The organism is uncultured Nocardioides sp. (assembly GCF_947488025.1).
Lineage (GTDB): Bacteria > Actinomycetota > Actinomycetes > Propionibacteriales > Nocardioidaceae > Nocardioides.
In genome coordinates, this window is sequence record NZ_CANKYS010000004.1 from 167470 (window position 1) to 223079 (window position 55610).

General features: G+C 70.7%; 53 protein-coding genes and 2 pseudogenes (2 of these 55 only partly in view). 21 read left to right on the forward strand and 34 right to left on the reverse strand.

Annotated features, from left to right (window positions below; all coding sequences use genetic code 11):
* The 4 genes and pseudogenes from Q1B24_RS09570 to Q1B24_RS09580 form a co-directional block, all read right to left on the reverse strand.
* Positions 1–5755, reverse strand: the 5' portion of a protein-coding gene (locus Q1B24_RS09570) for a SpvB/TcaC N-terminal domain-containing protein (RefSeq protein ID WP_299926908.1). 1538 nt of this gene lie to the left of the window's left edge; the window shows 5755 of its 7293 coding nt (coding positions 1–5755); it begins with the start codon at positions 5753–5755; its stop codon lies beyond the left edge, outside the window.
* An 11-nt stretch (positions 5756–5766) separates the two neighbouring features.
* Positions 5767–6162, reverse strand: coding sequence for a hypothetical protein (locus Q1B24_RS09575; RefSeq protein WP_299926911.1), 396 nt, complete (start codon positions 6160–6162; stop codon positions 5767–5769).
* 511 nt (positions 6163–6673) lie between these two features.
* Positions 6674–7009, reverse strand: a complete 336-nt coding sequence (locus Q1B24_RS21840) for a TrkA C-terminal domain-containing protein (protein WP_366916463.1) — start codon at positions 7007–7009, stop codon at positions 6674–6676.
* A pseudogene (locus tag Q1B24_RS09580) lies at positions 7007–7864 on the reverse strand (RimK family alpha-L-glutamate ligase); the annotation flags it as partial. The pseudogene Q1B24_RS09580 and the gene Q1B24_RS21840, both read right to left, overlap by 3 nt.
* 52 nt (positions 7865–7916) lie before the next feature.
* Between Q1B24_RS09580 and Q1B24_RS09585 the strand changes: the two are divergent.
* A complete protein-coding gene (locus Q1B24_RS09585) occupies positions 7917–8420 on the forward strand; it encodes a RimK/LysX family protein (protein WP_299926917.1) in 504 nt (167 codons plus the stop codon).
* A 151-nt stretch (positions 8421–8571) separates the two neighbouring features.
* On the opposite strand, the gene Q1B24_RS09590 is transcribed toward Q1B24_RS09585, so the two are convergent.
* The 3 genes from Q1B24_RS09590 to Q1B24_RS09600 are packed head-to-tail and all read right to left on the reverse strand — an operon-like array spanning position 8572 to position 12645.
* Positions 8572–9888, reverse strand: a complete 1317-nt coding sequence (locus Q1B24_RS09590; RefSeq protein WP_299926920.1) for a hypothetical protein — start codon at positions 9886–9888, stop codon at positions 8572–8574.
* 52 nt (positions 9889–9940) lie between these two features.
* Complete coding sequence (locus tag Q1B24_RS09595; RefSeq protein WP_299926922.1) at positions 9941–11281, reverse strand: hypothetical protein; 1341 nt, start codon at positions 11279–11281, stop codon at positions 9941–9943.
* A gap of 32 nt (positions 11282–11313) precedes the next feature.
* Positions 11314–12645: a hypothetical protein gene (locus tag Q1B24_RS09600; RefSeq protein WP_299926925.1), complete on the reverse strand. Its 1332-nt coding sequence runs from the start codon at positions 12643–12645 to the stop codon at positions 11314–11316.
* A gap of 208 nt (positions 12646–12853) precedes the next feature.
* Between Q1B24_RS09600 and Q1B24_RS09605 the strand changes: the two genes are divergently transcribed.
* The 4 genes from Q1B24_RS09605 to Q1B24_RS09620 all read left to right on the forward strand — a co-directional run bounded on the left by Q1B24_RS09605 (position 12854) and on the right by Q1B24_RS09620 (position 17132).
* Positions 12854–14356 carry a carbohydrate-binding domain-containing protein gene (locus Q1B24_RS09605; RefSeq protein WP_299926928.1) on the forward strand — a complete coding sequence of 501 codons (1503 nt, stop codon included), beginning with the start codon at positions 12854–12856 and terminating at the stop codon, positions 14354–14356.
* Positions 14357–14406: 50 nt separating this feature from the next.
* Entirely contained in the window at positions 14407–14844 is a 438-nt protein-coding gene (locus tag Q1B24_RS09610) for a hypothetical protein (protein WP_299926932.1), read from the forward strand.
* A 121-nt stretch (positions 14845–14965) separates the two neighbouring features.
* On the forward strand, positions 14966–15913 hold the full coding sequence (locus tag Q1B24_RS09615) for a succinylglutamate desuccinylase/aspartoacylase family protein (protein ID WP_299926935.1): 948 nt from the start codon (positions 14966–14968) through the stop codon (positions 15911–15913).
* Positions 15914–15923: 10 nt separating this feature from the next.
* Positions 15924–17132, forward strand: coding sequence for a cysteine desulfurase-like protein (locus Q1B24_RS09620; RefSeq protein WP_299926938.1), 1209 nt, complete (start codon positions 15924–15926; stop codon positions 17130–17132).
* Positions 17133–17145: 13 nt separating this feature from the next.
* On the opposite strand, the gene Q1B24_RS09625 is transcribed toward Q1B24_RS09620, so the two are convergent.
* Positions 17146–17391, reverse strand: coding sequence for a hypothetical protein (locus Q1B24_RS09625; protein ID WP_299926941.1), 246 nt, complete (start codon positions 17389–17391; stop codon positions 17146–17148).
* Between the two features lie 253 nt (positions 17392–17644).
* Between Q1B24_RS09625 and Q1B24_RS09630 the strand changes: the two genes are divergently transcribed.
* Positions 17645–18688: a DNA polymerase IV gene (locus Q1B24_RS09630; RefSeq protein ID WP_299926944.1), complete on the forward strand. Its 1044-nt coding sequence runs from the start codon at positions 17645–17647 to the stop codon at positions 18686–18688.
* A gap of 76 nt (positions 18689–18764) precedes the next feature.
* Here the strand turns inward: Q1B24_RS09630 and Q1B24_RS09635 are convergent, their stop codons facing one another.
* The gene (locus tag Q1B24_RS09635) at positions 18765–21308 is read right to left on the reverse strand and encodes an ABC transporter permease (RefSeq protein WP_299926946.1); all 2544 of its coding nucleotides are present in this window, start codon (positions 21306–21308) and stop codon (positions 18765–18767) included.
* Positions 21309–21311: 3 nt separating this feature from the next.
* Complete coding sequence (locus tag Q1B24_RS09640; protein ID WP_299926949.1) at positions 21312–22103, reverse strand: ABC transporter ATP-binding protein; 792 nt, start codon at positions 22101–22103, stop codon at positions 21312–21314.
* 116 nt (positions 22104–22219) lie between these two features.
* Between Q1B24_RS09640 and Q1B24_RS09645 the strand changes: the two genes are divergently transcribed.
* Positions 22220–22822 carry a LysE/ArgO family amino acid transporter gene (locus Q1B24_RS09645; protein ID WP_299926952.1) on the forward strand — a complete coding sequence of 201 codons (603 nt, stop codon included), beginning with the start codon at positions 22220–22222 and terminating at the stop codon, positions 22820–22822.
* 209 nt (positions 22823–23031) lie between these two features.
* Here the strand turns inward: Q1B24_RS09645 and Q1B24_RS09650 are convergent, their stop codons facing one another.
* A complete protein-coding gene (locus Q1B24_RS09650) occupies positions 23032–23223 on the reverse strand; it encodes a hypothetical protein (protein WP_299926955.1) in 192 nt (63 codons plus the stop codon).
* 48 nt (positions 23224–23271) lie between these two features.
* Between Q1B24_RS09650 and Q1B24_RS09655 the strand changes: the two genes are divergently transcribed.
* Entirely contained in the window at positions 23272–23898 is a 627-nt protein-coding gene (locus tag Q1B24_RS09655; protein ID WP_299926957.1) for a hypothetical protein, read from the forward strand.
* A 50-nt stretch (positions 23899–23948) separates the two neighbouring features.
* On the opposite strand, the gene Q1B24_RS09660 is transcribed toward Q1B24_RS09655, so the two are convergent.
* Positions 23949–24902: a WYL domain-containing protein gene (locus Q1B24_RS09660; RefSeq protein ID WP_299926961.1), complete on the reverse strand. Its 954-nt coding sequence runs from the start codon at positions 24900–24902 to the stop codon at positions 23949–23951.
* Positions 24903–24997: 95 nt separating this feature from the next.
* On the opposite strand from Q1B24_RS09660, the gene Q1B24_RS09665 reads away from it, so the two are divergent.
* Positions 24998–25681 (forward strand): alpha/beta hydrolase, encoded by a 684-nt coding sequence (locus Q1B24_RS09665; protein ID WP_299926965.1) that lies wholly within the window; start codon positions 24998–25000, stop codon positions 25679–25681.
* Positions 25682–25708: 27 nt separating this feature from the next.
* Here Q1B24_RS09665 and Q1B24_RS09670 read toward each other — a convergent pair whose 3' ends face one another.
* Complete coding sequence (locus Q1B24_RS09670) at positions 25709–26752, reverse strand: serine/threonine-protein kinase (RefSeq protein ID WP_299926968.1); 1044 nt, start codon at positions 26750–26752, stop codon at positions 25709–25711.
* Between the two features lie 169 nt (positions 26753–26921).
* On the opposite strand from Q1B24_RS09670, the gene Q1B24_RS09675 reads away from it, so the two are divergent.
* The 5 genes from Q1B24_RS09675 (at position 26922) to Q1B24_RS09695 (ending at position 32016) form a co-directional block, all read left to right on the forward strand.
* On the forward strand, positions 26922–27290 hold the full coding sequence (locus Q1B24_RS09675; RefSeq protein WP_299926971.1) for a metalloregulator ArsR/SmtB family transcription factor: 369 nt from the start codon (positions 26922–26924) through the stop codon (positions 27288–27290).
* A gap of 25 nt (positions 27291–27315) precedes the next feature.
* Positions 27316–27804, forward strand: a complete 489-nt coding sequence (locus Q1B24_RS09680) for an SRPBCC domain-containing protein (protein WP_299926974.1) — start codon at positions 27316–27318, stop codon at positions 27802–27804.
* 32 nt (positions 27805–27836) lie between these two features.
* Positions 27837–28400 carry a dihydrofolate reductase family protein gene (locus Q1B24_RS09685; protein WP_299926977.1) on the forward strand — a complete coding sequence of 188 codons (564 nt, stop codon included), beginning with the start codon at positions 27837–27839 and terminating at the stop codon, positions 28398–28400.
* A 30-nt stretch (positions 28401–28430) separates the two neighbouring features.
* On the forward strand, positions 28431–30269 hold the full coding sequence (locus Q1B24_RS09690; protein ID WP_299926980.1) for a Na+/H+ antiporter: 1839 nt from the start codon (positions 28431–28433) through the stop codon (positions 30267–30269).
* An 85-nt stretch (positions 30270–30354) separates the two neighbouring features.
* Entirely contained in the window at positions 30355–32016 is a 1662-nt protein-coding gene (locus Q1B24_RS09695; protein ID WP_299926983.1) for an FAD-dependent oxidoreductase, read from the forward strand.
* A 12-nt stretch (positions 32017–32028) separates the two neighbouring features.
* Here Q1B24_RS09695 and Q1B24_RS09700 read toward each other — a convergent pair whose 3' ends face one another.
* A complete protein-coding gene (locus tag Q1B24_RS09700; RefSeq protein ID WP_299926986.1) occupies positions 32029–32406 on the reverse strand; it encodes a DUF1304 domain-containing protein in 378 nt (125 codons plus the stop codon).
* Between the two features lie 106 nt (positions 32407–32512).
* Between Q1B24_RS09700 and Q1B24_RS09705 the strand changes: the two genes are divergently transcribed.
* Complete coding sequence (locus Q1B24_RS09705) at positions 32513–32728, forward strand: hypothetical protein (protein WP_299926989.1); 216 nt, start codon at positions 32513–32515, stop codon at positions 32726–32728.
* A 22-nt stretch (positions 32729–32750) separates the two neighbouring features.
* Here the strand turns inward: Q1B24_RS09705 and Q1B24_RS09710 are convergent, their stop codons facing one another.
* Positions 32751–33335, reverse strand: a complete 585-nt coding sequence (locus Q1B24_RS09710) for a DUF664 domain-containing protein (RefSeq protein ID WP_299926992.1) — start codon at positions 33333–33335, stop codon at positions 32751–32753.
* Positions 33336–33427: 92 nt separating this feature from the next.
* Between Q1B24_RS09710 and Q1B24_RS09715 the strand changes: the two genes are divergently transcribed.
* Together Q1B24_RS09715 and Q1B24_RS09720 are read left to right on the forward strand one after the other, a co-directional pair.
* Positions 33428–33667 carry a hypothetical protein gene (locus tag Q1B24_RS09715; RefSeq protein ID WP_299926995.1) on the forward strand — a complete coding sequence of 80 codons (240 nt, stop codon included), beginning with the start codon at positions 33428–33430 and terminating at the stop codon, positions 33665–33667.
* Between the two features lie 9 nt (positions 33668–33676).
* Entirely contained in the window at positions 33677–33991 is a 315-nt protein-coding gene (locus Q1B24_RS09720; protein ID WP_299926998.1) for a hypothetical protein, read from the forward strand.
* A gap of 27 nt (positions 33992–34018) precedes the next feature.
* Here the strand turns inward: Q1B24_RS09720 and Q1B24_RS09725 are convergent, their stop codons facing one another.
* Both Q1B24_RS09725 and Q1B24_RS09730 read right to left on the reverse strand, forming a co-directional pair.
* Positions 34019–34255: a DUF1059 domain-containing protein gene (locus Q1B24_RS09725; protein ID WP_299927001.1), complete on the reverse strand. Its 237-nt coding sequence runs from the start codon at positions 34253–34255 to the stop codon at positions 34019–34021.
* A 72-nt stretch (positions 34256–34327) separates the two neighbouring features.
* On the reverse strand, positions 34328–35197 hold the full coding sequence (locus Q1B24_RS09730; RefSeq protein WP_299927004.1) for a sigma-70 family RNA polymerase sigma factor: 870 nt from the start codon (positions 35195–35197) through the stop codon (positions 34328–34330).
* An 89-nt stretch (positions 35198–35286) separates the two neighbouring features.
* Here Q1B24_RS09730 and Q1B24_RS09735 point away from each other — a divergent pair, with 89 nt between their 5' ends.
* Positions 35287–36447, forward strand: a complete 1161-nt coding sequence (locus Q1B24_RS09735; RefSeq protein ID WP_299927006.1) for a prolyl oligopeptidase family serine peptidase — start codon at positions 35287–35289, stop codon at positions 36445–36447.
* Between the two features lie 31 nt (positions 36448–36478).
* Complete coding sequence (locus Q1B24_RS09740) at positions 36479–37384, forward strand: phosphatase PAP2 family protein (protein ID WP_299927009.1); 906 nt, start codon at positions 36479–36481, stop codon at positions 37382–37384.
* Here the strand turns inward: Q1B24_RS09740 and Q1B24_RS09745 are convergent.
* Complete coding sequence (locus Q1B24_RS09745) at positions 37347–38891, reverse strand: alanine/glycine:cation symporter family protein (RefSeq protein WP_299927012.1); 1545 nt, start codon at positions 38889–38891, stop codon at positions 37347–37349. The two genes, Q1B24_RS09740 and Q1B24_RS09745, sit on opposite strands and share 38 nt — an antisense overlap.
* Positions 38892–38964: 73 nt before the next feature.
* Entirely contained in the window at positions 38965–39561 is a 597-nt protein-coding gene (locus Q1B24_RS09750; protein ID WP_299927015.1) for a DinB family protein, read from the reverse strand.
* A gap of 67 nt (positions 39562–39628) precedes the next feature.
* Here Q1B24_RS09750 and Q1B24_RS09755 point away from each other — a divergent pair, with 67 nt between their 5' ends.
* On the forward strand, positions 39629–40069 hold the full coding sequence (locus tag Q1B24_RS09755) for an MOSC domain-containing protein (RefSeq protein WP_299927018.1): 441 nt from the start codon (positions 39629–39631) through the stop codon (positions 40067–40069).
* Between the two features lie 111 nt (positions 40070–40180).
* Here the strand turns inward: Q1B24_RS09755 and katG are convergent, their stop codons facing one another.
* Both katG and Q1B24_RS09765 read right to left on the reverse strand, forming a co-directional pair.
* Entirely contained in the window at positions 40181–42454 is a 2274-nt protein-coding gene (katG, locus tag Q1B24_RS09760; RefSeq protein ID WP_299927021.1) for a catalase/peroxidase HPI, read from the reverse strand.
* Complete coding sequence (locus tag Q1B24_RS09765) at positions 42451–42894, reverse strand: Fur family transcriptional regulator (protein ID WP_299927023.1); 444 nt, start codon at positions 42892–42894, stop codon at positions 42451–42453. Before Q1B24_RS09765 ends, katG begins: the two co-directional genes overlap by 4 nt.
* A 164-nt stretch (positions 42895–43058) precedes the next feature.
* On the opposite strand from Q1B24_RS09765, the gene Q1B24_RS09770 reads away from it, so the two are divergent.
* Positions 43059–44777 carry a BCCT family transporter gene (locus tag Q1B24_RS09770; RefSeq protein ID WP_299927026.1) on the forward strand — a complete coding sequence of 573 codons (1719 nt, stop codon included), beginning with the start codon at positions 43059–43061 and terminating at the stop codon, positions 44775–44777.
* Positions 44778–44954: 177 nt separating this feature from the next.
* Here Q1B24_RS09770 and Q1B24_RS09775 read toward each other — a convergent pair whose 3' ends face one another.
* The 13 genes and pseudogenes from Q1B24_RS09775 to Q1B24_RS09830 all read right to left on the reverse strand — a co-directional run.
* Entirely contained in the window at positions 44955–45509 is a 555-nt protein-coding gene (locus Q1B24_RS09775) for a GNAT family protein (RefSeq protein ID WP_299927028.1), read from the reverse strand.
* A gap of 10 nt (positions 45510–45519) precedes the next feature.
* Positions 45520–46509: an SDR family NAD(P)-dependent oxidoreductase gene (locus Q1B24_RS09780; RefSeq protein ID WP_299927031.1), complete on the reverse strand. Its 990-nt coding sequence runs from the start codon at positions 46507–46509 to the stop codon at positions 45520–45522.
* A gap of 11 nt (positions 46510–46520) precedes the next feature.
* Entirely contained in the window at positions 46521–47390 is an 870-nt protein-coding gene (locus tag Q1B24_RS09785; protein ID WP_299927034.1) for an aldo/keto reductase, read from the reverse strand.
* Positions 47391–47431: 41 nt separating this feature from the next.
* Entirely contained in the window at positions 47432–47743 is a 312-nt protein-coding gene (locus Q1B24_RS09790) for a hypothetical protein (protein WP_299927037.1), read from the reverse strand.
* 303 nt (positions 47744–48046) lie between these two features.
* Complete coding sequence (locus Q1B24_RS09795) at positions 48047–48433, reverse strand: DUF6069 family protein (protein WP_299927039.1); 387 nt, start codon at positions 48431–48433, stop codon at positions 48047–48049.
* Complete coding sequence (locus Q1B24_RS09800; RefSeq protein WP_299927042.1) at positions 48430–49431, reverse strand: RNA polymerase subunit sigma-70; 1002 nt, start codon at positions 49429–49431, stop codon at positions 48430–48432. Before Q1B24_RS09800 ends, Q1B24_RS09795 begins: the two co-directional genes overlap by 4 nt.
* Positions 49432–49594: 163 nt before the next feature.
* Positions 49595–50266, reverse strand: a complete 672-nt coding sequence (locus tag Q1B24_RS09805; RefSeq protein WP_299927045.1) for a hypothetical protein — start codon at positions 50264–50266, stop codon at positions 49595–49597.
* Positions 50263–50466: a DUF2382 domain-containing protein gene (locus Q1B24_RS21845; protein WP_366916464.1), complete on the reverse strand. Its 204-nt coding sequence runs from the start codon at positions 50464–50466 to the stop codon at positions 50263–50265. Before Q1B24_RS21845 ends, Q1B24_RS09805 begins: the two co-directional genes overlap by 4 nt.
* A gap of 97 nt (positions 50467–50563) precedes the next feature.
* A pseudogene (locus Q1B24_RS09810) lies at positions 50564–51076 on the reverse strand (PRC-barrel domain-containing protein); the annotation flags it as partial.
* 80 nt (positions 51077–51156) lie between these two features.
* Positions 51157–51996 (reverse strand): hypothetical protein, encoded by an 840-nt coding sequence (locus Q1B24_RS09815; protein ID WP_299927051.1) that lies wholly within the window; start codon positions 51994–51996, stop codon positions 51157–51159.
* Between the two features lie 145 nt (positions 51997–52141).
* Positions 52142–52885 (reverse strand): TetR/AcrR family transcriptional regulator C-terminal domain-containing protein, encoded by a 744-nt coding sequence (locus Q1B24_RS09820; protein ID WP_299927054.1) that lies wholly within the window; start codon positions 52883–52885, stop codon positions 52142–52144.
* Positions 52886–53040: 155 nt separating this feature from the next.
* Complete coding sequence (locus Q1B24_RS09825; protein ID WP_299927056.1) at positions 53041–53649, reverse strand: hypothetical protein; 609 nt, start codon at positions 53647–53649, stop codon at positions 53041–53043.
* A gap of 19 nt (positions 53650–53668) precedes the next feature.
* Positions 53669–55610 carry the end of an RHS repeat-associated core domain-containing protein gene (locus tag Q1B24_RS09830; protein WP_299927059.1) on the reverse strand. It continues 7748 nt past the right edge of the window, so 1942 of the gene's 9690 nt are visible here — the last part of the coding sequence; its start codon lies beyond the right edge, outside the window — the gene reads right to left on this strand; the stop codon is at positions 53669–53671.

Consider the following 55610-nt stretch of genomic DNA (forward strand, 5'->3'; position numbering starts at 1 on the left):
CCCCGAATGTGTAATCTCGCCTCCACTGTTCACTACCCTGAACGTGAATAAGGGAGATCAGGTTACTCGCGGGATCATAGATGTAGCGTTCCGAGTAGATGCTCGTCATGTGTTCCGCGTTGGTAGGCCGTCGGTCCCGAGAAAACCGCGATTCACCTGAAAGCTGTCGGCCAGTTGCGCTGACAAGCCGGTAAGCGGCGTCGTAACCGTACTGTCGGGCAAGGGAATCGCCCGAGGCAAGCCGCCGGGCAACGTCCGGACTGTCTGGGTGGAACCGGAAACCTTCGACGTTCCCGCGGACACCAGCTCCAGAACTGGAGTCAACGATCGAAAGCAAGTTCCCAACAGGGTCGTATCGATAATATAGGTCTTCAATCGAACCAGCGTCAGTTGATGATTCCAAGTTTATCGGACGCCCTGTGGTGCATCGCTTCAATCGACCAGTCACCGTGTCATACCTGTAGCGTCGCACCAAGCCGTTCGCGAATTCTTCGACTAGGGTCTGACCCCGAGCGTTGTACTCACGGAGTAGAATTCCCACGATTGAAGGCGCGTCTCCGGCGACAGACGTCGTAACGCTCTCGAGGAGGCCCCGACTGTTATACGTTGGCATCACCGTCTGAACGTGATCTGGGTCGTCGTCTGATGCCCTCGTTTGATGCCTTGTCACACGATTCTGCGCGTCGTACAGCAACGTCTCCGAATAGACCCGCGGGTCTAGATCGGTGTACTCGTCCGTCGCTGCCCAGTTTGCGCGGTGCACCTCGTCTCGAAAAATTCGTTCATCGGAGTAGAACTGCCGGCTCACGTCGCTGATATTGCCTTTGAAGTCATAGGAAAAAATCGCCACGCCTGCTTCATCATGTTGCTTCCAGAGGCGGCCCAAGGAGTTCTTGCCAATACCTGCAGACGAACGATCGTGCAGGTAGACCTCATCTCCATACGTGAAGGACTCGCCTAGGAGCGTCGCGTTGGAGTTGACGTAGCCTGACTGTGCGTTCCAGCGTCTTGCGATACGGTTCCCACCATCGAACGAGGCCAAGACAATGGATCCCGCCGAGTTGCGCCTTTCCACCACGTTACCTGCGGCGTCGTAGACCTGCGTCGTCCACCCGGCATCGGGGGTCCATGACCAAAGGGGTCGATCAAGAAGATCGTAGACGGTTGATTTCGCAAGACGCCGGAGTTCGTCAGTACTTTCAATCAGGTTGCCGCGATAATCGTAAGAAAAGTCGGTGTGACCAAACCGTGTCGCGGCATCTCTACCGAAATCTACCGTGATTCGGACCAGCCTGCCAAACGCATCGAAGTGCGACACCTTTGGTGTCATAAGATGCTGGGTCACGCCGAGGGCATGCAATTCATCCGAGGGACGCGGGATGGCGTTCCCACTAGGGTTGATGGACGTACCTGAGGTGTCGTTCTCGTCGTATTCCGAGCACGACCAAGGGCTGGGGGATGCAGGAAGATTGGCGTCCTGGCCAGGATGGCCTAGGGCAAGCCACTTGTAGCTGCCATCTGGGTTTATAGTCCTTGTCAGTCGCCCGGCGCAATCATAGAGCTGCTTAACGGAGGCCACATCTTCTGTCGTCGGGTCAAATTGCCATCCTGCGGCGAAGAAGGGTTCGAATACTTCGACGACCTGACCTTTCGAGTCGTATCTCTTTACATCACTTACAACGACTCGTTCATCGTCGTGCCCAAGCGCGAAAATCTCTTCACCATCGCCGGAATGCCACCGAGAGACTCCAGCGCTGCGCCGCACCTGGCATATCCGACCAAACCCGTCCGAATACTCCCGAACTTGTTCCGTCCGTGTGTTGCCACCGGTCACGCTGGTTGGTCTGCGGTGTTCGGTCCGTCGGGTGGTATGAACGTATAGGGGTGAAGATCGAACAAGGACTGAGTCGCCGTGCCTTTTGACCTCAAGTATCGTTGATCCGCAATCGATCAGCCAAGCGGTTCCTGCACTTCGTTCATCGATCACCGGCGCAGACGCTTGCGGGTGTGACCACTCAACGAGCCTAGCGATCTCACTCGGGACCTTCCCAAGCTCTAAGTCGGCACATACATGCATGCCGAAGTGTTCCGAATGAAACGGTTCGAGCCCATATTCGAAGGTCGTCCCAGGGTCATCAGCAGGGTCACCCGTATTCTCATCGACTCGACCGCACGCTGCAATCGACGAGACTAGTCCAAGAGGCGTATAGGTAAAAAGCGTTCGATTTCCGTTCGGGTCGATGAGCTCCAGCGGTTGCCCCGAGGTGTAGTCATAGGTTGCGTGCGACTCGAGCCCGAGCGGGTCGATAATCCTCTTCAGGAATACGCCGAAGCGGTCATACTCGAACCGTGTCGTATGGCCAAGTGCGTCCGCAGTTGCTTGGACAAGCCCTTGGGAGGGACCGTCCGTTCGGTGAAAGTCGTATAAGTGCCTTTCGGTGCGTCTGTAGTAGCGCCCCGTTGATTGCTCGCTTGCGGGCTGGTACCGATAACCGCCTTGAGCCGGCGTGGCGACCCGAAAACTGTCGGGATATGACTTCCCCCAAGGGCCGTTTTCCAGCAAGTACGGCGGTACCAGGTTTGTACCCGGGCGCAACTCATATGCCATGCTTATGATCTCGTCAGTCAAGGCCAGGTCTTCAACCATTGTGATGGCCCCATACCGGCCAACCTCGCCGAGTGGCAGGTGCTCTCGTGCTTCGGCCCCGTGAGGCGCCGAAGTGTCGCAGTCGTAGTAGTTGAGCGTTTCCCCTACGAGCGTCCTAATCGTCATACCAGGAGTAGTTAGGATACTTCGCAATGACGCGGATATACTGGCCTCAAGCTTCCACGTCGTCTCGGTGGCGATGCGATCTCGAATACGCGCACCAGTTCTGCGTGGCTGCGCATACCTGAGAATGCGCTGGCCAATGATATATGACCGATGCGACTCATCGTCGGGTCGTCTCCAACCGTGAGGGCACCCGATGGTGGTCCACTTCCGCGCCTGCCCGAACGAATCATAATCTTCCGCAAGGGTGATCTGTGTCCGCGGATCGTCGCCTTGCTCCCATTCCGTCTTTCGTTCGGCGGCGAATCGCGCGTGGCAAGATCCGCCTATGGTTTGCGGTCGGTACGATCGTTCGACAACAGTGATCGGTACCCCGCCTGCGCGATCAAGTTGTTTGGCTTCCCATAACTCCGATCGTGCGAGCTTCCCGCGGTGCGCTCGAGCCGTGTCTGCAGTTGGCACGTCTGCGCGTGTTGCAATCAGGGCGTCGAGGAAGTTTGGGTCTCCTGCCCATTGTTCCGAACGGAACGTTGCCAGCCGTGGCTTTGCCTTGCCTCCCATGAGACCGGTATGGAACCAAGTCCTGGCCACCGTGGGGGGCGATTGTGTCAGCCAACTCCACGGTTCGCCTTCATTGGCGCCTGATGCACTAGCGAGGAACTGCTCGGAATCCTTTTGCTCAACGAAACCAAACCCGCAGAACTCTCTCTCGTTCCCATCCCAGTATCCATGCCTATACGAGAGGGTGCTTGTCAACGTGGTGGCAGAAACGAGGTCTGACACTTCCACCCTCGATACACAGTGCACCGGGAATGGAATCGGCGCAACGGCGATTCCACTCTCGGACGATTCGACCGTAGCGACGCGGTAGTCGACATGCGTCTTCCGTCCGCAGTTGTTGTTGATATCTGTAAGCAAATACGGCTTGACGCCGCCGGCTACATCGAGGTAATAATACGTTGCCGTGCCGGAGCCCGGATCTCTGACGGACCAGAGGAGTCCCAGCGTGCCATTACCGAGCAAATCGACGGCTCGCATAGTTTCCAGGTCGAGGCTCGGCGGGATGTTATTGAAGTCGATTGGATCCGACCATCGATTGCCGCAGCTGTTAAGCCAGATCCTGATCGAGCCAGGGGACATATACACAGCGTCCGCGTATCCATCCCCGTCGACATCGGCAAACAGTAGCCGCCTGGGTTCGAAGTCGTCACCCGCTCTCAACCTATTCTCGAACTGTTGTCTGACGCCGTAGCGGCCGTATCCCATGTGGGGCCAGTACTCAACGACCCCTGAGAAGTTGACGTAGGCTACGTCAAGCGGACCGTCGCCCGAGAGGTTTGCTAAACGGGCTTGGCCCGTTGCGTCGCCGAAGAACACGTCAGGGAAGACCTCGGATGATCGCCTAGGAACTTCCTGCGTCATCCACCCCGCAGCGCCTCGGTTGTAATGAAACACAAATGCGGCGTCTTCCGTGGTCACAAAATCCATCAAACCGTCGCCGTCCGCGTCCAACGCTTGGGTACGTGGATCACCCACGTCAAAGCGTGGCGGTCTACTGAACGTAATCGGCTGATCGGCGTTCCACCCAATCCCGAGGCGAGTCTCGTAATATGCGGCTGACTCGCCCGATGCAATTAGCAGGTCGCCGTGGCCAAGCCCTCGCATATCTGCGAACCGGGCAGAAGCATCAGCAAGGGATACATCCGGGCCAGGAACGTTGTCTCGTACTTCTGCGAACTGAGCGTTACCTTCATTCCGCCAGTACCTGTGCCCATTTCGCGAAATTTGAACTATCCCAGGAAGTCCGCGACCGTCGAGGTCGAACGGTTCGATCTCGGGGTGAGCGAACCCCCCGGACGGAAGTCCGTGGCCGTCGGCCTGTAGCACGTATAGCTCGGGCGATTCAGCAAAGGGCGAGTAGCCAAACTGCATGGCGGGCAAAGCCTCATCTGACCCGTCCCGATGCCCGGTTGCCGCAATCTCGGAAAGGAGAGACGCTGCGTTTCTCACCTTCCCGCTCGCGAGCCGACGCAGAGAGCCGGCTTCCGAGTCAGGACTGGAACCGTGCGCTTCCCAAGAAGGCTCGGTGTTGGACGCGTCATCGTCAGCGTACCGGAATTTGTACGAGCGCACGGTCTGAAGGCGCTCTGACTCGTCGCGCACAGACACGTAGATGCCGTTACAGCGCTGCGTGGTGCGGACCTCGAAACCGGGTGTATACACCGAAAACGGGTCGGGTCGGGTCTCGTAGCTGTAGTGAAGTTGTACGCGATAGGCATCATTGGCGTAGTCTGCGTATTGGACAGTGCGAAGGTACGATTGCGCTTCGCGCTCAGAGGCGGAATATTCGTATCGAATACTATTGCCGAACGTGTCAGTTTCGAGCGTCAATCTCCACGCGAAGATCTTCGGTTCGTCCGTCTTCGAATATTCAGCCACAACACCTGGATCCCGCCAACTTCCCAAGTGCGAGGGCGTCCTGTCCTCGGGACGGGTGCCAAAGTACTGAGTCCGACCGTTTACAAGTCTAACTATCCAATAGTCCGCGCCTTTCCCATCGCCGGCGTGTTCGATCTCGGCGTAAAGTTCTTCGATCCGTGGCCGATATGTTGCTTTGTCTGAGCCATTCGTGATGGGAAGCAGTTCGCCTGCGCCGGTCATTTGGAAGATGTCCTTGTCAGGGCCAGCGAGGTGCTTGAGAGCTCTTGAGCCATAGCGCGGTATCCCCTTGGCATGCACACGGCAGATCCAAGGGGTGGAGTCACTCCACCCGATTCCGAAGATGCCATTGCCTGACGTAGAGGAATACTTTAGAGCGAGATGTGGCTCGAAACCGTTTCTGCCCGGGGGTATCTGCAAGGGTACCGACATGTGTCCGGTGCCTGTGTGCGCGTCGGGCGTGAATGTGTCGCCGATGCCCTTGAGCGATCCGCCCCCTTGAGGTACGGATATGACTTGGTCGCCAACTCCGGATTTGTTTCCCATCTGGCGCTTCCCTAGAAGGGCGGTTCGCTAGCGAGGAGTAGAACGGCCACCACTCCGAGAAAGGCGATGAAGAAGAGTATGGTGAGACCGACCGCGATCCATTGAAGCACGGCTCGCTTCTTCCTAATCTCGGCTCCCGTGGTCTTGTTCTTGATGGTTTCTGCTCTGAGCGTGCCGTCTTTCCACTTGCCGTCCACTTGAACTCGCTCGCCATTAGCGACAAAACCGGTGAATCCGACTGCGTACATCTCAACAGCTATCAGGAAACTCCGGTTCGGTTCATTCGCGTCGCCGACTTCGAGTCGAAACGAAAGGACCCGACGCGAACCTAGGCTTACGGGTTCTACTCGCTCGCGCACGGGCTCGCGGACGATGCCCTCCACTGGTGGTTGCGGTTCGTTTCGCATCGCTCTCCTAGTTCGATTCAGTTTGCAGGAAGCGCTGCGAGTCGTATCCAGCGCACGCGCAGGCGCTGGATCACTAACGTCGAGACCTGCTCACGTGACTCAACGCTCCTCTCTTGACCTGGCAAGTTCAAGAGCAACCACGTATCTGCCGCGGCATCTGGGCAACGCTGCCCGAGAGGGTCGCGAGGTTGCCGTGTACGTCTCAGGCGATGTCATCGCCCATCCGAATGGTTGTCGCGCTGGTCAGTGGAATGGCGCAGGTCGGTCAAAGGGTCGGGCGCGCGATCGTCGTGCGGAATCGTGGAGTGCAGCCCAGATCACTGGACGGCAAGGTACGGTGGCGCGCAGGTTGAGCTGTTGGCTTCACCTTTGGGGCAGGACCAGAGGTACACGGCGTGGCTAGTCGTTGTGTCTGCAGCCGCGGCGGTTCGCTGCGCCCTTTGAGGCACGCTCAATCTGGGCGAAGCGCAGCGGGGTACGCGTCCCACATCGGAAACCCGCAAGCCCTGGGTCAGTTGCTCTCCGGCGGCAGATGCTTCTTCATCAACCGGCGTACGCGCTTCTGCTTGCGGTCCGGGATCATCGAGCGCATCTCCTCGAGCTTGCCGAAGCACAGCAGCCGGTCCTCGCCCTCGAGCACGGTCTTGTTGCGCGGGTTGGGGATGACGTGGGGGCCGCGGTGGAGGGTGAGGACGGTGATGTCCCGGTCGTCGAGGCCGGAGTCGCCGAGCTTCTTGCCGACCATGTCGGAGCCGGCGTGGACGACGATCTCGGCGACGCCGTAGCCGGTCGACACGGTCAGCCGCTGGCGTACGTCGATGTCGGGGAAGGCGACCTGGTTGGCCATGTAGTCGACGATCGCGCCGGCGACGTCGAGCTTGGTCGCGGTCTCGATGCCCTCGAGGCCGGGTGAGGAGTTCACCTCCATCACCTGCGGGCCCTTGCGGCCCTCGAGCATGTCGACACCGGCGACGCGCAGGCCCATGATCTGCGCGGACCGCACGGCCACGCGCTCGAACTCCTCGTCGAGCTCGACCGGCTCGACGCTGCCGCCGCGGTGCACGTTGGAGCGGAACTCGTCGCCCTGCGCGACGCGCCGCATCGCCGCGACCACGCGGTCGCCGACGACGAGGGCGCGGATGTCGCGGCCCTTGCTCTCCTTGACGAAGCTCTGGATCAGGACGTTCTGCCGGGTGCTCTGCAGCGTCTCGATGATCGCCTCGGCGACCTTGATGGTCGGGGCGAGGATGACGCCGATGCCCTGGGTGCCCTCGAGCAGCTTGATCACGACCGGCGCACCGCCGACCCGCTCGATCGCCGGGATCACGTCGGCGCGGTCACGCACGAAGGTCGTCGCCGGCATCGGGATCTTGTGGCGCGACAGGATCTGCGTCGCGCGCAGCTTGTCGCGGCTGTTGGCGATGCCGTAGCTCGTGTTGGGCGTGTAGACGTCCATCTGCTCGAACTGCCGCACGACGGCGGTGCCGAAGTAGGTGATCGAGTTGCCGATGCGCGGCAGCACGGCGTCGTACGTCGACAGCTGCTTGCCGCGGAACAGCAGGTCGGGTTCCTCTCCCGAGAGGTCGATGCCGAAGCGCAGCGTGTTGAGCACCTTGACGTCGTGACCGCGGTCCACAGCGGCGGTGCGGAGCCGCTGCGTGCTGTAGGACCGCGGGGCCCGGGACAGGATGGCGAGCTTCATGGTCAGTCATCCAACCACCTGCCCCAGAGGCCCCACCTGCCAAGATGGCCCGGTGGACTCCGCCCCCCTGTCGCCCGGCCCCGGCGAGGTCGACGACGCCAAGGTCGTCGTCGGCTGGCGCGAGTGGGTGGCGCTGCCGCAGGCCGACGTGGCGTGGGTGAAGGCCAAGATCGACACCGGCGCGAAGTCGTCCTCGATCCACGCCTTCGACCTCGAGGCCCACCAGCAGGACGGCCAGGAGTGGGTGCGCTTCTCCATCCACCCGTGGCAGCGCTCCGACGAGGACCACGTCGAGCTCAGCCTGCCGGTGCTCGACATGCGCGAGGTGCGCTCGAGCAACGGCCAGGTCGAGAAGAGGTACGCCGTCGCGCTCGACGTGACGCTCGCCGGGCGCACCATCACCACCGTGATGACGCTCAGCAACCGCGACGAGATGGGCTTCCGGATGCTGATCGGGCGCGAGGCGCTCGAGCGCGGCTTCCTCGTCGACTCCTCGATCTCGTACGCCGGCGGGCGACCGCGGCGGGCCGTCCGCCGGAAGAACTGGGGCAAGTAGCCCCGCATCCACACGTGTCCGAGGAGTTGCCCTCGGCCGCGCGGATCGAGGGCGACATCGCGGACATCTGTGCGCACGTGCGGCGGTCGTGGCCCTCGAAACGGTGATTCAGGGGCCAGACCCGCCGCACGTGCGGCGCCGGGGCCCGGGTTCAGCGCAGCTTGATCTCGCAGCTTTTCAGCTTCTCGCCGCTGCAGCGGTCGCGGTTCGCCTTGCCGGTCACCGTGTCGCGGCCCTTGCCGCCGACCAGCAGGTCCCGTCCCCGGCTGCCGCCGAGCGTGTCCCGGCCGCCGTCGCCGTAGATCCTGATCCGCGACTTCCGGGCGTCGCAGTCGAGCAGGTAGCCGTCCTCACCGGTGCGCGCCGAGGCGATGTCGTCCTTGCCGGCGCGCCCCCGCACGGTCGCCTGGCAGGCGTAGAAGCGGATCTCGTCGGCCTTCTTCGTGCCACGCAGCTGCAGCTCCTTCGCACCCAGGCGGGACGTCTCGAACTCGACGAACCGGCCCTTCACGGTCTTCCCGCCCTGGCGCATCCGCATCTTTCCGGAGGCCATGTCGAGGGAGAGCCGACGGCCGGCCCACAGGTCGACGTGGTCGTCGCCGTCCCCGCCGACGTACCAGCTCTTGGACCCGCCCCCACCGTCCGGGGAGAGCAGGGTGTCGTCGCCACCGCCGAGGAAGAAGCGCTGCCGGCCGGGATCCGAGAAGGAGATGTAGATCGACTCGTCGCGGTCACTGCCGTCGAAGCGGAACGCGCGCGGGGCCTGCTGCCCGGAGAAGCCGAAGTCGTCGAACCCCGTCCACCGGAGCGCGACGAAGCCGTCCTTCGTCAGCGTGCCGGCGGTGGCGTCGACCACCGCGTGCCCCGTGCCGAGGTCGGGGACCAGCGTGCTGCCGGGCCCCGCGGTCGCGTCGAGGCGGGCGTCCGCCGTCATCGGGCCGGACCAGTAGACCGTGCTGCCGGCCTGCTCCACCACGATCACGTCGCCGTTGGGGGCGCCCTTCGACCCCGAGACGACCGCGTCGACCAGCTCGCCGGCGCCCGTGTGGATCGTGTCGGGCTCGGTGTCGACGCCCGCCTCGCCCGCCACGACCCAGTCACCGCCTCGCGCCGAGCCGGTGTAGGTGTCGCTGCCCGCGCCGAGCGTGGCCGCCATCGGTCCTCGGGACGTCGACGCGTCCACCACGTCGTCGCCCGGGCCGGTCACGAGGTCGAGCTCGGGGTAGCGACCCGCGGACTCCGTCACGCACACCAGGTCGTCGCCGCCGCGGGTGTCGAGCTGGACGGCGCCGTTGGTCACCACCACGTCTGCTCCCGGGGTGCCGACCAGGTCTCGCTGGAGGTAGGAGCCGACGATCGTCGCCGGCTGCCCGTGGCAGGTCTCGCCGGCTGCCTGCGCGGTCGGCGCGGTGAGCAGCGTGGCGGAGAGCAGTCCGGTGGCGAGGCCGGCGCGCAGGAGGGGGCGCATGCGGTTCCTTCGGTCGAGGTCGGTCGGGGGTACGTCGGGTGGGTTGGCGCGATCAGCGCCGCCTGATCTCGCAGGAGCGGAGCTTCTCGCCGCTGCAGGTGTCGCGGCCGCTGTTGCCGAACACGGTGTCCCGACCGCGGCCACCGACCAGCAGGTCCCGCCCGGTGCCGCCGCGCAGGAGGTCGTCGCCGCCATCGCCGAAGAGGCGGAACGCGCGCGTCCCGCACTGCAGCCGTGACGGGAAGCGCCTGCCGGAGGTGGTCTTGCCGATGACGTCCTTCCCGCCGCGACCGCGCACCGTCGCCCGGCACGCGCGGAAGCGGAGGTCGTCGGCCTTCGGCGTGCCCGTGAGAAGCAGCTTCCTCGCCCCGACGAGCTGGCTCTCGAAGCCGGTGAAGGTGCTGCGGAAGGTCGTTCCGCTGCGCACCGACTTGATCCTCTCCCGTCTGAGGTCTACGTCGAGGTTCTTGCCTCCCCAGATGAGGGCGTGGTCCTTGCCCGGCCCGCCGATGTAGCGGCTCCCGCGGGCGCCGAGGGTGTCTCCCGCACCCATCCACAGGTTGTCGTCGCCGCCGCCCAGGTCGATGCGCTGGTCCACCGTGTGGGCGCGCGAGAACCGGAGCTCGAGCTCCTCGTCCCGTCCGCTCCCGCGGAAGAAGAACGACGACGGGGTGCGCGAGGTGGAGCCCCCCGTGCGATAGCTGTCGAACCCGGTCCAGCCCAGCTGGAACGTCCCGTCCTGGCTCAGCGTGCCCCCGACGGCGTCGACGACGACCGCGCCGCTGCCCACCGTGAAGTCGAGCCTGCTGCCGCCGCCACCGTCGAGACGACCACCGGCTGCAAACGGACCCACCCAGGTGAGGTCCCCACCACCACCGGCGAGCACCACGACGTCGCTGTTGAGCACCGTGCGGTCGGAGCCCGAGAAGACGGCGTCGACGCCGCCGGCACCCGTGGTGATGACGTCCCGCTCGGTGTCGATCGACGTGCCGGTGGCGAAGCGGTTGGTGCCGGCGTAGACCGTCTCGCCGTGCGTCGACCCGGTGTAGGTGTCACTGCCCGCACCGAGCGAGGCCCAGACGCCACCGCCCGCCGCCGAGGCGTCGACGACGTCGTCCCCGGCACCCGCGTCGACGGACATGTACGGCTGTGTCGCCGTGCCGCCGGTGACGCAGACCAGGTCGGCGCCGCCGAGCGCACTGGTGCTCGTGGCGCCGTTGGTGACGATGACGTCGGCGCCCTCGGTGCCGGTGAGCCCGAACTGGCCGGGCGTCCCGACGACCGTGGCCGGACGCCCCTGGCAGGTGTCGGCTGCCGCCTGCGCGGCCGGCGCGGTCAGCAGCGTGGCGGCGAGGACTCCGGCGGCGAGTCCGGTGGGCAGGAGGGGGCGCATCGGGTTCCTTCGGTCGTGGTGGGTCGGCGCGGTCAGCGCTGCTTGATCTCGCAGGAGCGCAGCTTCTCGCCGCTGCAGGTGTCGCGGTTGGCGTTGCCGTCGATCATGTCGCGACCCTTGCCGCCGACCAGCAGGTCCTTGCCGCGGCTGCCGGAGATCGTGTCGTTGTCGCCGTCGCCGTAGATGCGGATCGTGGACTTCCGGGCGTCGCAGTCGAGCAGGTAGCCGTCGTCGCCCGTGCGGTAGGACTCCAGCGTGTCCCCGCCGGCGCGGCCGCGGATGGTGGCGGTGCACGCGTAGAAGCGGACGTCGTCGGCCTTCTTCGTGCCGCGGACGGTCATCCGCTTCGCCCCGACGCGCACGTGCTCCCAGCTCCCGAACGCGCTGCGCTGGGTCTTGCCGAAGAACCTGTTCTCCAGCCGGTCCCGGCCCATGTCGAGGTCGAGCCGCTTGCCGGCCCACAGGTCGACCGCGTCCTCGCCCGGACCGCCGAGGTAGGCGCTGCCCTTCCAGCCGATGCCGTCCAGCGCGAGCAGGGTGTCGTCGCCCCGAGCCAGGTTGAGCCGCAACTTCGTGCGCGCGCCGCGGTTGAGGTGGACGCCGACGTACTCGTCGCGGTCGCTGCCGGTGAGGGCCAGCGAGTCCGGGGCGCCGCCCTGCAGCTCGAAGCGGGTGACCTCGCCCGTCCAGGAGAGCACCGGCGCGCCGTCATCCGTCCACGATCCGCGGTTCGCGTCGATGGCCATGTCGCCCACGCCGAGGGCGGGTCGCAGCTCGGCGGAGGTGCCGACCGCCACGCGCGACCCCGTGGCCTGGGTCCCGCTCCAGTGGATCGTGTGACCGACCCCGGCGAGGTCGAGGACGTCGGCGTTGGCGATGTCGGCCATGCCGGAGAACCACTCGTCGCCGGCCTGGCTCGGGTTGCCACCCGTCGTGGCAACGACGGTGTCGGCGTCGAGGTCGAGGCGCTGGGCGTCGCTGGACCCGAGCTCCACGAAGTCCCGGCCGGCCGAGGCCGTGTAGTGGTCGGACCCGCTGCCCAGCACGGCGTCAATCGACGACCCCGAGGCCGACGCGTCCACCACGTCGTTGCCCGCACCCACGGACAGCTGCACGATGCCTGGCCGCGTCACGTCGGTGACGCAGACCAGGTCGTCACCCCCCAGCGTGCGGATGCCGTAGGCGCCGTTGGTCACTACGACGTCGGGTCCCTCGGTGCCGATCAGGTCGTACTGCGAGGGCGTGCCCACGATCGTCGCCGGCTGCCCCTGGCAGGTCACGGCCGCGGCATACGCGGTGGGGCTGGTCAGCAGCGCGGCGGCGAGGACTCCGGTGGCGAGTCCGGCGGGCAGGAGGGGGCGCATGCGGTTCCTTCGGTCGGGGCGGTCAGACGGTAGACGCGGAGACACCCCGGGAAGTTGCCTCGTGGGTGGCCGGGTCTCGTGACAGGCGCCAGGGCGCCTTCCTCGACCAACGGTGCAGCTCACAGGGGACGCACAAGGTCAGCCCACGGCGCGGACAGGTGCGGCGCACACCATCGGGGCATCCGACCTCCACGAAAGGCCGCACTCCATGCGACTCCTCCCCCTCCGCCAGGCCGTGGCCGGGACCCTGGCCGCCGTCCTCCTCGCAGGCTGCGGCGCGTCCGTGGCCGGCACCGACGGCACCGCCCCCACCTCGTCCTCGTCCTCCTCGTCGGCCACCGCCGTCGCGACCAGCGACGGCACGACCGTCGAGGACGTGCTCGACGACGACGTCGAGGTGGAGACCGGTGACACGGCGTACGACGAGGCCGACGCGACCGCGATCACGCTGTCCGGTTCGGGTGCCGAGTCCGAGAGCGACGCTGTGACGGTCCAGGACGGCACGGTCACCATCTCCACTGCCGGCACCTACGTGCTGACCGGTGACCTGACCGGCCAGGTCGTCGTCGACAGCCCCGGCGACGGCGTCGTACGCCTCGTGCTCGACGACGCGACGATCACCTCCGAGACGACCGCCGCCATCGACGTCGTCGACGCGGAGTCCGTCGTCGTCGTGCTCGCCGACGGCAGCAGCAACGCGCTCGCCGACGCGACGACGTACGCCGACTCGTCGGATGACGCGCCGACCGGCACGCTCTACTCCACGGCCGACCTGACCATCGGCGGGACCGGGTCGCTGACGGTGACCGGCAACAGCAACAACGGCATCGTCGGCAAGGACGGTCTCGTCATCACCGGCGGCACGATCGACGTGACGTCCGTCGACGACGGCATCCTCGGCAAGGACTACCTCGTCCTCTCCCACGGGACCGTCACCGTCGACGCCGTCGGCGACGCCTTCAAGTCCGACAACACCGAGGACGCCGGCGCCGGCTTCGTGCTGATCGAGGGCGGCGAGCTCACCGTCACCTCGCAGGACGACGGCATCAAGGGCGTGCAGGTGCTCGTCAGCGGTGGCACCGTCGACGTCGCCGGGTCCACCGAGGCGCTCGAGGGCTCGCTCATCGTGATCGACGGCGGCGACCTCGAGCTGCACTCCGCCGACGACGGCATCAACGCCGCGTCGTCCGACGACAGCGCGGCCACCGACGGGCAACCCGGCGGGGAGATGGCGGCCGACGAGTCGCTCCACCTCTACGTCAACGGCGGCACCCTCGAGGTGTGGGCCAGCGGCGACGGCCTCGACTCCAACGGCGACGCCGCCATCACCGGCGGCGACATCACCGTCCACGGCCCGACCACCGACGGCAACGGCGCCCTCGACGTCAACGGCACGTTCGACGTCAGCGGCGGCACGCTGCTGGCCACCGGCAGTGCAGGAATGATGGTCGCCCCGGCCACCGACTCGGCCCAGGGCTGGATCGCGACCGCGCTGGACGCGACGGCCGCGGCCGGTTCGGAGGTCGTGATCAGCGACGCCGACGGCGCCGAGGTGGCGACGTACACCCTCGCGAAGGACGCCGCCTCCGTCGTCTTCTCGTCCGCCGACGTCGAGCAGGGCGCGACCTACACCGTCACCGTCGACGGCACCTCCACGTCCGTGACCGCCGGCGAAGCGCCCGCCGGCGGCCACGGCGGCCCGATGGGCTGACACCCCGCCCGCACCACTCCCACCACCTACTCCCACCGCGAAGGAACGACATGACCGAGCACTCCCTCCCCACCCCGCCCCCCGCCGGCGACGCGCCCGCACCGCCTCCCGCTCCCGCCCGCCGCACCTGGCGCGACCGCCTCCCGTCGGGCCGGAAGGCCGTGGCCGCGGGCGCCGTCGTGGCCGGGCTCGCGATCGGCGGCGCCGGGTTCGGGGCCGGGTACGCCGTCGGCGACGACGACGCGGCGGACACGACGACCACGCAGACGACCGATGACTGGGGCCAGCGCGGCTACCCCGGCGGCCCGGGTGGCGGGATGGGTGGCGACATGGGCGCCCCGCCCGGTGACCTGGGCCGGGCCCCGGGCGGCACGACGGGTCAGACGCCCGACTTCGACGGCGACGGCGTACCCGACACCGACAGCGACGGCGACCTGGACTCCGACGGCTCGGGGTCCACCTCGGACTCGACGACGCAGAACAGCTGACCCCGCGATCCGCCCGCCCCGACCTCTCCGTCCCCCGGGAGGCCGGGGCGGGCCCGCGCGCGCACTACCCTGACGTCGTGATCGCTGCCGACCGGAGAGCTGCCCACCGGAGAACTCCCTAGTGGCGCGCGAGTCCTTCGCCATCGGCGGCGTGCGGATCCGCGCCGGGACGGTGCGCGCGCTCGAGCTGCCGATCACCCGGCTCGTCACCGGCGCCGACGTCACGCTGCCCGTGCGGGTGGTCCACGGCCGCGAGGACGGGCCGCGGGTGTGGATCGACGCCGCGATCCATGGCGACGAGGTGGCCGGCGTCGAGGTGGTCCGCCAGGTGATGGCCGGCCTCGACCCCAAGACGTTCCGCGGCACGCTGGTCGCGGTGCCGATCGTCAACGTGCTCGGCTTCATGACCGGTGACCGCTACCTGCCCGACCGCCGCGACCTCAACCGGTCGTTCCCGGGCTCCGCGCGCGGCTCGCTCGCCGGCCGCATCGCCCACCTCTTCATGCGCGAGATCGTCGCCGGCTGCGAGGTCGGCATCGACCTGCACACCGGCTCCGACCGTCGCAGCAACCTCCCGCAGGTGCGCGCCGACCTAGACGACCCGCGTACGGCCGAGCTGGCTGCCGCGTTCGGCGCGCCGGTGATGCTGCACGCCCGCATCCGCGACGGCTCGCTGCGCCACGCCGCCGGCGAGCACGGGGCCAAGGTGCTGCTCTACGAGGCCGGGGAGAACCTCCGCTTCGACGACTACGCCGTCGAGGCCGGCGTGATCGGAGTACGCCGCGTGCTGGCCGCGCTCGGCATGACCGAGGCGGTCGTCGAGCCGCCCGTCGAGCCGAGCCTAGAGTGCCGCTCCAGTGGCTGGGTGCGCGCCCGCCGCACCGGCATCCTGCACCTCGACGCGCACCTCGGGCAGAAGGTCAGCGACGGCGAACGCCTCGGCACCCTCTTCGACTCCTTCGGCAAGACCCTGCGCGCCGTCTACTCCAACCGCGACGGCATCGTGATCGGGCGCACCGAGGCGCCGCTCGTGAACTCCGGTGACGCGGTCGTGCACATCGCGAACTAGCGTGCGAGGCATGTCGTTCGACACTGATGCCTTTGACGTGGCGGCCTTCCGCGCCGGCTTCCCCTCGCTTGCCTCCGGGATCGCCCACTTCGACAACCCCGGCGGCACCCAGACGCCGCAGGTGGTCGGTGACGCGATCGCGCGCACTCTCACCGGTCCGCTCTCGCAGCGCGGCTCGGCGCTGGTCAGTCAGCGCAACGCCGAGGAGGCGGTCGCCGGCTTCCGCTCCGCCGTGGCCGACCTGGTCGGCGGCGAGGCGGGCGGCGTGGTCCACGGCCGCAGCGCCACCGCGTTGACGTACGACGTCTCCCGCACGCTGGCCCGCACGTGGTCGCCCGGCGACGAGATCGTCCTCTGCGAGCTCGACCACGACTCCAACGTGCGGCCGTGGATCCAGGCCGCCGAGCGGGCCGGCGTGACCGTGCGCTGGCTCCGCCTCGACCCGGCGACCGGTGAGCTCGACCTGGACTCGCTCGACGTCATCGGCGAGCGGACGCGGCTCGTCGCGCTGACGGCTGCCTCGAACCTGCTCGGCACCCGTCCCCCGGTCGCCACCGTCGCGGCGCGGGCGCACGAGGTCGGCGCGCTCGTCCACGTCGACGCGGTGCACCACACCGCACACGCGGCGCCCGACATCACCGCGATGGGCGCGGACTTCCTGGTGTGCTCGGCCTACAAGTTCTTCGGCCCGCACTGCGGCTCGCTGGTCGCGGACCCCGCGCTCCTCGAGACCCTGCGCCCGGACAAGCTGCTGCCCTCGACCGACGTGGTGCCCGAGCGCTTCGAGCTCGGCACGCTGCCGTACGAGCTGCTCGCCGGCGTCACCGCCGCGGTCGACCTGATCGCCTCGCTCGGGTCGGGCGACTCCCGGCGGTCCCGGTTGGTCTCGGCCGCCTCGGCGATCGCCGCCCACGAGCTGCGGCTGCGGGAGCGGATCGAGGCGGGGCTCGCGTCCTTCGGCGATGCCCTCACCCTGCACTCGCGCGCGGCCGACCGGACCTCGACGCTCTTCCTGACGCTGCGCGACCGCTCGCCGCTCGACGTGTTCGAGCACCTCGCCAAGCGCGACGTGCTCGTGCCGGCCGGCACGTTCTACGCCCACGAGACCTTCCGCGCCCTCGGCCTCCCCGTCGACTCCGGGCTCCGGATCGGGCTGGCCGCCTACAACGACGACTCCGACGTGGACCGGCTGCTCGAGGGGCTGGCCGAGGCGCTCTAGCCCGACGCGTGGGTCAGTCGGACAGCTGGCCCTCGTCGACCTGCTCGGCGACCTCCTCCGAACCGGCGCCGTCCTCGTGGGCGCTCGAGTCGAGCTGGTCGGTGTCGACCGTGTCGCCGACGGAGGCGTTGCCCGCGGGCTCGGCGTCGAGCGCGCGCTGGCGGTCGGCGTCGCTGACCCGCTCGCCCGCGCCGGGGAACGCGGACTCCTCCGGGTGCTCGGCGTAGGGGTCGGGCCCGGTGGGGTTGTCGCTCGTCATGGTTGCGACCGTACGCCGACGGCGTACCCGCGCGATCCTCCCCAGGGGTGGCGGCAGATCGCCGCTCCGCCGCCACACCCCCGGCCCGGAACAGCCTGCTGGCCGGGGATTCCCGAAGTTGTCAGGCCGTGCCCGGGGCAGCATGTTCAGGAACCGCCGGCTGGCCGGGGATCGCTGAAGTTGTCAGGGTCTTCCGCGCGATCTCGCCCGCGCAAGGCCGTCGGCTGTCGGAACCCCGGGCCAGAATGGGCGGATGCCGCAGCACTGGGTGCTCCACGTCGACATGGACCAGTTCCTGGTCGCGGTCGAGCTGCTGCGCCGGCCTGAGCTGGTCGGGCTGCCGGTCGTGGTGGGCGGCCGGGGCGACCCGACGGAGCGGGCGGTGGTGTCGACGGCGTCCTACGAGGCCCGCGCGCACGGCGTACGCAGCGGGCTGGCGCTGAAGCTCGCCAAGCGGCGCTCCCCGGACGCGGTGTTCCTGCCGGTCGACTTCCCGGTCTACGAGGAGGCGTCGGCGCGGGTGATGGAGACGCTGCGGGCGACGCCGGGCGCCGTGGTCGAGGTGCTGGGCTGGGACGAGGCGTTCGTCGGCGTCGAGACCGACGACCCGGTCGCCGCCGCCCGGCAGGTGCAGGCGGCGGTGCTCGAGGCGACCGCGCTGCACTGCTCGGTCGGCATCGGCGACACGCTGGTCCGGGCCAAGATCGCCACCGACTTCGGCAAGCCCCAGGGCGTCTTCGAGCTGACGCGGGACAACTGGATGGAGGTCATGGGCCACCGTCCGACGACGGCGCTGTGGGGCGTCGGGACGAAGATCGGCGCACGTCTGGAGGCGATCGGCATCCGCACCGTCGCCGACCTCGCCGGCGCCGAGGAGGAGGCGCTCGTCGCCGCGTTCGGACCGACCAACGGTCCCCACCTCGGGCGTCTCGGTCGCGGCGGTGGCCGCTCCCGCCCCGACGACACCCCGTGGGTGGCGCGTGCCCACGGCCGCGAGACGACCTACCAGGCCGACCTCACCACGCCCGACGACGTCCGCGCCGCGCTGCGCGAGCTCGCCGCGCGGGTCGTCGACGACGTACGCAAGGAGGCGCGGGCGGTGCAGCGGGTGCACCTCAAGATCCGGTTCGCGCCGTTCTTCACCTTCACGAAGGTCCGCAAGCTCGCCGAGGCGACGTACGACGTCGACGTGATCGCGCAGACCGCCTTCGAGCTCTACATCGCGCTCGGCGACGACCGCCCGGTGCGGTTGCTCGGGGTGCGCGGCGAGATGGTGCCGCCCGACGGAGGCTACTGACCCGGACAGTGGAGCGCGCGGCCGCTAGGTCCGGCCGCGCGCTCCACTGTCGGTCGCCCTTGCCGACCGACCCGGGCTACTCCGTCGCGATGGCGTCGAGCACCTTCATCCGCGAGGCGCGGATCGCCGGGACGATCGCGGCGAGGACACCGAACACGACGGCGATCACCAGGAACACCACGAGCGAGCCGAGCGGCAAGGACAGGACGGTGAGGTCCTCCGAGAGCGACTGGCGCAGCGCGACCCCGATGAGCAGCCCGACCGCCAGGCCGAGGACCGCGCCGAGCACCGCGATGGCGATCGACTCCAGGGTGATCATCCGCCGCAGGCGTCGCCGGGACAGGCCGACCGCCCGGAGCAGCCCCACCTCGCGGGTGCGCTCGATGACGCTGAGGCCGAGGGTGTTGACGATGCCGATGACCGCGATGATCACCGCCAGGGCGAGCAGCCCGTAGATCATGAACAGCAGCTGGTTGACCTGCTGCTTGATCAGGTCGGCGAAGCCCTCCTTGTCCTGCACGGTGACGATCGGGATGTCGGCGACCACCTCGTCAAGCGCGTCGTGCACCTCCTCGACGTCGGCTCCCTCGGCGACGTTGATGCTCAGCACGCTGTCGTTGCGGCGCAGCCCGGCGTCCTCGAGCACGCTGATCGGCAGGGTGACGCCCTGGGTGATCGGGGTGTCCTCGAAGATGCCGACGACCTCGAGGTCGACGGTCTGACCACCGGGGAACGCCACCGGCAGGGACGTACCGACGTCGGCGTCGAGGTCCCCGGCCGTGGACTCGCTGAGGATGGTCTGGTCGCCGTTCATCTGCTGGGTGCCGCCCAGCATGTCGAGCTCGTAGATGTCGGCGAACTCGTCGTCGACGCCCATCACGAACGTCTGGTCCTGGTCGACCAGCGCCACCGAGCCCTGCATCCGCGAGATCGTGCCGACCCCGTCGACCTCCTCCATCTGGTCGCCGACCTCGGTCGGAAAGCCCTGGAAGCTCGGCGACTGGACCAGGAAGTCGCTGCGGAACTCCTGGTCGACGAGCTCGTCGTTGGTCGCGCTGAGCGAGGAGGCCAGCACGCCGACCGCCGACACCACGGCCAGGCCGATCATCAGGGCCGAGGCGGTGGCGCCCGTACGCCGCGGGTTGCGCAGGGCGTTCTCCCCGGCGAGCTTGCCGGCGGTGCCGAAGAGCTTGCCGAAGACCGCCCGGCAGGCGATCAGCACCGGGCGGCCGAGCACCGGGGCCATGACGGCGACGGTGATCACCCAGATCACCGAGCCCGCGCCGATCCATGCCGCGTCGGCCCCGGGCGCGCCGACCAGGCCGGCGGCCATCAGGGCAGCGCCGACGAGCAGGGCGAGGGTGCCGAGGACGATCCGGCGGCGACCGAGCGCCTTCTCCTGCACCGTCAGGTCGTCACGCAGGGCGGCGACCGGCGGCACCTTCGCCGCGCGCCGCGCCGGCACGAAGGCCGCGACCATCGTCACGCTGATGCCGACGACGTAGGCGGCGATGACCGTCGTCGGGGTCAGCACCAGCACCTCGCCGGCGATGTCGAGGCCCTGCGAGCGGAACACCGCGGCCAGCCCGCGCGCGAGGCCGAGCCCGAGCAGGAGGCCGAGCGTCGAGCCGAGCAGCGCCATGAGGAACGCCTCGATCAGCACCGACCGCGTCACCTGGCGGCGGCTCGCGCCGAGGGCCCGGAGCAGCGCCGACTCGCGGACCCGCTGCGAGACGAGGATGGAGAAGGTGTTGAAGATGATGAAGGCGCCGACCACGATCGCGATCACCGCGAAGGCGATCAGGAAGTAGCCGATGACGTCGAGGAACTGGCCGATCTGCTCGTCGGACTCGTCGATCACCTCCTGCCCGGTGACAGCGGTGAAGCCGTCGGGGAGCACCGTCTTGGCGGCGTCGGCGAGCTCGGTCTGGCTGACACCCTCGGCGGCCGTGAGGGCCACGGTGGTGAAGGCGTCCTCTCCGTCGAGGAAGACCTCCTGCGCCTGGCTCGTCTCGAGCAGCGCCAGCGTGGCACCGGCGGTGCCGCCACCGTTGAAGTTGGAGGTGCCGACGAGCTCGAACGACGTACGCAGCTCGCCGGTCGGCATCAGCAGCGTGACGTCGTCGCCGAGCTCGTAGCCGCCGCGCTCGGCGGACGAGGCGTCGAGGTTGATCTGGCCGGGCTGGTCGGGCCACTCGCCCGACTCGAGGATCAGGATCGGGTCGCCGGCGACGTTGACGCTGTCGTAGTAGTTGAAGACCAGCGTGGGGGCGCCGGTGCCGCCGACGAGCTTGCCGTCCTCGCCCAGGAGGTAGGCGCCGACGCCGTCGACGGACCCGTCGGCCGCGGCGACCTCGGGCAGGTCGGCCAGCCGGTCGACGACCTGCGGCTCGACGAGCTTGGTCGTGCCGGCCCCGGAGGCCTGGAACGACACCTCGCCCTCGGTGCGGACGATCGCGTCGGACGTCGAGCCCTCGATGATGTTGTCGAAGGTCGAGCCGAGCCCGTGGCTGAAGGTGAGGACGCCAGCCAGGAAGCCGATGCCCAGCACGATCGCCAACGTGCTCATGACCAGGCGGACCTTGCGGGCCACCAGGTTGCGCCAGGTGAGTCGGAACACCGCTCAGCCCGCCTTCTCGTCGGCGCGGGGCGCGCGGGCGGCGTCGGACAGGGCGCCCATCTTGACGAGGATCGCGTCACGGTCGGGGTCGCGCAGCTCGTCGACGACCTTGCCGTCGGCGAGGAAGAGGACCCGGTCGCTGTACGACGCCGCGACGGGGTCGTGCGTGACCATGACGACCGTCTGGCCGAACTCGTCGACGCTGCGGCGCAGGAAGCCGAGCACCTCGGCCGAGCTGGTGGAGTCGAGGTTGCCAGTGGGCTCGTCGGCGAAGACGATCGAGGGCCGGCTCACCAGCGCGCGGGCGCAGGCCACGCGCTGCTGCTGGCCGCCCGACATCTCGCTGGGGCGGTGGCCCAGGCGCGGGCGCAGGCCGACGGCGTCGATGACCTGGTCGAACCAGCCCTGGTCGGCCTTCTTCCCCGCCAGGTCGAGCGGCAGCAGGATGTTCTCCTTCGCCGTCAGGGTCGGCACCAGGTTGAACGCCTGGAAGACGAAGCCGATCCGGTCGCGGCGCAGGTTGGTCAGCGCCTTGTCCTTGAGCTTGCCCAGCGAGGTGCCGTCCACGACGGCCTCCCCGGACGTGGGCGTGTCCAGCGCCGCCAGGCAGTGCATCAGCGTGGACTTTCCGGACCCCGAGGGCCCCATGATGGCGGTGAACTCCCCCTTCATCAGGTCCACGGTCACCCCGTCGAGGGCCCGGACCTGGGCCTCCTCCGAGCCGTAGACCTTCACCAGGTCCCGTGCGCTTGCCGCGACGCCCTGCGGCGCCCCTCCCGTGGGCTGCTCAGTCATGGGAAGGAGTCTGGCAGGGGTCTCCGACGCGCGGCCATGGGATAACACCCGCAGCCGACCCTGACACTTGTCAGGGTCCGGCAGGGGTCTGGACCAGTGGCCCTAGGTTGTCCCGCGTGGGAGACGTCGTCGCCGGGCTGCTGACCGGGCTGTCGCTGATCGTGGCCATCGGCGCGCAGAACGCGTTCGTGCTCCGGCAGGGCCTGCGCCGCAGCCACGTCGGCCTGGTGGTCGCGATCTGCGCGCTGTCCGACGTCGTACTGATCCTCGCAGGGGTCGCCGGCATCGGGGTCCTCGTCGACCGCGCCCCGTGGGCGGTCGAGGTGGTGCGGTGGCTGGGCGTCGCGTTCCTGACCGTGTACGGCGTCCTGTCGCTGCTGCGCGCCCGCCGTCCGCAGGCGCTCGACGCGGGGGACGGGGTCGTCGAGGCGCACCGCGGCGTGGTCGCGCGGGCGGTGGCGCTGACCTGGCTCAACCCGCACGTCTACCTCGACACCGTGCTCCTGCTCGGGTCGATCGCCGGCACCCACGGCACACCGGGTCGCTGGTGGTTCGCCCTCGGCGCGTGCGTGGCGAGCATCGGGTGGTTCGCCGGTCTCGGGTACGGCGCCCGGCTGGCCGCCCCGCGCCTGGCCAGCCCCCGCGCGTGGCAGGTGCTCGACGTGCTCGTCGGCCTCGTGATGCTGGCGATCGCCCTCCGGCTCGCCCTCGGCGCCTGACCGTCGTACGCCCCTGCCGCGCGCCGCCGCGGGCCGCGCCGCGCCGCGCCGCCTGCCTCTCGCAGAGTCCCCGCTCATGCGGGGAGTCCGCCACTTCGTGGGGCGTACAACCCCCTCCAGGTGTCGGACTTCCCCCACAAGTCGCCTCAGGAGTACGCCGGCGGGCGCGGGCCGCGGCGTGAACCCGCGCGCCCGCCCGCGGGTCGATCTCAGGAGTCCTGGGGAGCCCGGGTCATCTCCGCCGCCTCGCGGGCGACGGCCTCGTCGTGACGGGCGTGGAGCCGGTCGCGGACCTCGGACGGCTCGTAGTGGCGGCGTACGCGCTCGTCGCGGGCGACGGCGGCACCGGTGGCGACCCCGGCGAGGATGCCGGCCAGGCCGAGGAGCTTCCATGCGCGCATGGCGGGAGCCTAGTCGTCGGGGCGTGGGCGCTGGGGCAGACTGCGCGCATGACCCTGACCCTCGACCAGGCGGTGGACCTCACCCGGAGCGGCGACATCTGGCTGTTCCGCGGGCGCCGGGCGCCGGACCGGGCCATCCGCGCGGTCACCAACTCGCCGGTCAACCACGTCGGGATGGCGGTGGTCGTCGACGACCTGCCGCCGCTGATCTTCCACGCCGAGCTCGGCAGGAAGCAGCTCGACGTCTGGACGGGGGCCCACCACCGCGGCGTCCAGCTCCACGACCTGCGCGACGCCGTGGGCCGCTGGCAGACCGAGTACGACCAGGACGCCTGGGTCCGGCAGCTCCAGCCCGAGATCGGCCGCGACGAGGAGGACGGCATGCTGCGCGCGATCGCCCGGCTCGACGGCGTCTCCTTCCCCAGCCTGACCCGGCTCGGCGCGCGCTGGCTGCGCGGCCGCGACGCGTACGTCCCGCGCCGCAAGCGCGGGCAGCGGGCCACCCCCGAGGCGGCCTTCTGCGCCGAGATCGTCGCCACCTGCTACATCGAGATGGGCATCCTGCGCGACGACCGCCGCGCGACCTGGTACGACCCGGGCAAGTTCTGGAGCGGTGACTACCTGCCGATCTCCGACGGCTGGACCCTCGGCACGGAGGTCGCGGTCAGCCGCTGACCAGGTCGAGTGCGCACGCGGTAGCAGTCGCCGCGGGCCGCGCACTCGACTCACTCGACGGACGCCGCCAGCCGCTCGGCCACCACCCGGACCGCGGCGCGGAGCTCGGGGCCGCCCACCACCGTGAACGGGAACGGGACGTTCGCGAGCCACTCACCGGCGTACGCCTCGGGGTTGCTGGTGCTGCCCACCAGCTCGCACCGGCCGTCGGGGAGCTCGCGCAGGTCGCCCAGCGTGGGGCGGACCCACGGCCGCAGCTCGCCGACCGGGACGTCGAAGACGACGTGGGTCTCGTGCTCCCAGCCCTTGCCGAGGTTGGCCTCGAGCTCGGCGGCGGGGTCGAGGTCGGCGGGCACGTCGAAGGTGCCCTCGAGCGGCTCGGCCCCGGTGATCCGGTCGATCCGGAAGGTACGCAGCGCGTCGGCGTGGTGGGAGTGGCAAAGGAGGTACCACCGGCCGTAGCGCACCACGACCGACCACGGGTCGACCTCGAAGGTGCGGGCGTTGCCGGCCGCGGTGCGGTAGTCGATGCGCACCTGCTGCTGGGCCGCCACCGCCGCGACGAGCCCGCTCGCGACCTCCGGGTCGGGTCGCACCGACGAGCGCTGCGGGACCGTACGCGCGGTCTCGCGCACCGCGGCCGCCTGCCGCGCGACGTTGGTCGGCAGCACCCGGAGGATCTTGCCCAGCGCGGAGCCCACCGGGTCGTCGGGGTCGGCGACCGCGTGGTGGGAGTCGAGGGCGGCCATCACCAGCCCGAGCGCCTCCGTCGCGGAGAACACCAGCGGCGGCAGCCGCAGCCCGCGCCCGAGCGTGTATCCGCCGTAGGGGCCGCGCGTGGACTCGACCGGGATGTCGGCCTCGCGCAGGATCGCGACGTAGCGGCGGGCCGCGCGCTCGGTGACCCCGAGCCGCGCGGCCAGCTCGGCGGCGGTGACCCCCGGCCGGGCCTGCAGGAGGTCCAGCGCCCGCAGCGCCCGCGCGGTCGGGCTGATCTCGCTCATGAGATGGATCCTGCCACCGGTTCCGGTCGTGGAGCGTCCGGAATGGTCCCTAGCGTGAGCAGCGAGGGTCGACGACACCGAACAAGGAGAGATTCATGGACATCGTGCTCATCGCCGGACTCTGGCTCGACGGCTCGGCCTGGGACGACGTGCTGCCCGAGCTGGAGCGGCTCGGCCACCGCGGCATCCCGGTGACGCTGCCCGGGCAGGGTGACGGCGCCACCTCGGCGTCGTACGACGACCAGGCCGCCGCGGTCCTCTCCGCGGTCGACGCGGCCGAGGGGTCGCCGCTCGTGGTCGGGCACTCCGCCGCGTGCACGCTGGCGTGGGTGGCGGCCGACCGGCGCCCCGACGCCTTGAGCGGCGTGGTCCTCATCGCCGGCTTCCCGACCACCGACGGCAACGCCTACGCCGACTTCTTCGACACCGACGGCGACGCGGTGCCGTTCCCCGGCTGGGAGCCCTTCGCCGGACCGGACTCCGACGACATGTCGCCCGAGCTCAAGGCCACGGTGGCGGCGGCCGCACACCCGGTGCCGGTGGGCGTCACGAAGGGGACGGTCCGCTGGACCGACGAGCGCCGCCACGGGGTGCCGTTGACGCTGGTGTGCGCGGAGTTCAGCCCCGCCCAGGCCCGGGAGTGGATCGACACCGGCGACGTGCCCGAGCTGTCCGACGCCACGGCGCTGGAGCTCGTCGACATCGATTCCGGGCACTGGCCGATGTTCACCCAGCCGGCGGCGCTGGCTGCCCTGATCGACGAGGCGACGAGGCGCTGACACGGGCAGGGGCCGCGCCCGGGGACCTCAGTCCAGGAGCTCTTCGGGGCCGGCCGCCATCGTCGGCAGGTCGGCGGGTGCACGGTCGACGGGCCTGTCGGCCGGCTTGTCGGCCGCGTCGGCGGGCAGGTCGGCGGGCTGGTCGACCGGCTCGTCGGTGACCGAGACCGCCTCGAGCGGCGTGGACGGCGTCAGCGGCGTGACCGGCAGGACGACGTACCCGCCCGACACGCCGGAGCCGAGGTCCACCTCGACGTCGGCGAGCTCGGCCGGGGCCACGCCCAGCGACACGGCGACGGCCAGCGCGTTGTCGGGCCGGTCCACGGGGTCCTTCTGGAGCAGCGAGGCCACCACGTCGCGCAGGTCCTCGGGGACGTCCTCGCCGAGCGGCGGGGGCGGCTCGTTGACGTGGCACAACGCGGTCGCGATCGGGGTGCCGCGGTCGAACGGGCGCTTGCCGGTGAGCATCTCGTGGGCGACCACGCCGAGGGCATAGAGGTCACTGGCGCCGGTGGCCTGCTGACCGATCGCCTGCTCGGGGCTGATGTAGTTGGGCGTGCCGAGCATCTCGCCGACGCGGGTGTGGCCGATCGCGTCCATGGCGCGGGCGATGCCGAAGTCGGTGAGCTTCACCAGCCCGTCCTCGCGCAGCAGGATGTTGGCCGGCTTGACGTCGCGGTGGACGACACCGGCGTCGTGGGCGGTGCCGAGGGCGAGCGCGGCCTGGCCGAGGATGGACCGCACGGCCTCGGCCTGCATCGCGCCCTGCTCGCGGATGATCGCCGACAGGGGCAGGCCCTGGACGAGCTCCATCACGAGGTAGGTGCGGTGGTCGTCCTCGCCGTAGTCGAAGACGGTCGTGATGTTGGGGTGCAGGAGGCTCGCCGAGTGGAGGGCCTCGTCGCGGAAGCGCTCGGCGAAGATCTCCTCGTTGTCGGGGTCGGCGCGCATGACCTTGACCGCGACGTCGCGCTTGAGCACGTCGTCCAGGCCGCGCCACACGTCCGCCATGCCGCCGGAGGCGATGCGCTCCTGCAGGACGTAGCGGTCCCCGAGACGGAGTCCTTCCACGAGCCTGTGCACCGGGCGTGCCCCACTTCTCTCGAATCAGGCGCGCGACGGCGCACCAGAAACCGACGGTACTCCGACTTACGTCCATTCCTGCCTTTTCCGACCCGGCGCCCACCCACGAGGGTGGAACCATTGACAACGTACAACCATTTAGTTGTACGTTGGTCGCATGACCGACGACGAGGACCGGGCGGACGCCTGGTTCCACGCACTCTCCGACCGCACGCGGCGCGACATCCTGCGGCGCGTGCTGGCCGGCGAGCACTCCGTGTCGGCCCTGGCGCGCAGCTATGACATGAGCTTCGCCGCCGTCCAGAAGCACGTCGCCGTGCTCGAGCGCGCGGGCCTGCTGACCAAGCGTCGTCAGGGTCGCGAGGCCCTGGCGAGCGGCGACGTCGAGGCCGTGCGGTCGGTGGGCGCGATGCTCACCGACCTCGAGGCCCTCTGGCGCGGCCGCATCTCCCGGATGGACGAGCTCTTCGCCGAGCAGACCCGCCAGCAGCAGGACCAGCACCCGACCCGGCACGACCGCCCCTGACCCACGCACAGAACGGACCGAACCCATGCCTGTCACCGACGTTCAGCACGACCTCGACGCCCTCACCCTGACCATCACCGCCGACTTCGCCGCACCCGTCGAGCGCGTGTGGGAGGTGTACGCCGACCCGCGCCAGCTCGAGCGGGTGTGGGGACCTCCCGGCTACCCCGCCACCTTCGTCGACCACGCCCTCGTCCCCGGCGGACGGATGACCTACTACATGACCAGCCCCGAGGGCGAGAAGTACTACGCCTACTGGGAGGTCACTGAGGTCCACGAGCCGAGCCGCTTCGACTTCAAGGACGGCTTCGCCCTCGACGACACCTTCGCCCCCAACACCGACATGCCCGAGTCCGCCAACACCTACCGCTTTGAGCGGACCACCGCAGGCACCCGCGCCACCTTCGTGGGCACCTACGCCAGTGCCGAGGACCTGCAGAAGGTGCTCGACATGGGCGTCGTCGAGGGCTCCAGCCTGGCCATCAACCAGATCGACGACCTGCTCGCCGCCTGACGAGCCGCCCCCACACGGAAGAGAGACCAGAGATGCGACCCCTCGTCGTCACCGAGTTCATCACCGCCGACGGCATCGTCGACTCCCCCGGCGGCGGCGACCACCCCCACGCCGGCTGGACGTTCCGCGACGTCGACTTCGTCGAGGAGGCCTACGACATCAAGGGCCGCGAGATGGCCGACGCCACCGCGCTGCTGCTCGGCCGCCAGTCCTACGACGAGTTCGCCCCGGTCTGGCCGTCGATGGAGGAGTTCGCGACCTACAACGCGATGCCCAAGTACGTCGTCTCGACGACCCTGGCCGGCGACACCGCGCCCTGGGGCGAGGGCACCGTCGAGGTGCTGCGGTCCCTCGACGACGTCGCAGCGCTGAAGGAGACCGACGGCGGAGAGATCCACGTCCACGGCAGCGCCCGCCTCGCCCAGGGCCTCGCCCGTGCCGGGCTCGTCGACCGCTACCACCTGCTGGTCTTCCCGGTCCTCCTCGGCAGCGGCAAGCGCCTCTTCGCCGAGGGCGACAAGACCGGGCTCCGGCTCGTCGAGCACGCGGCGTACAGCAACGGCATCACGCTCCAGCGCTACGACGTCGTGCGCTAGGACAACCGCTGGCGGTGGGAGACTCGCCCGGTGGAACTCGCCCTGCTGCTCGTCTCGATGGCAGCCGTCGTCCTGGCCGCCACCGCCGTCAGCGAACGCCTGCACGTCCCGGCGCCGCTCCTGCTGGTCGTCGTCGGCGCCGCAGCGGCGTACGTCCCGGGGGTGCCGACGATCCACCTCGAGTCCGAGGTCGTCCTGCTGGGGCTGCTGCCACCGCTGCTCTACGCGGCGGCGATCCAGACCTCGCTGGTCGACTTCAACGCCAACCGGGGCGCCATCCTCCGGCTCTCCGTGGTGCTCGTCGTCGTCACGGCCCTGGCGGTGGCCGTCGTCGCCCACTGGCTGGTGCCGAGCCTGGGCTGGGCGGCGGCGATCGCGATCGGGGCGGTCGTCGCACCGCCGGACGCCGTCGCAGCCACGGCGGTGGCCCGCCGCATCGGGCTGCCGAGACGGGTGGTGACGATCCTCGAGGGCGAGTCGCTGCTCAACGACGCCACCGCCCTCGTCACCCTGCGTACGGCGATCGCCGCGCTCTCGGGTGGAGTCACCCTGGCCGCGGTCGGCGGCGACTTCGTCCTGGCCGCGGGTGGTGGCGTGGCGATCGGCGTCCTCTTCTTCCTCCTCGTCGCCCGGCTGCGCAAGCACGTCACCGACCCGCTGATGGACACCGCGATCTCGTTCCTCACGCCGTTCGCGGCGTTCGTGGCGGCGGAGGAGATCCACGCCTCCGGCGTCATCTCGGTCGTCGTGGCCGGCCTGCTGCTGGGCCACAAGGCGCCGATCATCCAGACCGCGCAGTCGCGCATCACCGAGCGGATCACCTGGCGCACGGTGGCGTTCGTGCTGGAGAACACCGTCTTCCTCCTCATCGGCCTCCAGCTCGACTGGATCCTCCAGGACGTCCAGGCCTCCACCCTCCCCACCAGCCGCATCGTGCTCGTGTGCCTCGCCACCCTGGTGACGGTCGTCGTGGTCCGCCTGGTCTACATGCAGGCCACCGGCTTCCTGCGCCGGCGCGACCCGATCCCGGCGTCGTGGAGCTTCCTCATCGGCTGGGCCGGCATGCGCGGCGTGGTCACCCTCGCCGCCGCGTTCGTCATCCCCGAGGACGCGCCGCACCGCGAGGTGCTGCTGCTCGTCGCCTTCACCGTGGTGGCGGGCACGCTGCTCGTGCAGGGGCTCACGCTGCCGCTGATGACCCGCCTGCTCGGCGTACCGTCCCCCGACCCCGCCGAGGACGCCCTCGCCCGAGCCGGGCTGCTGCAGCAGGCGGCGGACGCCGGCTTCGCCCGGCTCGAGGAGCTGGAGTACGACGACCACCACGGGGTCGTCGACCAGGTGCGGGCCCGCGTCGACCAACGCACGTTCGCCGCCTGGGAGCAGCTCGCCACCGCAGCCGACGCCGAGACGCCGTCGGAGCTCTACGCGCGGATCCGCGGCGAGATGATCGACGCGGAGCGCGACAAGGTGCTCAAGGTGCGCAGCCGGGGCCACGTGCCGTCGGAGGTGGTGAGCCAGGTCCTCGGCATGCTCGACATCGAGGAGTCGATGCTCGACGCCGGCTCGGCGGCGCGCGCCGGCGTACGCAACGGGACCCTGGCCTTCGCCGGCGGACGCACCTGCGACGACCTCGACACGCACCCCGCCGTGGACACGGTCGATGATCCCGCCTGCGCCACGTGCCTCGCCGACGGCACCCGCTGGGTCTCGCTGCGCCAGTGCCTCACCTGCGGCAACGTCGCGTGCTGCGACTCGTCCGTGGGCCGGCACGCGACCGCCCACTTCCACGACAGCCTGCACCCCGTCGTGGAGTCCGCCGAGCCGGACGAGTCGTGGCGCTGGTGCTACGTGCACAACCTCACCGGCTGAGCCCGATATCTGAGGACGGCGTGGACGTCGGACGGGCCCATTTCCGACCGCGGCGTCCTCAGATATCGGCCACTACGCTGGAGGAATGGGAGCGCCTGCGATCGTCATCGCCTCCACCCACCACGCGGCCGAGCTGGGCGAGGCGTTCGCCCGCTACGAGCGCGAGTACGACGTCCGCATGGCCACCGACGAGGCCACCGCCAAGGCCTGCGCCAAGGAGCTGCTCACGACCGGGCACCCGGTGGCGCTCTTCGTCGTCGACAGCGACCACGACCAGGAGAAGCTCTACCAGCTGATCAACGGCACCCGGCAGGCCGTGCCGACCGCCCGCCGGCTGATCGTCACCCACGTCAGCCGCTTCCGCGAGGACAACCAGACCTTCCGCCACGCGGTCGCCGCCGGCAAGGTCGACGCGCTGCTGCTGATGCCGCAGGGACCGCGCGACGAGGAGTTCCACCTGGCCGTCGGCGAGCTGCTCAACGAGTGGAACGCCACGGTCGCAGCGCCGGTGGTCGAGAACGTCCGCATCATCACGCCCGAGAAGGACGCGCTCGCCCGCGACCTGCTCGACTACCTCGCCCGGGTGGGCATGCCCGCCGGCGTGCACCACCCCGACAGCGAGGTCGGGCGCGAGGTGATGGCGAGCTGCCCGGAGGACGAGGGCCGCTGGCCGGTCGTGTCCTCGCTGGCCGGCTGGTGCGGCCACTGCCCCGACGTACGTTCGCTGGCCAACCAGCTCTACGGCCGCCCCGACGACATCGACCTCGACGAGGTGGTCGACCTCGTCGTGGTCGGCGCGGGGCCGGCCGGTCTCGCGGCCAGCGTGTACGCCTCGAGCGAGGGGCTGACCACCGTCTGCCTCGAGGCCGAGGCGATCGGCGGGCAGGCCGGCACCAGCTCGATGATCCGCAACTACCTCGGCTTCCCGCGCGGCATCTCCGGCATGCGGCTGGCCCAGCGCGCCCGCGGACAGGCGCTGCGCTTCGGCACCCGCTTCTTCACCGGCTGGCCGGCCACCGGCATCTCGCAGTGCGAGCACGGCGACCACCACGTCGTGCACACCGACGGCGGCGACGTCCACGCGCGGTCGGTGCTCGTCTCCACCGGCGTCGACTACCGCCGGCTCGGCGTGGACTCGCTCGAGGAGCTGGTCGGGCGCGGGGTCTACTACGGCGCCGCGATGGCGGCCGCACGCGAGCTCGCCGGCGACCACGTCGTGGTGGTCGGGGGCGGCAACTCCGCCGGCCAGGCCGCGATCCACGCCGCCCGCTTCGCCTCCTCGGTCACCGTCGTGGTGCGCCGGCCCGAGCTCACCGCCACCATGTCGTCGTACCTCATCGACGAGATCGAGTGGAACCCCCGCATCGCCGTGCGGCCCTGCACCCGCGTGGTCGACGGCGGCCCGGACGACGTCGGACAGCTCGCCTGGCTCGACATGGAGGACGTCGACACCGGCGCGCGCGAGCGCGTCGAGGCGCGCGGGCTGTTCCTGCTGCTGGGCGCCGCTCCCGAGTGCGGCTGGCTGCCGGACGCGGTGCTGCGCGACGAGCGCGGGTTCGTCCTCACCGGGCGCGACGTCCCGACCGAGCACTGGGCCGACGGCGTGCCGCCGGAGGACCTGGCGACGACGGTGCCGGGCATCTTCGCCGGCGGCGACATCCGCGCCGGGTCGATGAAGCGGGTCGCCTCGGCGACGGGCGAGGGCGCGTCGGTGGTGTCCTCGGTCCACACCTGGCTCGGCCAGTAGGCGGGCGGTCCCCTACAGCTCCAGCAGCAGGAAGAGCACGGCGAGTGCCGGCAGGGTGCCCTGGATGAGCGCCGGACGCAGCATCCTCCGGTCGTGGGTGACGAGCACGACCGCCGCGGCGAGCATCGAACCGGTGCCCGCCAGCGCGAGAGCCGAACCGACCCAGTGCTCCGTCCTCAGCAGCGCCAGGCCGACGAGGGTGATGATCGCCAGGAAGAGGTTGTAGAAGCCCTGGTTGTAGGCCATCGGTCGGGTGATCTCGGCCTCGGACTCCGACGTGCCGAAGGTCCGGCGCGTGGCCGGGTGGGTCCAGCGGAACGACTCGAGCACCCAGATGTAGACGTGGAGGAGCGCAGCCAGCAGCGAGAAGCCCACCGTGAAGAACGTCATGCGCGCACCCTAGGCCCGCCTACCCCTGGGAGGGTGGCACTCCGTCCGCGGGCGGCGCAGACTCGCCTCGACCCGGCCACCCGGCCGTGAGATCGAGGGAGGTCCCATGGGACGACTGATCGGCATCCTGCTCGTCATCTGGCTCGCCATCGGCGCGTTCGCCGCGTTCCAGCGCGGCTACTTCGAGGACACCCCGTCCAACTGCTCCGAGACCGGCGACATCGCGCTCAACATCGTCGCCGGGCCGCTCAACTACACCGGCCTCAACCCGAAGGTCGACTGCTCCGACATCAACGTCGACACCCCGGAGCCGAGCGAGTAGGCCCCCGGTCCGGCCCGACCGGTCAGAGCCAGGCCGGTCGCCAGTCCTCCGGCGGGTCCTCGCCCACCCGGCCGTCGACGGCTTCGCGGAGCAGGTCGGCGTGGCCGGTGTGCCGGCTGTACTCCTCGAGCAGGTCGACCAGCAGGCGGCGCAGGCGCGGGTGGTTGCCGTTGCCGTCGTCGACGTGGGCGAGGAGGTCGAGGCCGCCCTCGGCCAGGGCCACCTCGATCCTGGCGGTGTTGCGCACGACCGCCTCGTCGAAGACGGCGTACGTCTCGGCGGCGCCGAGCTGCTCGGTGGTGAACTCCCACTCGTCGGTGCCGTCGTGGCCGAGCGAGCGCCATGGCTCGATGAGCTCCTCGCCGCGCAGCTTCGTCGTGAGGTAGTAGTCCTCCGCCATCGCGAGGTGGAGGAGCAGGCCGCCCAGCGAGAGCGCCGACGGCGGGAGCCGGTGGCGCAGGCCCGCCTCGTCGAGGCCGTCGGCCTTCCACCGCAGCGTCGCGCGCATGCGGCCCAGCGCCCCGGTCAGGTGCTCGGCCTCGGTGCCGTCGATCGGGGGCTCCCACGGCGGCGGGACCCAGGGGCCGGACGTCTCGTCAGTGCTCATGGCGTCACGCTAGGCCGGGTTCCGGACGAACAGGTGCCGGAACGCGGCTGAGCGCGGGCCATCCGACCGGGCACCCGGCGCCGAACACCCGCGTGCGTGACCTCGACCTCCTGTTCGCCAGCCGCAGCGTTCCCGAGCACCTCGTCCGCGGGGCGGTCGGCCTGCCGTTGCTGGTGGCCGCTTTCGTCCTAGTGGCCTGGTGGGGGCCGCTCGCGCTCCTCCTTGCCGTGCCGGCCGTCGTGCTGCTGCGCGGGTGCCCGGGGTGCTGGGCGATGGGGCTGTCCCAGACCTGCGCCCTGCGGTCGGACGGTCGTCGTACGACCCCTCGCTAGGCTCGCCGCGTGCCCGACCTCTCCCGCGTCCCCACCGCCCCCCTGCTCGCCGGCGGCCTCGTCGGCGGGTTCGCCCTCGCCCAGCGGACCGGCGTACGTCCCCTCGGCGGGGCCGCGATGCTCGGCGCCAACCTCGTCGCTGCGCGGCAGTGGTACGCCGTCGGCGGCGCCCCGCTGGTCGCCGGCCTGACGGCGGCCTACTGGACCGCGATGGGCGTCTCGCACCCGCTCGCGAAGAAGGTCGGCACCTGGCCGTCCGTCCTCGGCGTCACCGCGGCTGCGTCCGCCGCCGCGTGGGTGCTCGCCGACCGCCGCTCCCGCTGACCCCCGGGTCGCCTCAGCCCTCGCCGGTCAGCCCTCGGGAAGGGCTGCGAAGGCGGCCTTCATGTCGCGGTACCACCCGAGCGACTTCTTCGGGTGCCGCCAGCGGGCCTTCATCTCGTCGCGCGCCGGCTGGTGGGCGGCGTCGCCGGCCTTCTCGGCCTGCTTGAGGTGCTGGTCCTGCGCGTTGATGACGTCGTCGTGGGTATCGCCGCGGTGGGCGACGTCGCAGGGGCCGCCGAGCTGGCGGCAGGTCATGGTCTTCATGTCCGTCTCTCCTCCTGGTGTGGCTTCACTTCACTGACGTACGTCGTCGCGCGGGTGTGACCGCGCGCCGGGTCACCGGACCGAGGGCCCGTCGCGGCGGACGACCCGGGCCAGCAGGGACGGCTCGGCGCGGAAGGTGATCGCCCGGACCCGCCCGTCGACGACCTCGAAGTCGAAGACGACCGCGGCCGCGCCCCGGTGGAACCAGGCCGACGCCGGACGGTCGCCCACGAAGACGGCCATCGCCGCCTGCGCACTGCCGTTGAAGAACGCCGCGACCTCGCCACGCCCCTCGATGGAGGCGGGGGTCCCGGCGAGCACCGCAGCCTCGTCGGCGCCGACGACGGCGTCGGGTGCGAGCAGCTGCAGGAGCCGGTCGAGGTCGCCGCCGCGGGCCGCGGCCATGAAGGCGTCGACGACCTCCCAGTCGGCCAGCGCGTCCTCGGGCGCCGGCTGGGCGACCTTGGCCCGGGCCCGCGAGGCCAGCTTGCGGGCGGCCACGGGTGAGGTGTCGAGGACCGCGCCGATGGTGGCGAAGTCGAAGCCGAAGCTGTCGTGCAGCACGAAGGCGACGCGCTCGCGCGGGGACAGCCGGTCGATGACCGCCTGCAGCGCGATGCCGACCGTGTCGGCCAGCGCGACGTCGTCCGCGGGGTCGGCCACCGGATCGGACGACGGGTCGAGGGCGGCGTCCTCGAGGTGCGGGTCCTCGACCGGGACGGGCGTCCGGGAACGGAGCCGGTCGAGGCAGAGGCGCGTGGTGACGGTGGTCAGCCAGGCCGCCAGGTTGTCGATCTCGGTGCCGTCGCGGGTGACGGCCCGGTCGAGCCGCAGCCAGGCCTGCTGCACCACGTCCTCCGCCTCGGCGTGGTCTCCGAGCACGCGCGTCGCGATGCCGAGCAGCCGGGGACGTTCGGCCTCGAAGGCCTCGGTCCGGTCCATGGGTCCCACCCTTCCGCGTGCAGGTCGTCTCGACCAGTCGACGCACCAGCGGCCGCGGATGTGACCAGCCGTCGCGCACACTGGAGCGCATGACCGCCCTCCGGCCCCGACCCGCCGGTCCGGTCGCGACCGTCGCCGCGGTGCTCGTGCTGCTCGCCGGCTGCTCGAGCAACGCGGGCGAGGCCGACCCGCCCGGCTCCGCGGACAGCGCGAGCAGCACCCGAACCAGCACCGCCACGGCCGAGCCGGACGAGCAGCCCAGCGAGGAGCCGACGGACGAGCCGACCGAGGAGCCCACCGAGGAGCCCACGGAGCAGCAGACCGCGGAGCCCGAACCGGCGCACCCGGTGTCGATGGCCACCCTGGCGCAGGCCGACCTGACCGGCGGCGGCCTGCGGCTGGGCGCGGTGCGCGAGCGCACGCCCGCCTACACGTCGTACGACGTCACCTTCGCCTCGACGACCAACGGGCGGGGCACGGCGCCGCTGAGGATCAGCGGCGTGCTCAACGTGCCGACCGGGCGCGGGCCCCGGGGTGGTCAGGGATGGCCGGCCGTGGTGCTGGCGCACGGCTACATCGACCCGGCCGTGTACGTCCGCGGCCAGGGCATGACGCGCGAGCGCGGGTTCCTGGCCCAGCGCGGCTACGTCGCGCTGCACGTCGACTACCGCAACCACGCCGAGTCGACCGACGACCCGCGCATCGAGCAGGCGGTGCGCCTCGGCTACGCCGCCGACGCGATCGCCGCGCACCACGCGCTGCGCAGGTCGGACGACGTGCGGGTCGATCCCGACCGGATCGCCCTCTTCGGGCGGTCGATGGGCGGCGGCGTGATGATGAAGGCGCTCACCGCCGAGCCCGGGCTCTTCGCCGCCGGGGTCGGGTGGGCATCGGTCTCGAGCCTGGAGGCGGAGAACTTCGCCCAGTTCCAGCGTCCGGACGCACCGCTGCCGACGCTCGAGGCGGAGTTCCGCGGGCGGCACGGGCTGCCCGCCGAGGATCCGGCGTTCTGGCGAGGCGTCTCGCCGCGACCGCTCTTCGACGAGGTCACCGAGCCGGTGCTGATGGTGCACGGACGGTTCGACGACACCTGCCCGCCTGCGTGGGCGCGGGCCACCCAGCGCGCGATGACGCAGGCGGGCGTCGACGCCACGCTGGAGTGGTACGACGACGGGCACGCGTTCGGGCCGGCCTTCATCGCGGCGATGGACCGCACGGTCCGCTTCCTCGACGCCCGGATGCCCGCCTGAGGCCCCTTCGTCGGCGTGCCACGATGACGGCATGACGACGGAGCGCATCGCCGCGGTGGTGCGCCCCGCCCACGAGCAGTGGCAACGCTGGCGCAGCACCGCGGCCTGTCTCGGCGTCTGCCTGCTGAGCTGGGTGGCCGTGGTGTGGCTGGGTGACCGCAGCCAGCAGACCCGCCTGGGCCAGGCCCTCGACCAGGTGGGCATGGACGCCGTCGTCGGGGACCGGGCCGCCACCCGCCAGCTGGTCGCCGTGCTCGGCAACGTCTCGCTGGGCTCCGTCGCGCTCGCCGTCGTCCTGTTGATCGCGACGGCCGTGCTGCGCCGGCGCTACGCCGCTGCCGCGGCGGCGGCCATCCTCGTCGTCGGCGCCAACCTGACCACCCAGGCGCTGAAGGCCTGGTCCGAACGGCCCGACTTCGGCAACCTGACCGTCGCGAGCTACCCGAGCGGCCACGCGACCGTGGTCGTGTCGCTGGTGCTCGCCGCCCTGCTGGTCGTGCCGGGTCAGGCACGGACCACGGTGTCGCTCGTGGGCTCCGCCGCGATCACCGTCACCGCCACCGCGATGCTCGTCGCCAGCTGGCACCGGCCCGCCGACATCGTGGGCGCCGTGCTCGTGTGCCTGGCGTGGGGCACCGCGGTCCTGGTCGTGTGGAGCGTGCTGCGCGGTGGCATGTCAGGCGTCGACCCCGGCCGGCCGCACCGCATCTTCGCGACCACCGGCGTCGTGCTCGCCGCCGCCGGCCTCCTCGCGGTCGGCGTACGCCCCGGCGGGGGCTGGTCGGGCTTCCTCGACGCCGGGGTCGTCCTGGCCGGCATCGCGCTGGTCACCGCCCTCGCCGTCACGACGTACGCCCAGCTGTCCGCGCCCATGGGCGTGGGTGAGGACGCGCCGCCCCTCAGGTCGTGGCGCGCTCCTCGACCGGGACCTCCGTGATCTCGCCCGTACGACGACCCTCCCGGAAGGACCGCAGCTCGTCGCGCACCTTGGGCAGGAGCAGGTAGCAGCCCAGCAGGTTGACGATCGCGCAGACGAAGAGCATCGAGTCGGCGAAGGTGATGACCGAGGTGAAGGTGATGACGCTGCCGATGACGGTGAAGGTGCAGAAGACGACCTTGAAGATCGCCTCGCTGCGCCGGGACCGTCCGAAGAGCTCGGTCCAGGCCTTCATCGTGTAGTAGGACCAGGTGATCAGGGTGGAGAACGCGAAGAGCGCCACCGCGATGGCCAGGATCACCGGGAACTGCGGCAGGAAGGTCTCGAAGGCGCGTGAGGTGACCACGACGCCGTCCGGCGTGGGACCGCCGCCGGCGACGACCTCGCGCTGCTCGTCGTAGTAGGCCGAGTCGGCGATCACGATCGTCAGGGCGGTCATGGTGCAGATGACGACGGTGTCGATGAACGGCTCGAGCATCGCCACGAAGCCCTCGCTGACCGGGTGCTTGGTCTTCACCGCCGAGTGTGCGATGGGTGCGGAGCCGACCCCGGCCTCGTTGGAGAAGGCTGCCCGCTGGAAGCCGATGATGAGGACGCCGATGGCGCCGCCGGCGACGCCCTCGGGGTTGAAGGCGCCGGAGATGATCTCGGCGATGGCGGCGGGGACGTTGACGAGGTTGCCGAGGATGACGAGCAGGCAGGTGCCCAGGTAGAGCAGCGCCATCGCGGGGACGAGTCGGGAGGTCACCTGAGCGATGGAGGTGATGCCGCCGATGATCACGGCGCCGACGAGGAACGCCAGCACGAGGCCGAAGATCAGCGCGGAACCCGAGGAGCCGAGGAAGCCGTCCTCACCGCCGGTGACCTCCTGCGCCTGCGCGAAGGTCTGGTTGGCCTGGAACATGTTGCCGCCGACGGCCCCGAAGAGGAACAGCGCGACGGCGAAGATGACGGTGAGGGTGCGGGAGGCGCCGCTGCCGAACCGCTCGAAGGCGATCGGGAGGTAGCGGAACGGTCCCCCGGTGACGGTGCCGTCCTCGTGCACCTCGCGGTACTTCACGCCGAGCGTGCACTCGACGAACTTCGTGCACATGCCGAAGAGGCCGGCGATGATCATCCAGAACGTCGCGCCCGGACCACCGATCGTGACCGCCGCGCCGACACCGGCGATGTTGCCCAGCCCGACCGTGCCCGACACCGCCGAGGACAGCGCCTGGAAGTGGGTCACCTCGCCGGGGTCGCTCGCCCGCGAGAACTTGCCGCGCACCAGGTCGAGGCTGGTGCGCCAGGACGTGAACTGGATGCCCCTGAAGTAGATCGTGAACACGATCGCGGCCACCACGAGCCACAGCACGATGAGGGGGAAGGTGACCCCCGCGATCGTCGGCGCGTAGAAGATCACCGAGGCCACCGCCTCGGCGATCGGGTCGAAGGCCGAGTTGATCGCACTCTCGACAGTGGAGATCCACTCCCACTGCGTGGCCAGGACCGTCGCATCCGGGTTCATCCCCAGGATGCAACCAGCCGTCCCCGGTCGACCTCAACGACAGAGGTGTGACAGTTCCGTGGCAGTCCTGGCGTCAGGCCGGGAACTCCTCGGCGACGCGCGTCAGCCGGGTGACGTACGCCGGCCAGTCGACGTCGGGCAGGTTGGTGACCTCCGACCGGAGCCCGGCGGCGCCGTCGATGCCCTCGCGCAGGACGTCGGCGTGGCCGGCATGGCGGGTGGTGTCGGCCAGGACGTGCACGAGGATCCGGTGCAGGGTCACGTCCCGACTCCTCGGCGGCCACCACGCGACACTCCCTGCGGCGTCGAGCGGGAGCTCGGCGACGGTGGCGTCGCTGAAGGCCCACACCGACCGGTAGAGCTCGACGACCTGCTCCGCCGGCACCGACGCCGGCACCCACCAGTCGGCCTGGGGGTCGGCGTCGTAGTCCGCGTCCGACACCACCAAGGGGTGGTCGGGGTCGGGCCACTCGCGCCCGAACGTCGGCCCGAAGTAGCCGATCTCGACGTTGGCGACGTGCCGGACGATGCCGAGCAGGTTGGTGCCAGTAGGCGTCCGCGGCAGCCGGAGGTCGCGCTCGCCGAGCCCGTCGAGCTTCCACAGCAGCGCCTCGCGGGTGCGCTGGAGGTAGTGGAGGAGTGCCACCTTGGGGTCGTCCAGGTCGGTCATCTGCCGATCATCCCGCCGGAGCCGGACGATGGCGACCCCGTTGCGGCAGCGACGTACGGTCGCACGCGTGACCTCCCTCGTGCACGCGATCCACGTCGCCCCGGGCCGGAAGATCCCGACGAGGTCGGTCGAGGCGGTGGAGGCGGAGGCGGGCGTCGGCCTGGTCGGCGACCGCTACCACGGGGCCCGGCACCGGCACGTGACCGTGCAGGCTCTCGACGACCTGGCCGTCGCGGCCGAGCTGCTCGGCCGCCCCGTCGACCCCGGGCTCACCCGGCGCAACATCACCCTCGACCACGGACCGATCCCGACCCGGCCTGGCGAGCGGATGACCATCGGCGGCGTCGAGCTGGAGGTCGTCCGGATCGCCGCGCCCTGCCGGCTCCTCGACGACTGGCTCGGCGAGGGTGCGATGCAGGCGCTGCGCTCGCCGCGCGGCGGCACCGTCTTCCGGCTGCTGTCGTCCGGCACGATCCGGGTCGGCGACGAGGCACGCACGACGTCATGAGAATCGGCGGTCCGAACCGCCCATTCCCATGACGTCTGCGGCACAGGGGCCTGGGACGCCGAGCGGCCCGGACCCCCGCGAGGGAGTCCGGGCCGCTGGTGGTCGAACCGGTCAGCGCAGGTCGAACCGGTCGTTGTCCATGACCTGGGCCCACGCGGCGACGAAGTCGGTGACGAACTTGTCGCCCGCGTCCTCGCTGGCGTAGACCTCGGCGAGCGCCCGGAGCTGGGAGTTGGAGCCCAGCACCAGGTCGACCGCGGTGGCCGTCCACTTCACGTCGCCCGAGGCGAGGTCGCGGATCTCGTAGACGCCCTCGTCGGACTGCGACGCCTTCCACTGCGTGCCCGGGGACAGCAGGTTGGCGAAGAAGTCGTGGCTCAGCACGCCGGGCCGGTCGGTGAGCACGCCGTGCGAGGTGCCACCGGCGTTGGCGCCGAGGGCACGCAGGCCGCCGAGCAGGACCGTCATCTGCGGGGCCGAGAGCCCCAGCATGTAGGCCTTCTCGACGAGCAGCTTCTCGGGCTGCAGCTTCTCGCCCTGGCGCAGCCAGTTGCGGAAGCCGTCGGCGCGGGGCTCGAGCCAGCGGAACGAGTCGACGTCGGTCTCCTCCTGCGAGGCGTCCGTACGACCCGGGGTGAAGGGCACCGTCACGTCGTGACCGGCGTCCTTGGCCCCCTTCTCGATCGCCGCGGCACCGCCGAGCACGATCAGGTCGGCCAGCGACACCTGGGCGCCGCCGGCTGCGTTGAACTCCTGCTGCACGCGCTCGATCGCCGCGAGGGACGTGTCGAGGTCGAGGTCGGCGTGGGCTGCCCAGCTGCGCTGCGGCTCGAGGCGGATGCGCGCGCCGTTGGCGCCGCCGCGTCGGTCGGTGTGGCGGTAGGTCGCCGCGGACGCCCAGGCCAGGGCGACGAGCTGCGAGACCGACAGGCCCGAGCCGAGCAGCTTCTCCTTGAGCGAGGCGACGTCGGCGTCGCCGACCAGCTCGCCCTCGACCGCCGGAACCGGGTCCTGCCAGAGCTGGGCCTCGGGGACCCACGGGCCGAGCAGGTGCGGGCCGACGGGGCCCATGTCGCGGTGCAGCAGCTTGTACCAGGCCTTGGCGAACGCCGTCGCGAACTCGTCGGGGTTCTCCAGGAAGCGGCGCGAGATCTTCTCGTACGTGGGGTCGAAGCGCAGCGCGAGGTCGGAGGTGAGCATCGTCGGGCGGTGCTTCTTCGACGGGTCGTGGGCGTCGGGGATGATCGCCTCGTCGGTCTTCGCGACCCACTGCTTCGCGCCGGCCGGGCTCTCGGTGAGCTCCCACTCGTAGCCGAAGAGGATCTCGAAGTAGCGGTTGCTCCACTGGGTCGGCACGTCGGTCCAGGTCACCTCGAGGCCGGAGGTGATGGTGTCGCCGGCCTTGCCCGAGCCGTACGAGCTGATCCAGCCGAGGCCCTGGTTCTCCAGCGGCGCGCCCTCGGGCTCGGGGCCGATGAGGTCGGCGTCGCCGTTGCCGTGGGTCTTGCCGAAGGTGTGGCCACCGGCGATGAGGGCGACGGTCTCCTCGTCGTTCATCGCCATGCGGGCGAAGGTCTCGCGGATGTCGCGGGCCGAGGCCACCGGGTCGGGGTTGCCGTTGGGGCCTTCGGGGTTGACGTAGATGAGGCCCATCTGGACGGCGCCGAGGCCGTCGCCGAGCTCACGCTCGCCGGAGTAGCGCTCGTCGCCGAGCCAGGTGTCCTCGGGACCCCAGAAGATCTCCTCCGGCTCCCACACGTCCTCGCGGCCGAAGGCGAAGCCGAAGGTCTCGAAGCCCATGTCCTCGAGGGCCACGTTGCCCGCGAGCACCAGCAGGTCGGCCCACGAGATCTTCTGGCCGTACTTCTGCTTCACCGGCCACAGCAGGCGGCGCGCCTTGTCCAGGTTGGCGTTGTCGGGCCAGGAGTTGAGGGGGGCGAAGCGCTGGCCGCCGTCACCCGCGCCACCGCGACCGTCGTGCACGCGGTAGGTGCCGGCCGAGTGCCAGCTCATCCGGATCATCAGGCCGCCGTAGTGGCCGAAGTCGGCGGGCCACCAGTCCTGCGAGGTGCGCAGGGTCTGGGCGATGTCGGACTTGAGCGCCTCGACGTCGAGCTTGGCGAACTCGTCGCGATAGCTGAAGTCGGCACCCAGCGGGTTGCCCTTCGGCGAGTGGGCGTGGAGCACCGACAGGTCGAGCTGGTTGGGCCACCAGTCCTGGTTGGTGCGCGGGCGGTGGCCGGTCGGGTCCGGCGAGTCGATGACCGGGTTCTCGCTCTCGCTGCCCTGCGCGGTCGCGGAGTCGTGCATGACCGGGCAACCGGCCTCGGCCTTCCGGTCGACCCCCTGGGGGCTCTCGGGGGTGGTGTCCTGGTTGTCGGTCATGGCGAACCTTTCGTCGGTGGGGCGGGAACGGTGCAGGCGGGGCACAGGCCCCAGTAGGTGACCTCGGCCTCGTCGATGACGAAGCCGTGGGTGTCGGAGGCGTCGAGACAGGGACGTACGCCGACCGCGCAGTCGACGTCGGCGACGACGCCGCACGAGCGGCAGACCACGTGGTGGTGGTTGTCGCCGACGCGCAGCTCGTAGCGGGCCACGGAGCCGGCGGGCTGGATCCGACGGACCAGCCCCGAGTCGGTGAGCGCGCCGAGGACGTCGTACACCGCCTGGTGGGAGACGGTCGGCTCCTCGGTGCGCACCGCGGCGAGGACGCTGCCGGTGTCGGCGTGCGGCTGACGGCGTACGGCGCGGAGCACGGCGAGACGCGGACGGGTGACCCTCAGGTCAGCCCCGCGAAGCAGGTGCTCGAACTCGCTGTCGTCCATCTCCGCCCACCCTGCCCCCCTTTCTTGAACCAGTCAAGTTTCTTTGTGACAGTTTTGACCACTTCCCCGGGGCGGGACGTCACCCGGGTTTGAGGACGTTGATCTGTGGAATGGTCACCGGGCTCTCGGACCCAGACCGACCGATCCACCAGTGAGGAAGACACGTGTCCAGCTCCCCAGACAGTCCACCGGCGACACCGCGCGAGGCCGAGGTGCCCGTGCAGGCAGGCCTCCGACCCGACTCCGCCATCACCGCGCCCCGGGTGTTCTGGCCTGCCGCTGCCATCATCTCGGTGTTCGTCGTGCTCGCCGTGGCCCTCCCCGAGCGCCTCGGCGACACACTCACCACGCTCAACGACACGGTCATCGGCGACCTCGGGTGGTTCTACGTCCTCCTGGTCAGCGCGTTCATCGCCTTCTCCCTGTGGGTGGCCTACTCACCCCTGGGCCGGGTGGTGCTGGGCAAGGACGACGAGGAGCCCGAGTTCGGCCTCAAGTCCTGGTTCGCGATGCTCTTCGCGGCCGGCATGGGCATCGGGCTGGTCTTCTGGGGCGTCGCCGAGCCGCTCAACCACTTCGCGTCCCCTCCGCCCGGCACCGCCGACGGCGAGGCCGCGGCCGCTCGCGCCGCGATGGACAGCACCTTCCTGCACTGGGGCCTGCACGCCTGGGGCATCTACGTCGTCGTGGGTCTCTCGATCGCCTACGCCGTGCACCGCAAGGGCCGCCCGGTGTCGATCCGCTGGGCGCTCGAGCCGATCTTCGGCGACCGCGTCAAGGGCACCCTGGGTGACGTCATCGACGTGATCGCCATCGTCGGCACGCTCTTCGGCGTCGCGACCTCGCTCGGCTTCGGCGTCAGCCAGGTCGGCGCGGGCCTCGCCTACCTCGGCGTGGTCGACGAGTCCTCGACCACCCTCAAGGTGCTGCTCATCGTCGGCATCAGCGCCATCGCGATCGTCTCCGTCGCCACCGGCGTCGACAAGGGCATCAAGTGGCTGTCCAACATCAACATGGGCATGGCGGCCGCGCTGCTGGTCGTCGTGGCCATCCTCGGCCCGACCGTCTTCATCCTGGGCGACTTCGTCCAGCAGATCGGCTCCTACCTCCGCAACTTCTTCGAGCTCTCCTTCCGCACGATGAGCTTCCAGGGCGAGGAGGGACGCAGCTGGCTGTCCGGCTGGACCACCTTCTACTGGGGCTGGTGGATGAGCTGGGCGCCGTTCGTCGGCGTGTTCATCGCCCGCATCTCCCGCGGCCGCACCGTGCGTGAGTTCGTCACCGGCGTGCTGCTGGTGCCCACCCTCGTCACCTTCCTGTGGTTCTCGGTGCTGGGCGGCTCCGCGATCTACCGCGAGATGTTCGGCGAGGGTGGCCTGATCGGCGAGGACGGCGCGGTGTCCACCGACGCAGCGCTCTTCCAGTTCCTCGGGGGCCTGCCGGCCTCCGGCCTGCTGAGCGTCGTGGCGATGATCCTGGTCATCGTGTTCTTCGTGACCAGCTCGGACTCCGGGTCGTTCGTGGTCGACATGCTGGCCAGCGGCGGCGACCCCGAGCCGCCGGTGTGGAGCCGCATCTTCTGGGCGGTCATGGAAGGAGTGGTCGCCGCGACCCTCCTGATCGCCGGCGCAGTGACCGGGGGCGACGGGCTCAGCGCCCTCCAGACCATGGCGATCCTGCTCGCGCTCCCGTTCAGCCTCGTGATGATCGGGATGATGGTGGCGACCGGCAAGGCCCTCCTCCACGAGAACTGGCTGATGGAGCGCGCCGAACGCCGGCTGCTCGCTGCCGAGGTCGCCGGCGAGGTCGCCCGCGTCAACGGCAGCACCCCCGGACCGATCCGCGACGATCGCCCGCGGTCGCGGCCGGAGACCAAGGTCTGACGCGCGGCGGCCGGTCGGGGTAGTCCAGTGGGAAGTGGCTGCCCCCAGCCTGCCGTGGGGTAGTCCAGTGAAAAGTGGCTGGGAAACCGGCCCGGCAACCACCACAACCCACTGGACTACCCCGCCGGCAGCCACAACCCACTGGACTACCCCCGCCGGCAGCCAGAACCCACTGGACTACCCCGCCCGGGGCGGCAGCCCGGACCACTCCCGGGCCAGGAGCGCCCAGACCTCGAGGTCCTGGCGCTCGTCCCGCACGGGGAACACCTCGCGGAGCGTGCCCTCGTGGGTGAAGCCGAGACGCTCGGCGACGCGGCGGCTGGCGTGGTTGCCCGGGGCGCAGCGCCACTCGACGCGGAGCAGGCCGCGCTCGACGAACGCCCAGTCGAGCATGGCGGCGACCGCGCGGGTGACGATCCCGCGCCCGCGGGCGGACGCGGCGAGGAAGACGCCCGCCTCCGCGGTCCGGGAGCGGGCGTTGATGCTCGGGAAGAGCGTGCCGCCGACGAGCTCGCCGTCGACCCAGATGCCGTAGAGCCGCCGGGTTCCCTCGCCGCGCGCCTTGGCGAAGGACTCGATGAAGCCGCGGGCGCCGTCGACGTCCTCGAAGCCCTCCCACGGCAGCCAGTCGTAGAAGTCGGCGCCGTGCGCGCGGAACAGCCCGGCCAGCTGCTCGGCGTGCCAGGGCTCGAGGTCGGTCAGGCGGGCGTCGTCGATCTGCAGGCTCAGCACCCGCGACACCCTAGGTGCCCGCCGCTCCGTCCAGCCCGGCCGCGGCCGCCAGCCACGCCCAGGCACGAGCCCGGTCGGCGTCGCTCGCCCGGGTGGTCGGCAGGAGGTTGGTCGGGCGCTCGACCCGGTCGTGCCAGAAGCGACCGGTCGGCGGGGCGGGCTCGACGGCCGTGAGCCAGACGGTGGTGTCGGCACCCTGCGCGTCGTCGCGCAGCACCGGCCGGGTGACCCGGCGGAACGTCGGCAGCGACTCCCGTACGCCCGGGGTGTCGGCCCAGCCGGGGTGCATCGTCGCGACGGTGATCCGGTCGGCCGACCAGCGTTCGGCGAGCAGCGGGGCCATCTCGACCTGCCAGCGCTTGGACCGGGCGTAGGACGTCGTCGGTGAGTAGTCCCCAGTGGTGCAGCCCGGGTCGTCGGCCCGCAGCGGCTGGCCGTACATCCCGCCGCTGCTGACCAGCACCACACGCCCGCCCACCGCACCGGCCGCGAGCGGACCGCGCAGCGCCTCGGTCATCACCACCGGCCCGACGAGGTGGACCGCCATGCTGAGCTCGTGGCCCTGGGGCGACTCGGTCCGCTCGGGCGGCATCACGCCCGCGTTGTGCACCACCGCGTGGAGGTCGGAGACCTCTGCGGCGAGCTCGGTCGCGAAGCGTCGTACGTCGTCGAGGTCGGCGACGTCGCACCGCCAGAGCCGCAGCTTTGCGCCGGGGTGCGCGGCCCGGATCCGATCGGCGACCCCGGCCCCCTTGGCCTCGTCGCGCACCAGGAGGTGCACCGCGGCGCCGAGGCCGGCCAGCCCGTCGGCGGTCGCCGCGCCGAGACCGGAGCTCGCTCCGGTGACCAGCACGTGCCGGCCCTCGAGCGATCGCGGCAGGGGGCCGGCCGGCCAGCCGGGCAGCGCCCGCCGCACCGCGAGGCCGACCGTGGTGTAGCCGAGGACCACCGAGCGGTCCAGGACCACGTCGACCGCGCGGGCGAGGGCGGGGCGGGTCATGGCGTCCGGGTTCAGCTCGCGTCGAGCCGTGCGAGCTCGTCGGCGGTGAGCTCGATGTCCGCGGCAGCGGCCGAGTCGGTGATGGAGGAGGGTCGCTTGGCGCCCGGGATCGGGATCACGACCGGCGACTGGGCGAGCTCCCACGCGAGGGCGACCTGCTGGGCGCTCACCCCGCGCTCCTGCGCGATCTCGGCGAAGGCAGGGTGCTTGTCGGCGAGCTCCTTGGCGTCGGACAGCCCGCCGAGCGGGCTCCACGGCAGGAAGGCGAGCCCGAGCTCCTCGCAGACCTCGATCTCGGGACGCGAGGAGCGGAACTTCGGGCTGAACTGGTTCTGCACGCTGACCAGTGCGTCGCCGAGGACGGCGTGGGCGTCGCGGATCTGCTGCGGGTCGGCGTTGGAGAGCCCCACGTGCGCCACCTTGCCGCTGTCGGCGATCTCCTTGAGGGTGACGATCACCTCGTCGTAGGACACCTTCGGGTCCGGGCGGTGGTGCTGCCAGAGCGCGATCTGCTCCACGCCGAGGCGCTGGAGGCTGGCGTCCACGGCCTCGCGGAGGTGGGCGGGCGAGCTGTCGGTGTCCCAGCCGCCGCCCTCGGTGCGGACGTGGCCGCCCTTGGTGGCCAGCACGACCAGGTCGCGCACGCCGAGCTCGTCGAGGATCGAGGCGATCAGCCGCTCGTTCTCCCCCTGAGCACCGGCGCCCTTCTCGTCGCCGGGGCCGTAGGCGTCGGCGGTGTCGAAGAGGGTGACGCCCGCGTCGAGGGCCGCGGAGACGGTGTCGAGGAGCTGCTGCCGGGGCTGGGTGCCGGTCTGGTCGAAGGTCATCAGGCCGAGCCCGATGGCGCCGACCTGCTGGGTGCCGAAAGTGCGAGTCTGCATGTCCTCGACCCTACGGCCCGCGCGGTCAGGCGGAGCCGACGTCAGTCGAGCTCGATGGTGCCCACCCAGCGCTCGCCGGCGTCGCCACCCCAGGCGTCCCACGCGACACGGCCCGGCGACGGGTAGCCGTCCCCATCCCGGGTGAACCCCTCGGCGTCCTTGTCGACGGTGTGCCGCGCGAAGTAGGCCTTCATCTTCGTCACGTCGTCGTCGCTCACCTCCTGGCCCTCGGCGAGCTGGTGGGCGCGGTGGCGACCGACGTCGGTGAAGCCCTTGCCGGCCTTCCCCTCCTCGATCCACCGGACCGCGCGCTGCGCGGCCTCCTGCACGTCCTTCGGTGGCTGGTGTCCCATGCCTCCGACGCTAGGCACGCCCCTCCCCTGCCGCCTCACCCCGTCGGCGGTCCGGCCCGGGTCCCGCCAGCGGAGGTACGCCCGCTCACCCGCCCGCCGTGACCAGCCCGGTCTCGTAGGCGAGCACGACGAGCTGGGTGGGAAGGCGTGGAGGATCGCGACGATCCGACCTGGCCGGGCGCGTGTGGTGTCCATGCCGGCCACGCTCTCGTCGGTGACCCCGGCGGCGCGTCCGCCGCTGGGAGTCACTCGCGGGGTCGGCGTACTCCCCCTGCAGTACGCCGGTGGAGTACGCCGGCGTGCTCAGGCCGGCGCGTGGAGCGTCCGGGCGACGGCCGGGACGACCACCGCTGCGGCGAGGAGGTGGAGCACGACGAGGGTCACGGCGGTGGCGGCGTCGGCCGCCGCCAGGAACGGCGGCACGAGCGACAGGGCGGTCAGCGCCACGGTCGTGCGGACCCACCACCGGACCGGGCTGGCGCTCCACCGCGACAGCGCCGCCGCGATCAGCACGCCCACGGCCGAGAGCACGACGGTCACGAAGGCGATGCCCGACACCGGGATCGACTCCCCGCCGGTGACCTCGAGGTCGACGCCGGCGGCTCGGGCGAGGGCGGCGACGGCGGCGTTGAGGGCGGCGGCCGCGACCGCGGCGCCCAGCCCGACGGCGATCGTCCGCGCGCCCCTCACCGGACCTCTCCCTCGGCGGGCAGGCGCTCCGGCAGCCCGAGCGAGGCGAACCGCTCGGCGTCGAAGATGGTGACCTCGGCGATCTGCCCGCCGGAGACGCGCAGCACGTCGATCGTGAGCGGCAGGTGGGCGGCCGCCTCTTCGTTCCAGAGGTAGTAGGCGACCGCTGGCTGGCGGTTCACCGCCGTCGGGACGCCACGCAGTCCGGTCATCCCGGGGTAGCCGTTGGCCGTCCAGTCCGCGACGACCGCGTCGCGACCGACGACGAGGCCCTCCCACGGCGGCATGGAGTAGCGGACGTCGTCGCGCATCATCGCGGCGATCGCGTCGAGGTCGGTGGCGGTGCTCGCCTCGGTGAAGCGGCGTACGAGGTCGCGGTTCTCCGCGTCCGTGTCTGCGCCGGTCCACTCCTGGCGCTCGACGGGCAGGTGCTCACGCATCCCGGCGCGGGCCCGCTGGAGCGCGCTGTTGACCGAGTTGACCGAGTCGCCGAGCAGCTCGGCGACGTCCTTGGCCGGCCACCCGAGCACGTCGCGCAGGACCAGCACGGCACGCGGGCGCGGGGCGAGGTGCTGCACCGCGACGACGTAGGCCAGCTCGATCGTCTCCCGCGCGAGCGCCCGGCTCTCCGGCTCGTCGGCGACGTCCGCGGGCAGCTCGTCGAGGAGGCTGTCGGGGTAGGGCTGCAGCCACCGCACCTCGCCGCCGGCCGCCGGCTCGGGCCGACGCTTGGCGAGCAGGTCGAGGCAGGCGTTGGTGGCGATGCGGTACAGCCAGGCCCGCACCGTCGAGCGCCCTTCGTACGACGCCCGGGCGCGCCAGGCCTTGAGGAACGTCTCCTGCACCGCGTCCTCGGCGTCCTGGAACGACCCCAGCATCCGGTAGCAGTGGACGTGCAGCTCGCGTCCGTGCCGCTCGGCGAGCTCCGCGAACCCGGCCTCGTCCACGTCGTGGAGACTGCTCACGCCGACCTCCTCGATGCGCATGTCGATCGTCATCGTCCAACCTCTCGTCCGTTCGCGTGTCCTGTCATCGGTATGACGGCGATCGAGCGGCGAACTCATCACCCGGGTGCTCCGCGACCCTGGCGGGACGCCCACGGGCGCACGAGCAAACCGCCCGCCCCTCCTGGAGGAGGGACGGGCGGTTGCGTCGGACGGGTCAGGCGCCCAGACCGGTGCGGTCGACCTTGCGGTGGAACCGCATTCCGGCGAGGCCGCCGAGGATGGCGCCGCCGAGGCTGGCTGCGATGGCAGCGACGGCGGTGATGATCCCCCCGGTGGCGAGATCGCCCTCGCTGATGGGCACGCGCGGCAGGCTGTTGAGCTGCGAGAGCACGTTGTACTCGCTACCCGCGACCGCGACGACCACCGCCACCACGATGGCGATGACCAGGGCCCACAGCCACACCGCGAGGCCCTGCTTGGCGCCGTCGAAGCGCGCCATGCGTCCCGCGACGTAGCCGCCTGCGTAGTAGGCGACGAAGAGGATCACCAGCAGGGCGATGGCGCCCACGAGGCCGACCGTCTCCGCGTTCTGCGTCGCTTCACGCTCCGCCTGCTGCGGGCCCGACAGGGCGCCGAGGCCGACGGCCGTCCCGATCGCGCTGAGCAGCGCGGTCACGAGGATGGCGGTGCCGGCGGCGGTGAGCCAGCCGAAGAAGGCCGAGCCCCACTTGATGCCGCCGTGCTCCTCCTTCTCGCGGGCCACGACGGTCTTGCGGTCGGTGGTCCGGTCGGTGGTCCGGTCGGGTACGCCGTCGTGGTCACGGTCGTGGACCACGTCACCGTCCGCGTGGCCGCCGTGTCGGGGTTGATCCGCGTTGGTGCTCACCGGTTGCCTCGTCGGTCGTCGACCTCACCCTCGGCCTCGATGTGCTCCTTGCGGACCTCTTCGGTGACGGTCTCCTCGTCGGTGACCGTCTCCGTCCCGAGCTTGACGCGCTCGACCGGCTCCGCGGTCTTGCCCACGACGGCGCGCTCCTCCTGGAGGACCACCTCGTGCTCCTCCTCGGAGATCGCCGGGCCGGACAGCGCCTCGTCGCGGTTCTCGCCGGTGACGGGCTCCGTCTCCGAGGACCGCCCGCTCCTTCTTCACCGGGACCGTCACGGTCTCCTGCTCGGTCGTGACGTACTTGCGCAGCCGAGCGCGGCCGGCCTCCTGCGAGGTCGTACCGACGTCGAGGCGCTCCTCCGAGCGGGTCATCGCCTCGTCGGTGTTCGGGCCCGAGGTGTCGTGGCCCTCGCCCGTGAAGGTGCCGGTGGTGCCGGCGGTGCCCGTCGCGAGACCGGTGCCGCCCTCGGGCAGTCTGGAGTCGCTGGCGCGATCGGAGTAGGTCATGCCGTAGTGGCTGTAGAGGCGCTGCTCCTCGGACTGGTCGAGGTGGCCGCTGTCGACGTCGACGTTCGGCGCGTCCTTGATCTGGTCCTTGGTGAAGGGGACGCGTACGCCCTCTCCGGTGACATCGGCGTCGGCGGCGGGGACGAACGACTCGTTCATGCCGAACAGACCGGTGTTGACGGTGAGGAACTCGGGCCGGTCGGTCTCGTCGTCGAGGAAGACCTGGCCGATCTTGCCGACCTTCTCGTTGTCGCTGGAGTAGAGCGTCTGGCCGATGAAGCGGTCGTGGCTCTTGTTACCCATTGCGTTCTCCTTCGTGAGGTCGGGCGGGGTCTCGGATGTGTCGCCCCGCCTGACGGGTTGGATGGCTCGTACGGGTGTGCTCAGTACTGGCGCGGGGTGGTCCCGTAGCCCGTTCCGTCGATGTCCTGCTGCGCGTTCTGGTCGTAGACCGCGGTGCTGCCGGTGGTTCCGGTGGTGCCGGTGGTCTGGGTGCCGGTGGGCGCGAAGTCGTGGGCAGCGGACTGCGCCTGCTCACGCACGGACGGGGCGCTGTCGGCGTGTGCCTTCATGCGCGGTGCCTCGCGCTCTGCGGTCGTCAGGTAGCTCTCCCACCGCTGCTGCATGGGGCGGATGAGGCCCCCGCCGACGCCGACGATGATGACGCCGGCCACGGTGGCGAGGATCGCGACGAGCACCGGCGTCGTGACGGTGGTGGCGACCCCGACCTGGTTGAGGGCAGCGACGACGCCGAGGAAGATGATGAACGCCGAGGCGACGTTGGCGAGCACTCGTCCGTAGGACAGGCCACCGATCATGTTCTGCAGCAGTCCCTTGACCGCAGCCGCGATGGAGGCCGCGACGACGAGGATGATGATCGCGACCACCAGGCTCGGCAGGAAGCGGATGACGTCCTCGATCAGGCGACTGATCGGGTTCGCGCCGAAGACGCCGAAGGCGAGCTGCAGCACGAACAGGAGGAGCGTGTAGTAGATGAGCTTGGCGACGATGTCGCTGGCGTCCATCTTCGAGTTCGACAGGGCGCGCTTGATCCCGCCGCGCTCGACGGCCCGGTCGAAGCCGGCCCGCTCCAGCAAGGCGTTGAGCGCCTTGGCGATCACCTTCGCGATGATGATGCCGACGACCAGGATGACCAGGAACAGCGCCAGCTTGGGCACGAACTCGGCGACGGTGCTGAGGCCGTCGCGTAGTGCGTCTCTCATGTGTCCTCCGTTCGCGGTTGACGCACCGCCGACCCGTCACGGGGTAGGGACGTCGGGGTCACCGCTCGAATTGGTTTACGACGTAAGCCGTACCCACCGTCCGAGGACCCATACGAAACGGAGGAAATTCCACCCGTAGGAGGGGTCAGCCCTCCAGGTGCCCATTTCGGGTCAGCGTCATGCGGTCCAGCAGGGCTTCGAGGGCTTCCTCGAACTCCACGGCGGACCTGTCCTCCGAGAGCGGCTCGCGCAGGCGCGCCACCGTCGGGTACCCCGACGTGCCGGGTTCGCCGGTCTGGTCGTCGAGGACGTCCAGCGGGCCCAGGTCGGCTCCATGGACGGCGACCTCGAGAAGCAGGTGGCCCAGCAGGAAGCTGGTGTAGGCGCGGTAGCCCTCGATGGCGGCCTCCTCGCTGAACCCCTCCTCGAGGAGACCGGCCAGGAACGTCTCGACCCACTCCAGGCTCCGCAGCGGCGGCCGCAGCCACGGCGCCTCGGCAGGACGCGAAGCCATGAGCGGGAACGCCTTCGGGTGGGCCAGAGCCACCCGCCTGACACCGTGGGCGAGACGCTGCAGGAAGTCCTGCCACCCGTCCCGTGGCGCGGCCAGGACGACCTCGTCGTCGCGTACGCGTGCGACAAGGGTCGCGACGACCGCGTCGAGGAGGTCCTCCTTGCTGGGCACGTAGCGGTAGAGGGCCATCGCCTCGACGCCCAGCTGCTCTCCCAGCCGGCGCATGGTGAGACCGGGCAGGCCGTTGGCATCGATGAACTCCAGGGCCGCCGCCACGACCCGCTCGCGGCTGAGCGGGACCCGAGCGGACGGCGCCGGCTCGTCATCCACCGCCGCGCGATCCGCGTCGGGATAGTTCTCGCTCTCCTCGCCCACGCTGACGCCCCTCTCGCAGCAGTTCGCGTCACCACGGTAGCGCGCGGCCCGATCGCGCCGACGCGACGGGGAACCAGGTGCAGGCGGATCACCCCGACCGGCCTGCACCTCGTTCAGGGTCTCCGGTGGCAGGGCGGTCCGCAGCCCGGCCGGGGTCAGAGCCGTCCGGTCGCTCCGTGCAGGAGCTCGAGGTCGGCCACGACGGAGACGGTGCGCCGGTCCTCGTCGAGACCCGCCCACAGCAGGTTGAGGCTCGAGCCCATCCCGCAGTCGAAGGCCGCACCGACCACCACGCCGTCCACCGCGATCGGGGTGACGTGCTCGACCCGCACCCGCTCGACGACCGGCTCCAGCCAGTCGCGCCGCGCCGCGGCCTCGACGACACGCTCCCGGCCCTGCGACACGACGACCACCCCGACCCCGTAGGAGCAGCCGAAGCCAGCCTGCCCGCCACCGGCGCCCTCGACAGGTGCCCACTCCACCGCCGCGGCAGCGTCACCCACCACGGCCGCGGCGCCGGCGCGTGCACCCCGGGGCCGCAGCGGGCCGGGGGGCCAGTCGACGACCGCCGACGACGTGGGACGGGTGTCACCGTCGTACGCCGTGACGGCCGCGTCGGAGGGATCGAACGGGTCCAACCACACCAGCGCGTCGCCGCCGCTCGGGAGGAGCGGGCCCGGCACCAGGCGCAGCACCGACTCCGCCCCGTCGGGCCACCGGTGGCGGGCTCCGGCGTCCACCAGGTCGACAGCAGTCACCTGCATGCCCGCTCCTCCACGTCGGTCACGGCACGTTGTCCAGGGTGTAGGAGTCTGCCGAGCCCCTGTCCCCGTTGTAGGCCATCCGCAGGTGGTTGGGCACGAGCGGATCATCCGTGTAGTAGGCGTTGACCTGGTAGTAGAGCGTCTCCCCGGCTGCCACCTTGGCGTTGGCCTGCTCCTCGAACTCCCAGTACATCGTCGGGTAGTTGGCCGCCCGGAAGAGGGGGACGATGTTGCCAGGGTTGCTGCCGCTGCCCCCGAGGGCCTTGCCGATGAGGTGGCCGCGGTTGTGGACGCCCGCGATGTACCCGGGCGGGGTGTAGCTGGCCGCGGTGCCGGAGGGGTGGCCGGGCGCGATGCACGCGATCGCGAGCCAGGCCCGGCTCTCCACCCCGTTGGCGGTCTGCACCTGCTGCGGCGGCAGGTAGTCGTACCAGCTTCCCGACATGCCGCGCGGCAGGCACCTGTTCTCCGAGCGGGTCCGCGTCCCGGTGTAGGGCCGCGGGATGGGCCGGGGACCGGTCTGCGGCTCGGTGGTCGGCCTCGGGCGCCTGTCCACGGTCGGCGGTGCGTACTGCGGGATGGACACGTTGGCGACCGTGAACATGATGGCCGTCGCGAAGCCCAGGATCAGGACGGCCCGGACCAGCTCCTCGGTGATGATCGCGCTCGTCACCAGCCCGTAGGACGTCGCCGACATCATGCCGGTGGGGTCGACGAAGGTGGTCGGGTTGCTGCCCACGTAGCTGTAGGGGTTCCAGCCGACCACGCCGCCCGATCCGGGCCGCATGGGGTCGGTCGAGAGGAACCGGCCGGTCGTGGTCGACAGGTCGCGGGCCCCGAGGTGCACCAGCGCACCGTCCTGCAGTCCACCGCCGAAGCCGAACCGGCTGGTGGCGCCGGACCGGGTGCTGACGGCGCCGAAGACGTCGTAGGAGGCACGACCGGCCACCGCGCCCTGCGCGTCCGTCATCGTGCGGACCGACCCGAGGGCGTCGAGCAGCGGGTAGGAGGTCGTGTCGTCCTGCTGCTGGGCCAGGACCCCTTCGGGGGTCTGGACGAACGACGTCGTGCCGTCGGCGACGAGTCTCGGCCGGCCGTCGGACATCGCCGAGTCGTGGAGCTGCCGGGTCGTCGACTGCCCGACCGTCGTGCTCACGCGCGTGCCCGCACCGTCGTAGCCGAAGGTCGCGGCCTGGCCGCCGGTCTCGACCGACACCATGCGGTCGAGCCAGTCCCAGTCGTACGTGGCGGTGCCGTCGTCGACCACGTTGCCGTTGTCGTCGTGGACGATGGAGCGCCCGCCGACCGCCACGAGCTGCGAGGCGTCGTCGTAGGCGTAGCTCACCTGCGGGTCCGCCCCCGACCTGCTCGTCAGCCGGTTCCCGGCTGCGTCGTAGGTGAAGGCCTCCGTACGCCCGCCCGCGTAGGTCACCGACGTCAGCTGGTCGGCCGCGTCCAGCTCGTAGGTCTCGGTCCCGGCGGTCGTCGTGACCGCGGTGCGGTTGCCGTCGGCGTCGAGGGCGTACTCCGCCTTCTCGACCACCGACCCGTCCCGGGTGTGACGGATGGCAGTCAGCCGTCCCGCCGCGTCATAGGTCCACCGGCTCTCGACGCCGTTGGGCCGTGCCATCGAGCGGATCCGGCCGTCGCTGTCGTAGGCCGTGTCGGTCGTCCGGCCCTCCCAGTCGGTGATCGAGTCGAGGCGCCCTGCCGCGTCGTAGGCGTAGCGCACCTCGCCCGCGGGTTGGGTCATCGACGAGCGTCGGCCGGAGCGGTCGTAGGTATAGCTGATGGCGCCGGCCGGGGTCGAGACCCCGGCGACCTGGCTGCCGGGGGTGTAGCTCCACGAGGTGAGGCCGCTGTCGTCGGTCATCGACGCCCGGCGGCCAAGGCCGTCGTAGGTCATCGACACCCGACCGTCGCCCCCGCGCTCGGTCATCGACAGGGGTTGGCCGTCACCG

What these genes read in the sequence shown, in the direction of transcription:
- Q1B24_RS09575 (WP_299926911.1), bottom strand. Translation starts at nt 6,162, where the DNA reads ATGCGAAACGAACCGCAACCACCAGTGGAGGGCATCGTCCGCGAGCCC.
- Q1B24_RS21840 (WP_366916463.1), bottom strand. Translation starts at nt 7,009, where the DNA reads ATGGCCAACCAGGTCGCCTTCCCCGACATCGACGTACGCCAGCGGCTG.
- Q1B24_RS09590 (WP_299926920.1), bottom strand. Translation starts at nt 9,888, where the DNA reads ATGCGCCCCCTCCTGCGCGCCGGCCTCGCCACCGGACTGCTCTCCGCC.
- Q1B24_RS09595 (WP_299926922.1), bottom strand. Translation starts at nt 11,281, where the DNA reads ATGCGCCCCCTCCTGCCCACCGGACTCGCCGCCGGAGTCCTCGCCGCC.
- Q1B24_RS09600 (WP_299926925.1), bottom strand. Translation starts at nt 12,645, where the DNA reads ATGCGCCCCCTCCTGCCCGCCGGACTCGCCACCGGAGTCCTCGCCGCC.
- Q1B24_RS09605 (WP_299926928.1), top strand. Translation starts at nt 12,854, where the DNA reads ATGCGACTCCTCCCCCTCCGCCAGGCCGTGGCCGGGACCCTGGCCGCC.
- Q1B24_RS09610 (WP_299926932.1), top strand. Translation starts at nt 14,407, where the DNA reads ATGACCGAGCACTCCCTCCCCACCCCGCCCCCCGCCGGCGACGCGCCC.
- Q1B24_RS09620 (WP_299926938.1), top strand. Translation starts at nt 15,924, where the DNA reads ATGTCGTTCGACACTGATGCCTTTGACGTGGCGGCCTTCCGCGCCGGC.
- Q1B24_RS09625 (WP_299926941.1), bottom strand. Translation starts at nt 17,391, where the DNA reads ATGACGAGCGACAACCCCACCGGGCCCGACCCCTACGCCGAGCACCCG.
- Q1B24_RS09630 (WP_299926944.1), top strand. Translation starts at nt 17,645, where the DNA reads ATGCCGCAGCACTGGGTGCTCCACGTCGACATGGACCAGTTCCTGGTC.
- Q1B24_RS09640 (WP_299926949.1), bottom strand. Translation starts at nt 22,103, where the DNA reads ATGACTGAGCAGCCCACGGGAGGGGCGCCGCAGGGCGTCGCGGCAAGC.
- Q1B24_RS09650 (WP_299926955.1), bottom strand. Translation starts at nt 23,223, where the DNA reads ATGCGCGCATGGAAGCTCCTCGGCCTGGCCGGCATCCTCGCCGGGGTC.
- Q1B24_RS09655 (WP_299926957.1), top strand. Translation starts at nt 23,272, where the DNA reads ATGACCCTGACCCTCGACCAGGCGGTGGACCTCACCCGGAGCGGCGAC.
- Q1B24_RS09660 (WP_299926961.1), bottom strand. Translation starts at nt 24,902, where the DNA reads ATGAGCGAGATCAGCCCGACCGCGCGGGCGCTGCGGGCGCTGGACCTC.
- Q1B24_RS09665 (WP_299926965.1), top strand. Translation starts at nt 24,998, where the DNA reads ATGGACATCGTGCTCATCGCCGGACTCTGGCTCGACGGCTCGGCCTGG.
- Q1B24_RS09675 (WP_299926971.1), top strand. Translation starts at nt 26,922, where the DNA reads ATGACCGACGACGAGGACCGGGCGGACGCCTGGTTCCACGCACTCTCC.
- Q1B24_RS09680 (WP_299926974.1), top strand. Translation starts at nt 27,316, where the DNA reads ATGCCTGTCACCGACGTTCAGCACGACCTCGACGCCCTCACCCTGACC.
- Q1B24_RS09685 (WP_299926977.1), top strand. Translation starts at nt 27,837, where the DNA reads ATGCGACCCCTCGTCGTCACCGAGTTCATCACCGCCGACGGCATCGTC.
- Q1B24_RS09695 (WP_299926983.1), top strand. Translation starts at nt 30,355, where the DNA reads ATGGGAGCGCCTGCGATCGTCATCGCCTCCACCCACCACGCGGCCGAG.
- Q1B24_RS09700 (WP_299926986.1), bottom strand. Translation starts at nt 32,406, where the DNA reads ATGACGTTCTTCACGGTGGGCTTCTCGCTGCTGGCTGCGCTCCTCCAC.
- Q1B24_RS09705 (WP_299926989.1), top strand. Translation starts at nt 32,513, where the DNA reads ATGGGACGACTGATCGGCATCCTGCTCGTCATCTGGCTCGCCATCGGC.
- Q1B24_RS09710 (WP_299926992.1), bottom strand. Translation starts at nt 33,335, where the DNA reads ATGAGCACTGACGAGACGTCCGGCCCCTGGGTCCCGCCGCCGTGGGAG.
- Q1B24_RS09725 (WP_299927001.1), bottom strand. Translation starts at nt 34,255, where the DNA reads ATGAAGACCATGACCTGCCGCCAGCTCGGCGGCCCCTGCGACGTCGCC.
- Q1B24_RS09730 (WP_299927004.1), bottom strand. Translation starts at nt 35,197, where the DNA reads ATGGACCGGACCGAGGCCTTCGAGGCCGAACGTCCCCGGCTGCTCGGC.
- Q1B24_RS09735 (WP_299927006.1), top strand. Translation starts at nt 35,287, where the DNA reads ATGACCGCCCTCCGGCCCCGACCCGCCGGTCCGGTCGCGACCGTCGCC.
- Q1B24_RS09740 (WP_299927009.1), top strand. Translation starts at nt 36,479, where the DNA reads ATGACGACGGAGCGCATCGCCGCGGTGGTGCGCCCCGCCCACGAGCAG.
- Q1B24_RS09745 (WP_299927012.1), bottom strand. Translation starts at nt 38,891, where the DNA reads ATGAACCCGGATGCGACGGTCCTGGCCACGCAGTGGGAGTGGATCTCC.
- Q1B24_RS09750 (WP_299927015.1), bottom strand. Translation starts at nt 39,561, where the DNA reads ATGACCGACCTGGACGACCCCAAGGTGGCACTCCTCCACTACCTCCAG.
- katG (WP_299927021.1), bottom strand. Translation starts at nt 42,454, where the DNA reads ATGACCGACAACCAGGACACCACCCCCGAGAGCCCCCAGGGGGTCGAC.
- Q1B24_RS09765 (WP_299927023.1), bottom strand. Translation starts at nt 42,894, where the DNA reads ATGGACGACAGCGAGTTCGAGCACCTGCTTCGCGGGGCTGACCTGAGG.
- Q1B24_RS09780 (WP_299927031.1), bottom strand. Translation starts at nt 46,509, where the DNA reads ATGACCCGCCCCGCCCTCGCCCGCGCGGTCGACGTGGTCCTGGACCGC.
- Q1B24_RS09785 (WP_299927034.1), bottom strand. Translation starts at nt 47,390, where the DNA reads ATGCAGACTCGCACTTTCGGCACCCAGCAGGTCGGCGCCATCGGGCTC.
- Q1B24_RS09790 (WP_299927037.1), bottom strand. Translation starts at nt 47,743, where the DNA reads ATGGGACACCAGCCACCGAAGGACGTGCAGGAGGCCGCGCAGCGCGCG.
- Q1B24_RS09800 (WP_299927042.1), bottom strand. Translation starts at nt 49,431, where the DNA reads ATGACGATCGACATGCGCATCGAGGAGGTCGGCGTGAGCAGTCTCCAC.
- Q1B24_RS09815 (WP_299927051.1), bottom strand. Translation starts at nt 51,996, where the DNA reads ATGAGAGACGCACTACGCGACGGCCTCAGCACCGTCGCCGAGTTCGTG.
- Q1B24_RS09825 (WP_299927056.1), bottom strand. Translation starts at nt 53,649, where the DNA reads ATGCAGGTGACTGCTGTCGACCTGGTGGACGCCGGAGCCCGCCACCGG.